The sequence below is a fragment of the Kitasatospora sp. NPDC058406 genome (assembly GCF_042722765.1).
GTDB lineage: Bacteria > Actinomycetota > Actinomycetes > Streptomycetales > Streptomycetaceae > Kitasatospora.
In genome coordinates this window covers 6172-60883 of sequence record NZ_JBHXKE010000002.1, presented here as the reverse complement: position 1 = coordinate 60883, position 54712 = coordinate 6172, and the positions used below count along the sequence as shown (strand labels likewise).

The 54712-nt window shown below is 73.3% G+C and carries 52 protein-coding genes and 3 riboswitches (1 of these 55 cut by a window edge); of the genes, 31 read left to right on the top strand and 21 right to left on the bottom strand.

The features are described from left to right. Positions 1-458, top strand: partial view of a pyridoxal-dependent decarboxylase gene (locus ACFWOG_RS00800; protein ID WP_329949891.1) — the 3' end only. It extends 925 nt beyond the left edge of the window; the window shows 458 of its 1383 coding nt (coding positions 926-1383); the start codon falls outside the window, past its left edge; it ends in the stop codon at positions 456-458. 49 nt (positions 459-507) lie between these two features. Here the strand turns inward: ACFWOG_RS00800 and ACFWOG_RS00795 are convergent, their stop codons facing one another. Next, positions 508-1377: a GNAT family N-acetyltransferase gene (locus tag ACFWOG_RS00795; protein ID WP_380353434.1), complete on the bottom strand. Its 870-nt coding sequence runs from the start codon at positions 1375-1377 to the stop codon at positions 508-510. Between the two features lie 246 nt (positions 1378-1623). Between ACFWOG_RS00795 and ACFWOG_RS00790 the strand changes: the two genes are divergently transcribed. Continuing rightward, positions 1624-1977 (top strand): iron-sulfur cluster assembly accessory protein, encoded by a 354-nt coding sequence (locus ACFWOG_RS00790; protein ID WP_329881682.1) that lies wholly within the window; start codon positions 1624-1626, stop codon positions 1975-1977. 112 nt (positions 1978-2089) lie between these two features. On the opposite strand, the gene ACFWOG_RS00785 is transcribed toward ACFWOG_RS00790, so the two are convergent. Next, positions 2090-2821, bottom strand: coding sequence for a hypothetical protein (locus ACFWOG_RS00785; RefSeq protein WP_329949890.1), 732 nt, complete (start codon positions 2819-2821; stop codon positions 2090-2092). A 115-nt stretch (positions 2822-2936) separates the two neighbouring features. Further along, on the bottom strand, positions 2937-3155 hold the full coding sequence (locus ACFWOG_RS00780) for a hypothetical protein (protein WP_327676422.1): 219 nt from the start codon (positions 3153-3155) through the stop codon (positions 2937-2939). 251 nt (positions 3156-3406) lie between these two features. On the opposite strand from ACFWOG_RS00780, the gene ACFWOG_RS00775 reads away from it, so the two are divergent. Further along, complete coding sequence (locus ACFWOG_RS00775) at positions 3407-4384, top strand: carbohydrate kinase family protein (RefSeq protein WP_329949889.1); 978 nt, start codon at positions 3407-3409, stop codon at positions 4382-4384. Here ACFWOG_RS00775 and ACFWOG_RS00770 read toward each other — a convergent pair. Next, positions 4377-5954, bottom strand: a complete 1578-nt coding sequence (locus ACFWOG_RS00770) for a cysteine desulfurase/sulfurtransferase TusA family protein (protein WP_380353429.1) — start codon at positions 5952-5954, stop codon at positions 4377-4379. The genes ACFWOG_RS00775 and ACFWOG_RS00770 overlap by 8 nt on opposite strands. A 236-nt stretch (positions 5955-6190) precedes the next feature. On the opposite strand from ACFWOG_RS00770, the gene coxB reads away from it, so the two are divergent. The 4 genes from coxB to ACFWOG_RS00750 all read left to right on the top strand — a co-directional run bounded on the left by coxB (position 6191) and on the right by ACFWOG_RS00750 (position 10664). Then, a complete protein-coding gene (gene coxB / locus ACFWOG_RS00765; protein WP_329949887.1) occupies positions 6191-7045 on the top strand; it encodes a cytochrome c oxidase subunit II in 855 nt (284 codons plus the stop codon). Then, positions 7042-8817 carry a cytochrome c oxidase subunit I gene (gene ctaD / locus ACFWOG_RS00760; protein WP_329881677.1) on the top strand — a complete coding sequence of 592 codons (1776 nt, stop codon included), beginning with the start codon at positions 7042-7044 and terminating at the stop codon, positions 8815-8817. The genes coxB and ctaD overlap by 4 nt, the downstream gene beginning before the upstream one ends. Then, positions 8817-9233 carry a cytochrome c oxidase subunit 4 gene (locus ACFWOG_RS00755; protein WP_329949886.1) on the top strand — a complete coding sequence of 139 codons (417 nt, stop codon included), beginning with the start codon at positions 8817-8819 and terminating at the stop codon, positions 9231-9233. Before ctaD ends, ACFWOG_RS00755 begins: the two co-directional genes overlap by 1 nt. A gap of 168 nt (positions 9234-9401) precedes the next feature. Beyond that, complete coding sequence (locus ACFWOG_RS00750) at positions 9402-10664, top strand: Ig-like domain-containing protein (protein ID WP_329949885.1); 1263 nt, start codon at positions 9402-9404, stop codon at positions 10662-10664. A 20-nt stretch (positions 10665-10684) separates the two neighbouring features. Here the strand turns inward: ACFWOG_RS00750 and ACFWOG_RS00745 are convergent, their stop codons facing one another. The 5 genes from ACFWOG_RS00745 to ACFWOG_RS00725 form a co-directional block, all read right to left on the bottom strand. Further along, positions 10685-11068, bottom strand: a complete 384-nt coding sequence (locus tag ACFWOG_RS00745) for a GntR family transcriptional regulator (protein ID WP_329881674.1) — start codon at positions 11066-11068, stop codon at positions 10685-10687. Positions 11069-11191: 123 nt separating this feature from the next. Continuing rightward, positions 11192-12850 carry a cytochrome bc complex cytochrome b subunit gene (locus ACFWOG_RS00740; protein WP_380353422.1) on the bottom strand — a complete coding sequence of 553 codons (1659 nt, stop codon included), beginning with the start codon at positions 12848-12850 and terminating at the stop codon, positions 11192-11194. Beyond that, complete coding sequence (locus tag ACFWOG_RS00735) at positions 12847-13905, bottom strand: Rieske 2Fe-2S domain-containing protein (protein WP_329951441.1); 1059 nt, start codon at positions 13903-13905, stop codon at positions 12847-12849. Before ACFWOG_RS00735 ends, ACFWOG_RS00740 begins: the two co-directional genes overlap by 4 nt. 8 nt (positions 13906-13913) lie before the next feature. Then, entirely contained in the window at positions 13914-14723 is an 810-nt protein-coding gene (locus tag ACFWOG_RS00730; RefSeq protein ID WP_329882198.1) for a c-type cytochrome, read from the bottom strand. A gap of 188 nt (positions 14724-14911) precedes the next feature. Next, a complete protein-coding gene (locus ACFWOG_RS00725) occupies positions 14912-15532 on the bottom strand; it encodes a heme-copper oxidase subunit III (RefSeq protein ID WP_329882197.1) in 621 nt (206 codons plus the stop codon). Positions 15533-15926: 394 nt separating this feature from the next. Between ACFWOG_RS00725 and ACFWOG_RS00720 the strand changes: the two genes are divergently transcribed. The 3 genes from ACFWOG_RS00720 (at position 15927) to ACFWOG_RS00710 (ending at position 19375) form a co-directional block, all read left to right on the top strand. Beyond that, positions 15927-16352, top strand: a complete 426-nt coding sequence (locus ACFWOG_RS00720; protein ID WP_329882196.1) for a hypothetical protein — start codon at positions 15927-15929, stop codon at positions 16350-16352. Between the two features lie 212 nt (positions 16353-16564). After that, on the top strand, positions 16565-17641 hold the full coding sequence (trpD, locus tag ACFWOG_RS00715; protein ID WP_329952004.1) for an anthranilate phosphoribosyltransferase: 1077 nt from the start codon (positions 16565-16567) through the stop codon (positions 17639-17641). 167 nt (positions 17642-17808) lie between these two features. Further along, positions 17809-17926: riboswitch (SAM riboswitch) on the top strand. Positions 17927-17977: 51 nt separating this feature from the next. Further along, positions 17978-19375, top strand: a complete 1398-nt coding sequence (locus ACFWOG_RS00710) for an aminotransferase class V-fold PLP-dependent enzyme (protein WP_329882194.1) — start codon at positions 17978-17980, stop codon at positions 19373-19375. 28 nt (positions 19376-19403) lie between these two features. On the opposite strand, the gene ACFWOG_RS00705 is transcribed toward ACFWOG_RS00710, so the two are convergent. Next, positions 19404-19685, bottom strand: coding sequence for an Lrp/AsnC ligand binding domain-containing protein (locus tag ACFWOG_RS00705; protein WP_327676407.1), 282 nt, complete (start codon positions 19683-19685; stop codon positions 19404-19406). A gap of 41 nt (positions 19686-19726) precedes the next feature. Further along, the gene (locus tag ACFWOG_RS00700; RefSeq protein WP_380353418.1) at positions 19727-20527 is read right to left on the bottom strand and encodes a rhomboid family intramembrane serine protease; all 801 of its coding nucleotides are present in this window, start codon (positions 20525-20527) and stop codon (positions 19727-19729) included. 202 nt (positions 20528-20729) lie between these two features. Here ACFWOG_RS00700 and ACFWOG_RS00695 point away from each other — a divergent pair, with 202 nt between their 5' ends. The 6 genes from ACFWOG_RS00695 to ACFWOG_RS00670 all read left to right on the top strand — a co-directional run bounded on the left by ACFWOG_RS00695 (position 20730) and on the right by ACFWOG_RS00670 (position 28225). Next, positions 20730-20999, top strand: coding sequence for a hypothetical protein (locus ACFWOG_RS00695; protein WP_329952005.1), 270 nt, complete (start codon positions 20730-20732; stop codon positions 20997-20999). Between the two features lie 368 nt (positions 21000-21367). After that, positions 21368-22768 carry an NYN domain-containing protein gene (locus ACFWOG_RS00690; RefSeq protein WP_380353495.1) on the top strand — a complete coding sequence of 467 codons (1401 nt, stop codon included), beginning with the start codon at positions 21368-21370 and terminating at the stop codon, positions 22766-22768. A gap of 212 nt (positions 22769-22980) precedes the next feature. After that, the gene (locus ACFWOG_RS00685) at positions 22981-24024 is read left to right on the top strand and encodes an NlpC/P60 family protein (protein WP_329882191.1); all 1044 of its coding nucleotides are present in this window, start codon (positions 22981-22983) and stop codon (positions 24022-24024) included. A 364-nt stretch (positions 24025-24388) separates the two neighbouring features. Then, positions 24389-24541: riboswitch (cyclic di-AMP (ydaO/yuaA leader) on the top strand. Positions 24542-24551: 10 nt separating this feature from the next. Further along, positions 24552-25745, top strand: a complete 1194-nt coding sequence (locus tag ACFWOG_RS00680) for an NlpC/P60 family protein (RefSeq protein WP_380353415.1) — start codon at positions 24552-24554, stop codon at positions 25743-25745. A gap of 228 nt (positions 25746-25973) precedes the next feature. Further along, the gene (locus ACFWOG_RS00675; protein WP_329882190.1) at positions 25974-27038 is read left to right on the top strand and encodes an NlpC/P60 family protein; all 1065 of its coding nucleotides are present in this window, start codon (positions 25974-25976) and stop codon (positions 27036-27038) included. Positions 27039-27106: 68 nt separating this feature from the next. Continuing rightward, complete coding sequence (locus ACFWOG_RS00670) at positions 27107-28225, top strand: hypothetical protein (RefSeq protein WP_380353412.1); 1119 nt, start codon at positions 27107-27109, stop codon at positions 28223-28225. Between the two features lie 51 nt (positions 28226-28276). Here ACFWOG_RS00670 and ACFWOG_RS00665 read toward each other — a convergent pair whose 3' ends face one another. Then, on the bottom strand, positions 28277-29701 hold the full coding sequence (locus ACFWOG_RS00665) for a glycosyltransferase family 87 protein (RefSeq protein WP_329952008.1): 1425 nt from the start codon (positions 29699-29701) through the stop codon (positions 28277-28279). Between the two features lie 244 nt (positions 29702-29945). Between ACFWOG_RS00665 and ACFWOG_RS00660 the strand changes: the two genes are divergently transcribed. Further along, positions 29946-31082, top strand: a complete 1137-nt coding sequence (locus tag ACFWOG_RS00660) for a glycosyltransferase family 4 protein (RefSeq protein ID WP_380353409.1) — start codon at positions 29946-29948, stop codon at positions 31080-31082. 78 nt (positions 31083-31160) lie between these two features. Here ACFWOG_RS00660 and ACFWOG_RS00655 read toward each other — a convergent pair whose 3' ends face one another. Next, positions 31161-32954 (bottom strand): AMP-dependent synthetase/ligase, encoded by a 1794-nt coding sequence (locus tag ACFWOG_RS00655; protein WP_329952010.1) that lies wholly within the window; start codon positions 32952-32954, stop codon positions 31161-31163. 342 nt (positions 32955-33296) lie between these two features. Between ACFWOG_RS00655 and ACFWOG_RS00650 the strand changes: the two genes are divergently transcribed. From ACFWOG_RS00650 to ACFWOG_RS00630, 5 genes are all read left to right on the top strand, one after another. After that, on the top strand, positions 33297-33767 hold the full coding sequence (locus tag ACFWOG_RS00650) for an SRPBCC family protein (protein WP_329952011.1): 471 nt from the start codon (positions 33297-33299) through the stop codon (positions 33765-33767). Between the two features lie 26 nt (positions 33768-33793). Beyond that, positions 33794-34969 (top strand): ArsA-related P-loop ATPase, encoded by a 1176-nt coding sequence (locus ACFWOG_RS00645; protein WP_329952012.1) that lies wholly within the window; start codon positions 33794-33796, stop codon positions 34967-34969. A gap of 85 nt (positions 34970-35054) precedes the next feature. Next, the gene (locus tag ACFWOG_RS00640) at positions 35055-35525 is read left to right on the top strand and encodes a DUF5304 family protein (protein ID WP_380353405.1); all 471 of its coding nucleotides are present in this window, start codon (positions 35055-35057) and stop codon (positions 35523-35525) included. Between the two features lie 304 nt (positions 35526-35829). Next, the gene (locus ACFWOG_RS00635; protein WP_329952014.1) at positions 35830-36774 is read left to right on the top strand and encodes an ROK family glucokinase; all 945 of its coding nucleotides are present in this window, start codon (positions 35830-35832) and stop codon (positions 36772-36774) included. Between the two features lie 119 nt (positions 36775-36893). Further along, complete coding sequence (locus tag ACFWOG_RS00630) at positions 36894-37637, top strand: endonuclease/exonuclease/phosphatase family protein (protein WP_355406927.1); 744 nt, start codon at positions 36894-36896, stop codon at positions 37635-37637. 83 nt (positions 37638-37720) lie between these two features. On the opposite strand, the gene ACFWOG_RS00625 is transcribed toward ACFWOG_RS00630, so the two are convergent. After that, positions 37721-38488 (bottom strand): hypothetical protein, encoded by a 768-nt coding sequence (locus tag ACFWOG_RS00625; RefSeq protein WP_380353401.1) that lies wholly within the window; start codon positions 38486-38488, stop codon positions 37721-37723. Between the two features lie 10 nt (positions 38489-38498). After that, positions 38499-39293: an alpha/beta fold hydrolase gene (locus ACFWOG_RS00620; RefSeq protein WP_329952017.1), complete on the bottom strand. Its 795-nt coding sequence runs from the start codon at positions 39291-39293 to the stop codon at positions 38499-38501. A gap of 247 nt (positions 39294-39540) precedes the next feature. Here ACFWOG_RS00620 and ACFWOG_RS00615 point away from each other — a divergent pair, with 247 nt between their 5' ends. The 3 genes from ACFWOG_RS00615 to ACFWOG_RS00605 all read left to right on the top strand — a co-directional run bounded on the left by ACFWOG_RS00615 (position 39541) and on the right by ACFWOG_RS00605 (position 42414). Beyond that, a complete protein-coding gene (locus ACFWOG_RS00615) occupies positions 39541-40386 on the top strand; it encodes a lysophospholipid acyltransferase family protein (RefSeq protein ID WP_380353492.1) in 846 nt (281 codons plus the stop codon). A 38-nt stretch (positions 40387-40424) separates the two neighbouring features. Beyond that, on the top strand, positions 40425-41630 hold the full coding sequence (gene macS / locus ACFWOG_RS00610) for a MacS family sensor histidine kinase (protein ID WP_380353398.1): 1206 nt from the start codon (positions 40425-40427) through the stop codon (positions 41628-41630). Positions 41631-41721: 91 nt separating this feature from the next. Further along, positions 41722-42414 (top strand): response regulator transcription factor, encoded by a 693-nt coding sequence (locus tag ACFWOG_RS00605; protein ID WP_329882176.1) that lies wholly within the window; start codon positions 41722-41724, stop codon positions 42412-42414. Between the two features lie 128 nt (positions 42415-42542). Here ACFWOG_RS00605 and ACFWOG_RS00600 read toward each other — a convergent pair whose 3' ends face one another. Next, positions 42543-44477 (bottom strand): anthranilate synthase family protein, encoded by a 1935-nt coding sequence (locus tag ACFWOG_RS00600; RefSeq protein WP_380353394.1) that lies wholly within the window; start codon positions 44475-44477, stop codon positions 42543-42545. Between the two features lie 243 nt (positions 44478-44720). Between ACFWOG_RS00600 and ACFWOG_RS00595 the strand changes: the two genes are divergently transcribed. Together ACFWOG_RS00595 and ACFWOG_RS00590 are read left to right on the top strand one after the other, a co-directional pair. Next, a complete protein-coding gene (locus ACFWOG_RS00595; RefSeq protein WP_380353392.1) occupies positions 44721-46133 on the top strand; it encodes a class II 3-deoxy-7-phosphoheptulonate synthase in 1413 nt (470 codons plus the stop codon). Between the two features lie 196 nt (positions 46134-46329). Then, the gene (locus ACFWOG_RS00590; protein WP_380353390.1) at positions 46330-46605 is read left to right on the top strand and encodes a bacterioferritin-associated ferredoxin; all 276 of its coding nucleotides are present in this window, start codon (positions 46330-46332) and stop codon (positions 46603-46605) included. 8 nt (positions 46606-46613) lie between these two features. Here ACFWOG_RS00590 and bfr read toward each other — a convergent pair whose 3' ends face one another. After that, positions 46614-47093 carry a bacterioferritin gene (gene bfr / locus ACFWOG_RS00585; RefSeq protein ID WP_329882172.1) on the bottom strand — a complete coding sequence of 160 codons (480 nt, stop codon included), beginning with the start codon at positions 47091-47093 and terminating at the stop codon, positions 46614-46616. 210 nt (positions 47094-47303) lie between these two features. Here bfr and ACFWOG_RS00580 point away from each other — a divergent pair, with 210 nt between their 5' ends. After that, complete coding sequence (locus ACFWOG_RS00580) at positions 47304-47942, top strand: molybdopterin-dependent oxidoreductase (RefSeq protein ID WP_380353387.1); 639 nt, start codon at positions 47304-47306, stop codon at positions 47940-47942. 31 nt (positions 47943-47973) lie between these two features. On the opposite strand, the gene pknB is transcribed toward ACFWOG_RS00580, so the two are convergent. The 4 genes from pknB to thiO all read right to left on the bottom strand — a co-directional run bounded on the left by pknB (position 47974) and on the right by thiO (position 52016). Continuing rightward, a complete protein-coding gene (gene pknB / locus ACFWOG_RS00575) occupies positions 47974-49728 on the bottom strand; it encodes a Stk1 family PASTA domain-containing Ser/Thr kinase (RefSeq protein ID WP_355406943.1) in 1755 nt (584 codons plus the stop codon). A gap of 128 nt (positions 49729-49856) precedes the next feature. Then, a complete protein-coding gene (locus tag ACFWOG_RS00570) occupies positions 49857-50654 on the bottom strand; it encodes a thiazole synthase (RefSeq protein WP_329882170.1) in 798 nt (265 codons plus the stop codon). A 1-nt stretch (position 50655) separates the two neighbouring features. Continuing rightward, on the bottom strand, positions 50656-50865 hold the full coding sequence (gene thiS, locus ACFWOG_RS00565; protein WP_329882169.1) for a sulfur carrier protein ThiS: 210 nt from the start codon (positions 50863-50865) through the stop codon (positions 50656-50658). Beyond that, positions 50862-52016: a glycine oxidase ThiO gene (thiO, locus tag ACFWOG_RS00560; RefSeq protein WP_329952022.1), complete on the bottom strand. Its 1155-nt coding sequence runs from the start codon at positions 52014-52016 to the stop codon at positions 50862-50864. The genes thiS and thiO overlap by 4 nt, the downstream gene beginning before the upstream one ends. Before the next feature lie 3 nt (positions 52017-52019). Beyond that, positions 52020-52132: riboswitch (TPP riboswitch) on the bottom strand. A gap of 119 nt (positions 52133-52251) precedes the next feature. Here thiO and ACFWOG_RS00555 point away from each other — a divergent pair. From ACFWOG_RS00555 to thiE, 3 genes are read left to right on the top strand one after another with little or no spacing between them, the layout of a single operon-like run. Further along, positions 52252-53466: an NAD(P)/FAD-dependent oxidoreductase gene (locus tag ACFWOG_RS00555; RefSeq protein WP_380353382.1), complete on the top strand. Its 1215-nt coding sequence runs from the start codon at positions 52252-52254 to the stop codon at positions 53464-53466. A 52-nt stretch (positions 53467-53518) separates the two neighbouring features. Next, a complete protein-coding gene (locus ACFWOG_RS00550; protein ID WP_329882166.1) occupies positions 53519-53884 on the top strand; it encodes an Rv2175c family DNA-binding protein in 366 nt (121 codons plus the stop codon). Next, positions 53884-54534 carry a thiamine phosphate synthase gene (gene thiE, locus ACFWOG_RS00545; protein WP_329882165.1) on the top strand — a complete coding sequence of 217 codons (651 nt, stop codon included), beginning with the start codon at positions 53884-53886 and terminating at the stop codon, positions 54532-54534. Before ACFWOG_RS00550 ends, thiE begins: the two co-directional genes overlap by 1 nt. Positions 54535-54712 lie beyond the last annotated feature (178 nt).

Here is a 54712-nt window from a genome sequence, read left to right as displayed (position 1 = left end):
GCAACCCCCAGCTCGCCCGCGCCGTGCACACCCAGGACGCCTCCTACCTGGACGTGCTGCACACCGAGGGCGACGAGTGGAACCCGACCGACTACGCCTACCACCTGACCCGGCGGGCCCGCGGCCTGCCGCTCTGGTTCTCGCTCGCCGTGCACGGTGTCCAGGCGTACACCGACGCCATCGAGGCCGGCCTCGAACTGGCCCGGGACACCGCGCAGCTGATCCGCGACACCGAGCACCTGGAGCTGCTGTTCGACCCGCAGCTCTCCGCCGTCTGCTTCAAGCGGACCGGCTGGACCAACGCCGACTACTACCGCTGGTCGCAGCAACTGCTCGCGGACCAGATCGGTTTCGTCACCCCCACCGGCTGGGACGGCGAGACGGTCGCCCGGTTCGCCTTCCTGCACCCCGGGACCACCATGGAGATGGTCCGCGAGATCCTGGACACGATGAGCTGAGGTCACGCTCGCCGAGCCCCCGCCGGGCCTGCCCGGCGGGGGCTCGGCGTCACAGCAGCGCGCCGTTCGGCAGGTACGGCGCCGGCGGGCGCATCCCGCGCAGGCCCAGGTAGCCGCGGGTCTCCAGGGTCAGGCCCAGTTCCAGCCCGACGTCCAGCGCCCACTCCTGCTCGGCGGTCAGGTGGTCCACCCGGGCCTCCGTGCCGTCCGGCACCCGGGCGAGTGCCTCGCGCAGCAACCGGACGGCGATCCGCTTCGAGGACGCCGCCAGCAGCCTGATCTCGCCGCCGTCCCGGTAGCAGTAGCCGCTGCCCGCCAGCGCGTCCGCGACCAGCAGCTCCTCGCAGTGCGCCAGCATCAGCTCGTGGTCCGGGCCGTGCGCGGCGCCGCGCAGCCGCCGGTCCACCGAATCCAGCAGGTGCCGGTGCGAGGCGTTGCCCGGGTGCACCGGGATGTCCCCGGGATCGAGCAGCCCGGCCCGGTCCACCTTGCCGGTCAGCCGCATCGCCGGGTGCAGGGTGAACCCCGCCAGCCGGTAGCGGCGGGCGGCCGCCGGGGACGGCGGGGCGCAGAGCATCCCGCGCAGGCAGCCCCGCCCGTACGCGGCGGCCCGCTCCAGCAGCAGCCGGCCCACCCCCCGGCCCTGTGCCCCCGGCACCACCGCGAAGAGGGCCAGCACCCACACCCCCTCGCGGCGCAGCGACAGCACCGTGCCGATCGGCTCGCCGCCGATCTCTGCCAGCCAGCAGCCCTGCGGGTCGGTGCGGACGAGATGTCTGGTCCGGGCCAGCGGCAGGACCGGGGAGCGGGTCCGGTCACCGGCCCCGGGGGAGTCGGGCAGCGAGGCGGCGGCGGCGCGGGCGATGTGCTGGACGACCTCCGCGTCGGCGGCGGTGTCCTGGACCAGGCGCAGGATCATGGCGTCCATCCTGGCGGCCCGGGTGTCGCCGCGGGGCCGGTTCGCCGGGATCGGACCGTTCGGGCGGTGACCGTTCGCCCCGCCGGTGTGCGAGCATGGGGAGCGTAGGGGAGCGGCTGGCACACCCGGCCCACGGAAACCCCGCCGCCACGAACCAGTCGAAGACGTTCGCCGTCCGGGAAATGAATCCGGGCGGTTGTCGGTTGGTACTGGCGGCAGACCGTCGTCAAGACCGGGAGAAAGCAGATGACCGTCCAGGACGAGACCACCGTAGAGAGTGGCATCCTCCTCACCGACGCCGCCGCGGGCAAGGTCAAGGCCCTGCTGGAGCAGGAAGGCCGCGAGGACCTCGCACTTCGGGTCGCCGTCCAGCCCGGTGGCTGCTCCGGCCTGCGTTACCAGCTGTTCTTCGACGAGCGCTCGCTCGACGGCGACGTCCTCAAGGACTTCGACGGTGTCAAGGTCGTCACCGACCGGATGAGCGCCCCGTACCTGGGCGGCGCCACCGTCGACTTCGTCGACACCATCGAGAAGCAGGGCTTCACGATCGACAACCCGAACGCCACGGGCTCCTGCGCCTGCGGCGACTCGTTCAACTAGTCGTCCGAATTCGTTCGGTCGATGATCTGAACGAAGGCGGCCCCGGGACTCCCGGGGCCGCCTTCGTCGTGTCTGCGGGAACGTTTCCGCAGAGGGTGCGCGGGGTCTTCCGCTACGGGGTGCCGGCGATCTCCGGTCCGACCGGCTCCGCCCCGACGTGCGGGTCGGCCTCCAGCGGCACCTCACGGCCGGTCGCCAGGTCCGTCACCGTGCGGCCCTGCAGGGGCTGCTTCAGGTCGGAGACCACCGTCTGCCGCTTGGCCAGATCGGCGCAGGCCTGCCCGGCCGGGACCGGGGCCGCGACGGTCACCCGGATGTCGACCCGGCCCGGGTGCGACTCGTCGGCCTTGAGCGCGTACCGCTGGCAGATCCCGCCGTAGAACCAGACCGTCAGCCTGTTGCCGTCCACCCGGTAGGTGATCGCCGGGTGCACCTGCGAGCCGTTGGGCGGCGGCTCGCCGACCGCGATGCCGTTGCCGCCGGGGGGAGTCTGCGCCGGGGTCGGCGTCAGCGCCGGTGCCGGGGTGGTGGTGGCCGGTGGCGGACTGGCCGGCCGCGGATCGGGGGTGGTCGCCGTGGGATCGGCCGGCGGGGTGGTCACCGGCGCCGGGGCCGACGGGGAAGCCGGGGCCGACCCGGGCGCCGACGGGGTCTCGGCGGTGCCCGCCGCGGGAGGGGCGGGCGCGCTCGCCGAGGGCGCCGCGGTACCGGAGGCCGCCGCGTCCGAACCCGACTTCGCTCCGTCGCCGCACCCGGCCAGCACCGTCGCCGCCGCCAGTACCAGACCCGCCAGTGTCACCGCGCGTGCCCGGCCGGAACGCCGGGGCATCGTCTCCAGATCCATCTGTACTTCCTCCCGAGGGCTCAGCGGCGCGCCTCCGGGGCCGCACCGCGCCGATGTGACGTGCGCCGGACGAATCCGGTTCCCGTCCGAGCCCGGCGGGTGCTCCGGCAGGGGCCTACAGCCCGTACTCGGGCATCCCCGCGACCAGCCGCTGGGTCCGCGAGGGGACCCTGAGCGCCGCCCGGGCGGGTGCGGCGTCCTGCGGACCGGTCGCCAGCAGCGGCCAGAACCGCCTCAGTCGCCGCGAGGAGTCCACCAGCGCGTCCAGCGAGTCGCCGTCCGCGTCGCCGAGCAGGGCGGGCGGGACCCGCAGCGGGTGGTGACTGGGCATCATCGGCCATCACTTCCGATCCACCGGTGCCGTGACGGGGGTGCCACGGGCCTGGGCGGGGCCGGGAACGGCCCCCTGTCTGCGACCCTAGGCCGGTCGTCCGGCCCCCACCAGAGCTACCGGTTGGTAGTACACCGTAGGGGGCGGAGGGTGCCGCCGAAGGCGTTCTTGCTGGCTCCCGCCCCCTGCCGGGTACCGTGAGTGGGTTCACCCACCGCCCTTCCACGGCCCTGCCGCCCTTCTGAGGAGACCCCGTGCGTATCGCCGTCGCCGGCTCGATCGCGACCGACCACCTGATGACCTTCCCGGGCCGGTTCGCCGACCAGCTCGTCGCCGAGCAGCTGCACACCGTGTCGCTGTCCTTCCTGGTCGACACCCTGGACATCCGCCGCGGCGGTGTCGCGCCCAACATCGCGTTCGGGATGGGCGTCCTGGGCCTGCGCCCGGTCCTGGTCGGCGCGGCCGGCGCGGACTTCGCGGAGTACCGCAGCTGGCTGGAGCGCAACAACGTGGACTGCCGGTCCGTCCACATCTCCGAGACCCGGCACACCGCGCGCTTCATGTGCACCACGGACGAGGACCACAACCAGATCGCGTCGTTCTACACCGGCGCCATGGCGGAGGCCCGCAACATCGAGCTCAAGCCGATCGCCGACCGGGTCGGCGGCCTGGACCTGGTCCTGATCGGCGCGGACGACCCGCAGGCGATGGTCCGCCACACCCAGGAGTGCCGCACCCGCGGCTACGCCTTCGCGGCCGACCCCTCCCAGCAGCTGGCCCGCCTCGACGGCCACGACATCCGCCAGATCGTCGACGGCGCCGCGTACCTCTTCACCAACGAGTACGAGGCCGCGCTGATCGAGACCAAGACCGGCTGGGACGCCGACGAGATCCTCGGCCGGGTCGGCACCCGGATCACCACCCTCGGCAGCAAGGGCGTCCGGATCGACCGCAAGGGCGAGACCCCGATCGTGGTCGGCTGCGCGCCCGAGAACAGCAAGACCGACCCGACCGGCGTCGGCGACGCCTTCCGGGCCGGTTTCCTGGCCGGCCTCTCCTGGGGGCTGGAGCTGGAGCGCGCCGCCCAGCTCGGCTGCATGCTCGCCACCCTGGTCATCGAGACCGTCGGCACCCAGGAGTACGAGCTGCGCCCGACCGCGTTCCTGGAGCGCTTCGAGGGCGCCTACGGCGCCGAGGCGGCCGCCGACGTCCGGGCGCACCTGGTCAAGTAGTCCGCCGCACCAGGTAGGCCACGCCCCGGTCGCCGCCGTACTCGGCGGCCGGGGCCTCGCCCAGGTACTCCTGCCCGCGCATCCCGCACCAGGCGGGTACGTCCAGCCGGGCCGCCTCGTCGTCCGCCAGCACCGCGACCGTCCCGCCCAGGGGGACTCCGCCGATCCGCCTGGCCAGCTCGATGACGGGCAGCGGGCAGCGCTTGCCGAGGGCGTCGAGGACGGTCGTCCCCCCGGCCGCGTGCGGATCCCCGCCCGCGTCCGGCTCCCCGGCCGGACCCGAGGGCCCGGACTCCGGCGCGCGCTCCGGGGGCAGCGTCAGGTCCAGCCCCAGCGGGGCGCGGACACCGGCCACCAGCCCGGGCAGCACGGTCAGGAAGCGCTCGACGTCCGCCTCCGCCGCGCCGAACGGCAGCGAGACCCGGACGTTCCCCTCGGTGAGGACGCCCATGGCGGCCAGGACGTGGCTGGGGGTCAGCGTGGACGAACTGCAGGAGGAGCCGGAGGAGACCGCGAACCCGGCCCGGTCCAGCTCGGTCAGCAGCACCTCGCCGTCCACGTACAGACAGGAGAAGGTGACGACGTGCGGCAGCCGCCGCACCGGGTCGCCCACCACCTCCACCTCGGGCACCAGCTGCGGCACCCGGGTCCGGATCCGTTCGACCAGCGCGTGCAGGCGGGCGTTCTCCCGGTCCGCCTCGGCCCGTACCGCGCGCAGGGAGGCCGCCGCGGCCACGATCGCCGGCACGTTGACGTACCCCGGGACCCTGCCGCCCTCGCGCTCGTCGGCGGGCAGCGGCGAGGAGTACCGGACGCCCTTGCGCACCGCGAGCACCCCGACCCCGGCAGGTCCGCCCCACTTGTGCGCGGAGGCGGCCAGCAGCGACCAGCCGCCCGGCACGTCCACCCGCCCGGCGCTCTGCGCGGCGTCCACCAGCAGCGGCACGTCCCCGCACACCTCGGCCACCTCGGCGACCGGCTGGACGGTGCCGACCTCGTGGTTGGCGGACTGCAGCACGGCGAGCGCGGTGTCCGGCCGCAGCGCCGCCGCGAACCCCCCGGGGGCGGCCCGGCCGTACCGGTCCACCGGGACGACCGAGACCTCGCCACCGGCGGCCTCGTGCCGTTCCGCGGCGTGCAGCACGCCGGAGTGCTCGACGGCCGAGTGCACCAGGTGTCCGCCGCGGCGCCGGTTCCCGGCCAGGGCGCCCAGCACACCGAGGTGCACCGCCTGGGTCCCGCTCGCGGTGAAGGCGATCTCGTCGGCCCGGCAGCCGAGGACCCCGGCCACCGTCTCGCGGGCGGCGTCCAGGAGCATCCGGGCCTGCCGCCCGGACCGGTAGAGCCGGGCGGGGTCGGCCCACCCCTCGTCCAGGGCGGCGGTCAGCGCCTGCCGCGCGACGGGGTGGAGCGGTGCGGTGGAGGCCACGTCGAAGTACACGGTCACATTTAACGACACTCCCGGGTGTATTCCGGCGTGCCCCGGGTGCTTACCGACCGTCAGTCGATCACCCCGAATGTCCGAATAGTCCACGTCCGACGGACTGTCACGTACGTCGTCCGAGGTCATCCCCCGATCGGGCGTACGGACCCCTAATGCCTAGGATGACCTGCGGCGCAGCCCCTGCCGGGCCTGATCGGGTGTCCGGGCGGCGCGTTACCGGGACCTGCCCGTCAGCAGCGCATAAGGCTGGAGTAGGGTTTGGCCCGCATAAGCATTCAAACCGTGCCCGTGGTCGGGTCGCCGGGAGGCAGCAACCTCTCCGGGGCGACGCGAAGGCGGGCGAGACTTCGGGAAGGCGCTACGTGAGTCCCAACGGCTCCGACCGCTCGCCGCGGCGCACGATGCGGCGGAAGCTGCCTCAGGCGCTGGCACTGGGCCTCGTCATCGCGACCGCCACCGGCTGCTCGGCCAACGACCTCCCCAGGCTTGGCCTCCCGAGTCCCGTCACCGAGGAAGGGCCCCTGGTCCTCCACATGTGGCAGGGCTCCTGGATCGCGGCGCTGGTGGTCGGCGTACTGATGTGGGGTCTGATCATCTGGAGCGTGATCTTCCACCGGCGCAGCCGCACCGGCGTGCAGGTCCCTCCGCAGACCCGGTACAACGTGCCCATCGAGGCGCTCTACACCGCGGTCCCCATCATCATCGTGTCGGTCCTCTTCTACTTCGTCGCCCGCGACGAGTCGAAGCTGATCGCCGTCTCCGAGAAGCCGCAGCACACCGTCAACGTGGTGGGCTTCCAGTGGAGCTGGGCGTTCAACTACGAGAACACCGAGAACCCCGACCCGGCCAACCAGGACGCGGCGTACGACGTGGGCACCCCGCAGGCGGCGCCGACCCTGTACCTGCCGGTCAACGAGACGGTGCAGTTCCGCCTCACCTCTCGTGACGTCATCCACGACTTCTGGCCCATCAACTTCCTGATGAAGATGGACGTCGTGCCGGGCGTGGTGAACAAGTTCGAGGTCACCCCGACCGTCAAGGGTGAATACATGGGCAAGTGCGCCGAGCTCTGCGGCGTCGACCACTCGCGCATGCTGTTCAACGTGAAGGTCGTCGACCGTGCCGAGTACGACCTTCACCTGAAGGAGCTCCGGGCCAAGGGGCAGACCGGCGCGGTGCCCTCCGGCATCACGACCATGGGAAGTGAAGAGAAGTGACCATCCTCAACGAGCCCGCCGCGGCCGGCGGGGGCGCCGGGGCCGTCACGGTCGGGGCGCAGCGGACCCGGAAGCCGGGTTCCACCATCATCAAGTGGCTGACCACCACTGACCACAAGACGATCGGCACCCTCTACCTGGGCACGTCGTTCGCCTTCTTCCTGATCGGTGGCGTCCTCGCCCTGGTCATGCGCGCCGAGCTCGCTCGTCCCGGGACCCAGATCCTGTCGAACGAGCAGTTCAACCAGGCGTTCACCATGCACGGCACGGTCATGCTGCTGATGTTCGCGACGCCGCTCTTCGCCGGCTTCGCGAACTGGATCATGCCGCTCCAGATCGGTGCCCCGGACGTCGCGTTCCCGCGTCTGAACATGTTCGCCTACTGGCTGTACCTGTTCGGCTCGCTGATCGCCGTCGCCGGCTTCATCACCCCGCAGGGCGCCGCCGACTTCGGCTGGTTCGCCTACGCGCCGCTGTCGGACGCGGTCCGCTCGCCGGGCATCGGCGCCGACATGTGGATCATGGGTCTGGCCTTCTCCGGCTTCGGCACGATCCTCGGTGCGGTCAACTTCATCACCACGATCATCTGCATGCGCGCGCCCGGCATGACGATGTTCCGGATGTCGATCTTCGTCTGGAACGTCCTGCTGACCGCCGTGCTGGTCCTGCTGGCCTTCCCGGTGCTGGCCGCCGCGCTGTTCGCCCTGGAGGCGGACCGCAAGTTCGGGGCCCACGTCTTCGACCCGGCGAACGGCGGGGCGCTGCTCTGGCAGCACCTGTTCTGGTTCTTCGGTCACCCCGAGGTGTACATCATCGCGCTGCCGTTCTTCGGCATCGTGTCCGAGGTCATCCCGGTCTTCAGCCGCAAGCCGATGTTCGGCTACTCCGGCCTGATCGCGGCCACCATCGCGATCGCCGGTCTGTCCGTGACGGTGTGGGCCCACCACATGTACGTCACCGGCCAAGTGCTTCTGCCGTTCTTCTCGTTCATGACCTTCCTGATCGCGGTCCCGACCGGTGTGAAGTTCTTCAACTGGGTCGGCACCATGTGGAAGGGCTCGCTGAGCTTCGAGACCCCGATGCTCTGGACGGTCGGCTTCCTGGTGACCTTCCTCTTCGGTGGTCTGACCGGTGTCCTGCTGGCCTCCCCGCCGATCGACTTCCACGTCTCGGACTCGTACTTCGTCGTCGCCCACTTCCACTACGTGGTCTTCGGCACCGTCGTCTTCGCGATGTTCGCCGGCTTCCACTTCTGGTGGCCGAAGATGACCGGCAAGATGCTGGACGAGCGCCTCGGCAAGATCACCTTCTGGACGCTGTTCATCGGCTTCCACACCACCTTCCTGGTGCAGCACTGGCTCGGCGCGGAGGGCATGCCCCGCCGCTACGCCGACTACCTGGCGGCCGACGGGTTCACCACCCTGAACACCGTGTCGACCATCGGCTCCTTCCTGCTCGGCCTGTCGATCCTGCCGTTCCTCTACAACGTCTGGAAGACCGCCAAGTACGGGGAGAAGATCGAGGTCGACGACCCGTGGGGCTACGGCCGTTCGCTGGAGTGGGCGACCTCCTGCCCGCCGCCGCGGCACAACTTCCTCACGCTGCCCCGGATCCGCTCGGAATCCCCGGCCTTCGACCTCCACCACCCGGAGATCGCGGCGCTGGACTACCTCGAGAACCACGGTGAGCCGGCCAAGCACCTCGCCGGTGTGACCCCGGCGAAGTACGACGCCCCGCAGCTGGGCAAGGGCAAGAAGGGTGGGGACGCCTGATGAAGGAACAGGGCAAGATCTTCCTGGGCCTGGCGGTCTTCGTGCTGGCCATGGCCATCACCTACGGGCTGTGGACCAACAGCTCGGACACCGGCATCGAGGCGGCGGGCACCACCGCGCTGTTCCTCGCCTTCGCCCTCTGCGCCTTCATCGGGTACTACCTCGCCTTCACCGCCCGCCGGGTGGACAGCGGCGCGGGTGACAACCCCGAGGCCGAGGTCGCGGACGACTCCGGCGAGCTGGGCTTCTTCGCCCCGCACAGCTGGCAGCCGCTCTCGCTGGCGATCGGTGGCGCACTGGCCTTCCTCGGTGTGATCTTCGGCTGGTGGCTGCTGTACTGGTCGATCCCGGTGATCCTGATCGGCCTCTTCGGCTGGGTCTTCGAGTTCTACCGCGGCGAGAACCAGAACCAGTAGGTCCCCGCCACTCGCACAGGGCCGGGCATCCCGCACGGGATGCCCGGCCCCGTTGCGTCCCCGGAGTGACGGGCTCACCCTCCCGGCGCAACGGCGCGCCGCCCGGATGTCGCTCGGCCGGACCGGTTCCTACGATCTGATCAATCGTGCGAACCCCCGGAGGCGGTCATGGCCGACAGGCGCGGAATCGCGGGTATCGGCGGCATCTCGCTGGCCCTGGCAGTGCTGGCCCCGCTGGCCGGCTGCACGTCCGGAAGCGGCGACGACCTCGCCGGGACCGTCCGTACGGTCGACGCCGCGCGGCTGGTCCATCTCTCGGCGACCGAGCAGGTGGACCCGTCCCAGCCGGTCACCGTCACCGCCGAGCAGGGCAGCCGGCTCACCGACGTCACGGTGGTCGGCCCGGACGGCCGGGTGGTCGCCGGGCGGCTCTCCGAGGACCAGCGCAGCTGGCAGACCACCGGGCGGCTCAAGGCCGCCACCACGTACACCGTCCGGATCGCCGCCGACGACGGCAAGGGCGGCCGCGGTGAGACCACCGCGGGGTTCGCCACCGTCGCCGCCCAGCGGCTGCTGGCCGCCAAGCTCGGTCCGGACTCCTCCGGCAGCGGCGTCTACGGGGTGGGCCAGCCGCTCACCGTCCAGCTCTCCGAGGCGGTGAAGGACCCGCAGGCCCGCCAGGAGGTGGAGCGGGCCCTCACCGTCACCTCGCAGCCGGCCGTCACCGGCGGCTGGTACTGGGTGGACGACAGGAACCTGCACTTCCGCCCGGAGCAGTACTGGCCGACCGGCACCACCGTCAGCCTCGCCTTCGAGGGCACCGGCAGCCGGATCGCGGACGGCCTGTACGGCGGCGACCGGGCCGCCCTGGCGCTGCGGATCGGCGAACGGGTCGAGACCGTGGTGGACGCGGCGGCCCACGAACTCACCCTGAAGCGTGACGGCCAGGTGGTCCGGACGATCCCGGTCACCACCGGTAAGCCGGGGTTCGACACCCGCAACGGCGTCAAGGTGGTGCTCGGCCAGGAGCGCAAGGTCCGGATGAGCGGCGAGACGATCGGGATAGCGGCCGGCAGCGAGGAGTCGTACGACCTCGACGTCGAGTGGGCGACCCGGGTCACCTGGAGCGGCGAGTACGTGCACGCGGCGCCCTGGTCGGTGGGCGCTCAGGGGGTCGAGAACGTCAGCCACGGCTGCACCGGCATGAGCACCGAGAACGCCCGCTGGTTCTACCAGAACACCAGGGTGGGGGACCTGGTGACGGTGGTGAACAGCCGCGGCAAGGGCATGGAGTCGTTCGGCAACGGCTTCGGGGACTGGAACATCGCCTGGACGGACTGGGTCGGGCACAGCGCCCTCGGGCAGCCCGTCAGCACCACCGCGCCGGTCACCCGGGCCCCCGCCACCGGGATGATCGCCCCGCAGCTCTGAGGGGCCCGCCGGGGCCCTCCTCAGCCCTCGCCCGCCCCGTCGCGGTAGGCCAGCCGGAGCGCGGTGTCCACGGCCCCCAGGGCGTCCGGCAGTGGCAGCCCGAGCCGCCTGACCCGCTCGGCGTACTCGGCGGCCGCCGCGGCGGCCAGCCGGTGCGAGGCGTCGCCGACCGCGGCGATCAGGGTGCCGCGCCGGCCGTGGGTCTCCACCACGCCGTCCGCCTCCAGCTCCCGGTAGGCGCGGGCGACCGTCCCGGCGGCCAGCCCCAGCTCCTCGGCCAGCGCCCGGACGGTGGGCAGCCGCAGCCCGGTCGCCAGCTCGCCGCTGCGGGCCTGCCCGGAGATCTGGGCGCGGATCTGCTCGTACGGGGGAGTGGTGGAGGCCGGGTCGACGGACAGCTGCACGGAAGGGCTCCTGAGGTTCGGGCGGGTCGGGATCGGTCGGGTCGGGGCGGAACAGCCCGAGGGCCGCCGACCAGATGAACTCTGGTCAGCGGCCCTCGGGGGTGACGCGGGGTGCGTACGGGATCAGTGGTGGCCGTGGCCGCTGGTGATCTCGTGGTGCTCCTCGGCGGTGGGCTTGGAGATCTGGCTGCCCTCGCCGTAGAAGCCGCGGGAGAGCTTCGCCCGGGTCCGGGTGATGACGTTGGCCTTGCGGGCCACGCCGTTCTCGTCCGTCGCGGCCGGCAGCTCGAACGGCTGCTGCTGCTCGTGCGCGGTGAGCGTGTGCAGCTCCTTCTGCGGCAGCTGGGCGTGCACCTCGATGAACTCGCCGTGCGGCAGGCGCTTGATGACGCCGGTCTCGCGGCCGTGCAGCACCTTCTCCTTGTCACGGCGCTGGAGGCCGAGGCACCAGCGCTTGGTGATGATGAAGACGAGCACCGGGATCACGAACATGCCCACGCGGACGAAGTACGTGACCGAGTTGATCGACAGGTGCAGGTGGGTGGCGAACAGGTCGTTGCCACCGGCCATCAGCAGGATCAGGTAGAGGCTGATCCAGGCGGCGCCCAGACCGGTGCGGACCGGTGCGTTGCGCGGGCGGTCCAGGATGTGGTGCTCGCGCTTGTCGCCGGTGATCCAGCCCTCGATGAAGGGGTAGACCGCGATCGCGGCCAGCACCATCGGGAAGATCGCCAGCGGCACCATGACACCCAGGTTCAGGGTGTGGCCCCAGAGGCTGATCTCCCAGCCCGGCATGATGCGGATCAGGCCCTCGGAGAAGCCCATGTACCAGTCGGGCTGGGCGTCGGTCGACACCTGGTCCGGCCGGTACGGGCCGTACGCCCAGATCGGGTTGATCGTGGCGATCGCCGAGATGACGGAGATGAGACCGAACACCAGGAAGAAGAAGCCGCCGGCCTTGGCCATGTAGACCGGCATCAGCGGCATGCCGACGACGTTCTTCTCGGTCTTGCCGGGGCCCGCCCACTGGGTGTGCTTGTGGTAGAAGACCAGGATCAGGTGGGCGACGAGCAGGCCCAGCATGATGCCCGGGATCAGCAGCACGTGGATGGTGAAGAAGCGCGGCACGATGTCGTGGCCGGGGAACTCGCCCCCGAACAGGAACATCTGGATGTAGGTGCCGACCAGCGGGACGGCGAGGATCGCGCCTTCCATGAAGCGGATGCCGGTGCCCGAGAGCAGGTCGTCCGGCAGCGAGTAGCCGAAGAAGCCGTCGAACATGCCCAGGACGAGCAGCAGGAAGCCGAAGACCCAGTTGATCTCGCGGGGCTTGCGGAACGCGCCGGTGAAGAAGACGCGCATCATGTGCACGAGCATCGCCGCGACGAAGACCAGGGCGGCCCAGTGGTGGATCTGGCGGACCAGCAGACCGCCGCGCACCTCGAAGCTGATGTCGACCGTCGACGCGTACGCCTCGGACATCGGGATGCCCTTGAGCGGGACGTACACGCCGTCGTAGATCACCTCGCCCATGGAGGGCTTGAAGAACAGCGTCAGGTAGACGCCGGTCAGGATGATGATCACGAAGGTGTAGAGGCAGATCTCACCGAGCATGAAGGACCAGTGGTCCGGGAAGATCTTGCGCAGGTTGGCCCGGGCGAGGGAGTAGATCCCCAGCCGGCCGTCCGTCCAGTCCGCCGCCTGCTCCCACTTGTTGGCGGGCTTGGCGCGCGTGCTGGCGGGCTTGGTGGCACCGGAAGTGGTGCGGCTCGCGCTACTCATCGAGCACGCTCCCAGTAGCTCGGGCCGACGGGCTCGTCGAAGTCGCCGGTGGCGACCAGGAAGCCCTTCTCGTCAGTGGTGATCTTCAGCTGCGGCAGCGGGTGGCCGGCCGGGCCGAAGATGACGCGCGCGCCGTCCGCCAGGTCGAAGGTCGACTGGTGGCAGGGGCAGAGCGCGTGGTGGGTCTGCTGCTCGTAGAGGCTGATCGGGCAGCCGACGTGGGTGCAGATCTTGGAGTAGGCGAGGATGCCCTCGAAACCCAGCTCCTTCGACTGCTCGTCCTTGATGTCCGCCGGCGCGATGCGCACCAGCATCAGGGCGTCCTTGGCGATGCGCTGCTGGAAGTCCTCGTCGTGGGTGTGCAGACCCTCGGGCATCGCGAAGGTCAGCGACCCGACCACGATGTCCTCCGCCGTCATCGGCAGGTTGGTGTTCATGTTGATGAGCGCCAGGGGCTTGGCCGGGGTGGCCTCCAGCCAGCCGGTGTGCTCCAGCTTGTCCTCGGGCAGCGGGCCCAGGTCGCGCAGCAGCACCACACCGGAGAGCGGCACCAGGGCCATCGAACCGATGAGGGTGTTGCGGATCATCTTGCGGCGGCCGAAGCCGGACTCCGCGGCGCCCGTCCGGAACTGCTCGATGACGTCGTTGCGGACCTCGTCGTCGGCCTCGATCGGGTGACGCTCGGCCGGCAGCTCGACGTCCGACATCAGGGTGCGGGCCCAGTGGACCGCGCCCGCGCCGATCAGGAACAGAGCCACGCCCAGGGTCATGCCCAGGGCGAAGTTCAGCGCGCTGACGTGTCCGAGCGGCCAGACGTAGACGATCTTGTCCTTGTCGATGGCCACGTAGGAGGCGATGAAGGCGACGGTGGCGATCATCGAGACCACGAACATCAGCGACACCTGGCGCTCGGCCCGCTTGGCGGCCCGCTCGTCGATGTCGGTGCGGCGCGGTTGGTGCTCCGGCAGACCCGGGTCGGCGAACGGATCGCCGTGGGTGGCCACCTCGTGGTGCCCGGCGGAGCCGTGGGACTCCGGGAGCTTCTCTTCTGACATGTCGTGGCTCATGACTTCTTGGCCTTGGTGGTGTGGGCGGCGACCCAGATCGCGACCGCGATGAGCGCTCCGAGCCCGAAGATCCAGCCGAACAGGCCCTCGGTCACCGGACCGAGGCTGCCGAGCGTGAGACCGCCGGGGTTGGGCTCATCGTTGGTGGTGTGGCGGACGAAGGCCACGATCTGCTTCTTCTGCTCCTCGGGCATGGTGCCGTCCGGGAACGACGGCATGTTCTGCGGGCCGGTCTGCATGGCCTCGTAGATGTGCTTCGCGTCCACGCCCTCCAGCGACGGGGCGTACTTGCCCTGGGTCAGGGCACCGCCCTGACCGGCGAAGTTGTGGCACTGGGCGCAGTTGGTGCGGAACAGCTCGCCGCCCTTGGAGAGGTCCTCGGGGTTGGTCGAGGTGTACTGCTCCTCGGTCGGCGTCACCGGGCCGGGGCCGAGCGAGGCCACGAAGGCGGCCATCTGGTCGATCTCGGCCTGCGAGTAGATGTTCTTCTTGGCCGGCACCTGGGCGCCGGGCTGCTGGGCCGGCATGCGGCCGGTACCGACCTGGAAGTCGACCGCGGCGGAGCCGACGCCGACCAGGCTGGGACCGTCGCTCGAACCCTGGCCGTTCAGGCCGTGGCAGGAGGAGCAGCCCACGGCGAAGAGCTTCTTGCCCTCATCGATCGCGAGCGACTGCGCGGCGACGTCGGCCTGCGCCTTGTCGGCGGGCGCGAACGCGGCGTACAGCCCCCCGGTTGCCGCCAGGGCGAGAAGTAGGACGACCAGCGCCGCCAGTGGGTGGCGCCGTCGTGCGGAGAGCTTTTTCACGGAATAACCCCGGTGTCAGGATCTGGTCGACTGGTGGGTGCACCCGGCGGCCGGTCTGGCCGGCACGAGGCTGCCTGTCTAGGGCTGCGCGCGCGGTCGGTCGGTGGGAGCGTCGCCCACCGGCGAAATCGGGCCGTCACCCAGAAGGGCGGGACCCGGAGCCGGTGGCCAGCGACCTGATCAGCTGGTTACTTGATCAGGTAGATGGTCGCGAACAGGGCGATCCACACGACATCGACGAAGTGCCAGTAGTACGACACCACGATCGCGGCGGTGGCCTGCTCGTGCGTGAAGCGCTTGGCTGCGTACGTCCGTCCCAGGACCAGCAGGAAGGCGATCAGACCACCCGTCACATGCAGACCGTGGAAGCCGGTGGTCAGGTAGAACACCGTGCCGTACGGGTCGGAGGACAGCGAGAGACCGTCCTTCTTGACCAGCTCGGTGTACTCGAAGATCTGGCCGCCGATGAAGATCGCGCCCATCACGAAGGTGATGATGAACCACGAGCGGAGCTTCTTCACGTCCCCGCGCTCGGCGGCGAAGACGCCGAGCTGGCAGGTGAGCGAGGAGAGCACCAGGATCGTGGTGTTGACCGAGGAGAAAGGCACGTTGAGGGCGTGCGCCTTCTCGGTCCAGTACTCGGCTCCCTTCACGGAGCGGAGCGTGAAGTACATCGCGAAGAGGGCCGCGAAGAACATCAACTCGGAACTGAGCCAGACGATCGTTCCGACGCTGACCATGTTCGGCCGGTTGACCGATCCGTGCGCGTGCCCGGTTTCTACTGCTGTTGCTGTCGCCACGACGGACATTATGTCGGTCCCTTATTCCGTCTTCACGTCGGGGGGTGTCCCTCGGAGTGTCCGGTGCGTGCGGTATGCCCCCCTGGTGGCCGACGGGCCGTCCGGACCGCCGCTGAGCAGCGGCGTGTCCCTTTTCTGACGGTTCTTCGAAGGCCCCTTCGACCCTGTTGCCCGCGTGTCGCACCACCCTTTCGGGGCCCTCCGGTAGTAAGGGGAGAAGCTCCCCGTCCGCCGTACGGGTGGACTGAGGGGGTGAGGGTGACGCGCTGTCCTCCGGCCGGACCAGTCGTGGGCGCGGCGGCTTGAGAAGGATCGCGCGGGAGTGGCTCGGCGGCCGGTGATCGGGAGTAGCATCCGGGGAGAGGCGAACGTGGTCCGGATCACACGTGAGGGAGCAGGGCCCATGGCGTACACGACAGACGAGACGCTGACCGTTCTCGTCTACAGCCACGACCGCACCACCCGCGAGCAGGTGCGCACGGCACTCGGCAGCCGGGTGGCCGAGGATCTGCCGGAGCTGTCCTACCTGGAGTGCGCGACCACCCCCGCGGTGCTCAAGGCGCTGGAGAAGGGCGGCGTGGACCTCTGTGTGCTGGACGGGGAGGCGGTTCCGGCCGGCGGGCTCGGACTCGCCCGGCAGCTGAAGGACGAGATCTACGGGTGCCCGCCGCTGCTGGTGCTGATCGGCCGGCCGCAGGACTCCTGGCTCGCCGCCTGGAGCCGGGCCGACGCGGCGATCTCCCAGCCGGTGGACCCGGTGGCGCTGGCCGGGGCCGCGGGCACGCTGCTCCGGGCGCGGCTGGCCAAGCGGACGCCGGCCGCCCGCTAGCGGGCGCGCGGAGGTCGCAGGCCCCCCGGGACCGGGGGCGGCCGGGCCGTGCCTCCCGGGAGGGGCGTTCCGGACGGGGAGTCCGGGGCCTCGCGTCTCACTACGGGAGAAGAAGGGTGAACGGCGGAGCCCCGGTGCCCCGCCGCTCGATAGGCTGACTCCGTCCCTACGGTCCATCCCCGTACACCGGGGAGCGAGAGCTGGAGTCAGCCATGGTGAACGCGCACCCTGCGAACGGCGGTAGCGACCCCGCGCAGGTGGTCCGCACCTGGCCGGACATCCTGACGGTGCTGCTGCGCGGGGAGGACCTCGACCGCTCGGCCACCGCCTGGGCGATGGACCGGATCATGAGCGGCGAGGCGTCCCCGGTCCAGGTCGCCGGGTTCATGGTGGCGCTGCGGGCCAAGGGCGAGACGGTCGACGAGATCTCCGGACTGGTCGACTCGATGTACGCGCACGCCGAGCCGCTGTCCGTCCCCGGCCCGGCGGTGGACATCGTCGGTACCGGCGGCGACCGGGCGAAGACCGTCAACATCTCCACCATGTCGGCGATCGTCGCGGCGGCGGCGGGCGCCAAGGTGGTCAAGCACGGCAACCGGGCCGCCTCCTCGTCGAGCGGGTCCTCGGACGTGCTGGAGAAGCTCGGGATCCGGCTGGACCTGGCGCCGAGCCGGGTCGCCGAGGTGGCCGAGGAGGTCGGGCTGACGTTCTGCTTCGCGGCCACCTTCCACCCGTCGATGCGGCACGCCGCCCCGGCCCGCCGCGACCTCGGGGTGCCCACCGCGTTCAACATCCTCGGGCCGCTCACCAACCCGGCGCGGGTGACCGCGCACGCGATCGGCTGCTTCGACACCCGGCTCGCTGAGCTGATCGCCGGCGTGCTGGCGCGGCGCGGCTCCACCGCACTGGTCTTCCGCGGCGACGACGGCCTCGACGAGCTGACCATCACCACCACCTCGCGGGTCTGGATCGTCCGCGACGGCGCCGTGACCGAGACCGTCCTCGACCCGCGCGACGTCGGGATCGAGCCGGTCGGCATCGAGGCGCTGCGCGGGGCGGACCCGGCGTACAACGCGGACGTCGCGCGCCGGCTCCTGGCCGGGGAGCACGGGCCGGTCCGGGACGCCGTCGTGCTGAACTCGGCGGCGGCACTGGTGGCACTCGACCTGACCGACGCGCCGCTGTCGGAGCAGCTGGCGGCCGGTATGGAGCGGACCGCGGCGGCGATCGACTCGGGCGCCGCCCGGGACCTGCTGAAGCACTGGTCGGAGGCCACCGCGCGGGTCTGATGCGGCGACAGGGGCCGGCGGGGCGTCTCCCGCCGGCCTTTCGCGTTCCCGGCCGCGACCCGGGCCGGCCGGGCCGCAGCCCGGTCCGCCGACCGCTGCCCGGACGGCCGTCCGGGATGTGGACCCGTGTTTGACCACGGGACGGACGCGACCTAGAGTCTTCGCCAGGTCATGAGTGACAGCATCAAGCCCCAGCTGGCTGTCCGGCAACCCTCCGTCCGTGGCGGGGTGCCCTGGGTGAGGACCGGGTCATGCGGCAATCCGTCCGCGTGACAAGCGCGGACGCCGGACGAGGTGTACTCCCGGGGTCCAGGCCCGTAGAAGGAGTGCATCCCCATGTCCCTTTCCTCCCAGTTCCCGGCCGCCGTCCTCGACCAGACCGACGCCGCGCAGCCGCTCCTCGCCGTCCTCGGCCACGACGTCCAGGTCCCGCTCGCCACCGGTGAGAAGGTCGGCTACGCGGCGCTCGACTACGCCGCCAGCTCCCCGGCGCTCCAGCGGGTCTGGGACGACGTCGCCGCCTACGCCCCGTACTACGGCAGCGTGCACCGCGGCGCCGGGTACCTCTCGCAGCTCTCCACCGACCTGTTCGAGCAGAGCCGCCGCACCGTCACCGAGTTCCTGGACCTGCGCGAGGGCGACCAGGTGGTCTTCACCCGCGCCACCACCGACTCGCTGAACCTGCTGGCCGCCGCCGTCCCGGCCGGCACCCGGGTGTTCGCGTTCGAGACCGAGCACCACGCCTCGCTGCTGCCCTGGGCGCACGCCGGCCTGGCCGTCACCTACCTGCGCGCCCCGCGCTCGCACGCCGAGGCGGTCGCCGCCTTCGACGCCGCGCTGGCCGAGTCGCCCGAGGGCCCCAAGCTGCTCTGTGTCACCGGCGCCTCGAACGTCACCGGCGAGCTGTGGCCGGTCGCCGAGCTGACCCGGACCGCCCACCGCCACGGCGCCCGGGTGGTGCTGGACGCCGCACAGCTGGCCCCGCACCACCGCGTCTCGGTGCGCGAGCTGGACGTGGACTGGATCGCCTTCTCCGGGCACAAGCTGTACGCGCCGTTCGGTGCCGGTGTGCTGGCCGGCCGCTCCGACTGGCTGGACGCGGCCGAGCCGTACCTGGCCGGCGGCGGCGCCACCCGGACGGTGGCCCGCGAGGAGGACGGCTCGGTCGCCGTGCAGTGGCACACCGGCCCGGCCCGGCACGAGGCCGGCTCCCCGAACGTGATCGGCGCGTACGCGATCGCCTCCGCCTGCCGGGCCCTCACCGAGGCCGGCTTCGACGCGCTGGAGGCCCGCGAGCGCGTGCTGGTCGAGCGGCTGAAGGCCGGACTGGCGGAGATCCCGCAGGTCAAGGTGCTCAACCTGTTCGGCCCGGAGTCGGCCCGGGTGGGCGTGCTCTCCTTCGTCGTCCAGGACTGGAACAGCTCGCACTTCTCGGCCGCGCTCTCCGCCGAGTACGGCATCGGCGTGCGCGACGGCCTGTTCTGTGCGCACCCGCTGCTCCGCACCCTGCTCGGCGACGAGGACGTCGCGCCGTCCGAGTGCGGTGCGCCCGAGCCCTCGCTGCCGGGCGAGCGCAGCCTGAACGCGATCCGCGTGAGCTTCGGCGCGGGCACCCCGGACGAGCACATCGACCGGTTCCTGACCGCCGTCCGCGACCTGGTCACGGACGGGGCGGCCTGGAACTACCGCAACGAGGGCGGCCGTTGCGTCGCGGACACCCGTCGGGGAGCCTGACGGAGCGCCGGCCGGGCGCCCGACGGGGTCAGGCGTCGAGGCCGATCGCGAAGGCGGCCTCCAGGTCGTGCTGGGAGTAGGTGCGGAAGGCGATCTGGGTCTCGGTGTGGGCCACGCCCGGGACCTTGTTGAGCCGGCCGGGGATCACCTCGGCGAGGTCGTCGTGCCGCCGCACCCGCACCATCGCGACCAGGTCGTACCCGCCGGTCACCGAGTAGACCTCGCTGACGCCCTCGATGGCGGCGATCGCCTCGGCGATCTCCGGGATGCGGTCGACGCTGGTCTTGATCAGGACGATGGCGGTGATCACGGTGCGAGCTCCTTTGTGAGGTGCCGCCAGCGTATCGGGCGTCAGCCGGACGGTCGCGGGCGGCGGGCGGCCCGGGGGCGGCGCTCGGCCAGGGTGCAGGCGTAGAGGAAGCCGGCCGCGAAGCCGATCACGTGCACCAGGTAGGCGACCCCCGGCCCCGCCGAATGGACCGACCACCACTGCAGGGCGAACCAGAGCCCGAGCACCAGCCAGGCCGGGAACCGCAGCGGGAGGAAGAGCAGTAGCGGGACGAGCGTGGTGACCCGGGCCCGCGGGTGCAGGCGGAGGTAGGCGCCGAGAACGGCCGAGATCGCCCCGGAGGCGCCGATCAGCACCCGGGTCGAGTCCGCCGTGTGCGCCTCGGCGAGCGCGAAGCCGTAGGTGGCCACCGCCCCGGCCGCCAGGTAGAAGAGGACGAACCGGGGGCGGCCGAGCCGCCGTTCGACGGTCGGGCCGAAGACGTGGAGGAAGAGCAGGTTGCCCAGCAGGTGCAGCCAGCCGCCGTGCAGGAAGAGCGCGCTGAGCACCGAGAGCGCCGGGTGCTTCCCCGGGGTCGGCGCGGCCGGGCAGCCGGGCACCGGGTCGGGGGCCTCGGCCAGCTGTTCGGCGGTGAGCGGATGCCCGGCCAGCAGTTCGGCCGGCACGGCCCCCCAGCGCTGTTCGTAGCGCTGCTCGGCACAGACCCGGGCCTGGTCGCGCCCGTACAGCGGATTGAGTCCGGCGGCCGGCCCGAACAGGAAGACCACGGTGTTGAGCGCGATCAGCGCGTAGCAGACGGCCGGAGCGGCGGCGGCCGGTCGGCCGTCGCGCGCACCGGCGTGGTCGAGGACCGGGATCGCCATGCCGCCAAGCATCCCTCCGGCGGACCGGGCGGGACCGCGTCGTTACGGCAGGTGGCCCAAGGCGGTGATCGCCGTGACCGGTGGTCACGAAGGTTGCCCCAGGCAATAGGCTTGGGGCGGGCCTTCCCGCCTCCCGCCGCCGACGCCGGGGCTCCGGGGGGAGCGCCTGAGCCCGTCCAGGGACCACCCGAGAGGACCCCCGATGACTGTCCCCGCTCTGACCGCCGAGACGCGCTGGCGCTGCACGCTCTGCGGAAACCTGACCCGTTTCGACGTCACCCGCACCGCCCGGGTGACCGAGTTCCTCCACTTCGACCTGGCCGGCGATTCCAAGGTCGAGGAGACCCAGGTCCTCAGCGAGACCGTCGAGTCGGTGCGATGCCGCTGGTGCAACGCGGTGGACCAGGTCGAGCTGGTCGCCCGCCCGGGTGCGGCGGACGCCGGGCCCGAGGTCGTCGGCGAGCAGGGCTGATGCCCCGCCCGTGCGGTGGACGGCACACGGCGTGGCGGTCCACCGCACGGGACAATACAGAGAGAACGCACGGGGTGTGACGCGGGTGGCGGCCGCCGGCCGTCGCCCGCTGGACCAGGATCGGAGCCGAGGACGTGGTGGACGCAGCGAAGGAGCCCGCCGGGCCGCAGGGGCAGCAGCCCGCTGTGGACGCGCAGGCGCCGGACGCGGCCGTGGCCGCTCCCTTCGGTTCCGGCGCCGCGGCCGAGGTGGCCGGCGGTGAGGAGCCCGGTGGCGGTGACGAACCGGCGGCAGCCGTCGACGGGCCGGGCGAGCAGGGTGGGCACGACGGGCCCTCCGGTGTCGGTGGGGCGGGCGACCGTGACGGGCTGACGCCGTCGACGGCGGAGGAGCCGTCCGGCGAACGGCCCACCGAGACGCCTGCCGATGCGCCTGCCGATGCGCCCGCTGAGACGCCTGCCGAGAAGCTGGACCGGCCGCTGCCCGAGGGGGTGCGCCGACGGGTGGTCGGCCTGGCCGCCGACGCGCTCGGCGGGCTGCCGCTCGGCGAGCTGCCCCAGTCGCTGCGCCAGTACGCCAAGTTCACCCCGGCCCGTCGGGCCAAGTACGCGGCCACCGCGCTGGCCGCCGCGCTGGAGTCCGAGCCGGCCTTCCGCGTGCGGATAGCGGAGCGGCTGCGGCTGGGCCAGCCCGATCTGGTCCGGGCGCTGGAGTCGGGCACCGTTCCGGGTGCCGCCGATCCGATGGACGTGGCCGCGGCCGCGTACCTGGTCCGGTCGGCGGGCTGGAGCCGCCTGGTCGCGGAGGCGGGCGAGGAGGCCGAGCGGGCCGGCGCCGAAGGTGCGGCGGCCGAGGCGGCCCGGCTGGTGGAGAAGCTGCAGGCCGAGCTGGCCGAGGTGCGGGCCGCCGCCCGTGCCGACCTCGACCGGCAGCGGAGCGAGTCGGAGGACGTCCGCAAGGAGGCCGAGTCGCTGCGCCGGAAGGTCCGTTCGCTGGAGAGCGACACCCGCCGGGCGCAGGCCGAGACCCGCAAGCTGGCCGTCGAGTTCGAGGCGGTCAAGGCGCAGGCGGCGGCCGAGCGGAGTGCCGGCGAGAGCGAGACGCGGCGGCTGCGGCACCGGGTGTCGGAGCTGGAGACCGCCGTCGAGCAGGGCCGCCGGTCGGCCCGCGAGGGGCGCAGCGTCGAGGACATGCGGCTGCGGCTGCTGCTGGACGCCGTCCTCCAGTCGGCCCAGGGGCTGCAGCGGGAGCTGGCGCTCCCGGTGTCCCAGATCCGTCCGGCGGACCTGGTGGAGGCGGTGGTGCCGGGTTCGGCCTCGCCGCACGACGTGGCGCGGCGCGGTCTGGCGGAGGACGACCCGGCGCTGCTGGACCAGCTGCTGGCGATCCCGCAGGTCCATCTGGTGGTGGACGGCTACAACGTGACCAAGACGGGCTACCCGACGCTGCCGTTGGAGCAGCAGCGGATCCGGCTGCTGGGCGGGCTGGCGATGCTGGCGCAGCGCACCCAGGCGGAGGTCACCTGCGTGTTCGACGGGCAGGACCTGGACGTGCCGGTGATCATGGCGCCGCCGCGCGGCGTGCGGGTGCGGTTCAGCCGAACGGGGGAGACGGCGGACGAGCTGATCCGCCGGTTGGTGCGGGCCGAGCCGCAGGGGCGCCCGGTGGTGGTGGTCTCCACCGACCGGGAGGTCGCGGAGGGCGTACGGAAGGCGGGCGCGCGCCCTGTAGCCTCCGTTCTGCTGCTCAATCGGCTGGCCCGGCCGTAGCCGTGCGCCGGTTCCGAGCGGGCGGGAATGACGCCTGGTCAGCGCCGGGATTGCGGCGATGTGAGGGTCTCGTGAAGTCAGGGAGTGGGGGACGGGTTCACGCCAACGGGGGAGTGGCGCAAAGCATGGATCTTCACTAGTGTCTGGCGTCAAACCTATTTTCCGGATTCTCACCCGTTCAGGTGAGTCCATTGGAAGAAGGAGCCGGTCTTTTGGCCTCCCACCGCCGTCCCAAGCAGCCGAGCCGCGCGCGAGTCACCGTGCTCACCGCGGCCGCTGCGACCGCGGTCGCTCTCTCCGCCCAGGTCGCCGCTCACGCCGCGCCGAGCCCGTCGCCCAAGAAGGACGACGTCAAGGCGCAGATCGACCAGCTGCAGGAGGAGGCCGAACAGGCCACCGAGCGATTCAACGGCGCCAAGGAGCGGGCCGACCAGCTGCGCAAGCAGGCTGACCAGCTCCAGGACCAGGTGGCCCGCGGTCAGGAGCAGATGACCCAGCTTCAGGCCGGGCTGGCCGAGGTCGCGGGTGCGCAGTACCGCACCGGCGGCATCGACCCGTCGGTCCAGCTGATGCTCTCCTCCGACCCGTCCGGCTACCTGGACAAGGCCAGCAGCGTGCAGCAGGCCAGCTCCAGCCAGGCCGAGGCGCTCAAGGGGCTCCAGGACCAGCAGCGCCGGCTGGACCAGCAGAAGGTCGAGGCGGCCGCCGTCCTGGCCTCGCTGGACACCACCACCAAGGACCTGAACCAGTCCAAGGCGGAGGTGAACAAGAAGCTCAAGGAGGCCCAGGACCTGCTGAACTCGCTCAGCGCCGCCGACCGTGCGGCCCTGAAGGCGGCCCAGCAGCAGGCCGACCGCGCCTCGCGCGGGACCGAGCGCCCGGACCTGGGTGAGCTCCCGAAGGCCTCCGGCATGGCCGGCTCCGCGGTGGCCCTCGCGATGGCCCAGCAGGGCAAGCCGTACGGCTGGGGTTCCACCGGCCCGAACAGCTTCGACTGCTCGGGGCTCATGGTCTGGGCGTACGGCAAGGCCGGGGTCTCGCTGCCGCGTACCTCGCAGGCCCAGGGCAACTACGGCACCCGGGTGCCGTCGCTCGCCGAGGCGCAGCCCGGTGACCTGATCATCTACCGCGACGACCGCAGCCACGTCGCGATGTACATCGGCAACGGCATGGTGGTGCACGCACCCCGCACCGGTGACGTGATCAAGGTGATGAAGGCCGACGGGATGAAGATCAACACGATCCGCCGCGTCTGACGCGCCGGGGTGTCCGGCCGTTTGACGGTCCGCCACGACACGCCCGCGGGCCCGCCGAAGGTCCTGTGATCCGCGCCACCTCCGAACGGGGGTGGCGCGGGTGTTTCGGCCGCCGGTTCGACCGAGAGGTGAGGAACGATCAGCTCCGTGTACGGCGCTGGTCACACCCGGTCATATTCACAAATGAACTTCGGTATTCTTCTAGCTTTTTTCCGACAAGGATTTGAACGGATCACGGATCTGTTACTAGGGTCGTACCTCGAACCACCGCACAGTCGATCACCCAGTCCGGGTGGCGGCGGTGGTTCCCGCCGAGTTCGTGAAACAGCGGGACGGGCAGTCGCCCGTCCGAGTGAGAGCCCAGCAGTCGGGGGCGCTGTGGAGTGGAGCCGGGGAACCACGTTCCTCCGGGGTGAATCGGCGCCAGGTCGGTCGCGTGAGCGGCCGGTGAGGCGTCGTAGGGCACGCTTCCGCCCGAACCCGTCAGCTCACCCGGTAGGCGGATGAGGAAGAAGGAGTCCGCCTTCGTGGCGTCCCATCGTCGTCCCAAGCCCGCCGGCCGCACCCGGGTCTCGATCATGACCGGCCTCGCCGCCGCGGCCGTCGCCCTTTCCGCGCAGTCCGGCGCCCACGCCGACCCGACGCCGACCAAGGACCAGGTCAAGGAGCAGGTCGACCAGCTCAACGAGCAGGCCGAGATCGCCACCGAGAAGCTCAACGGCGCCCAGGCCAAGCAGCAGGAGCTGCAGAAGCAGGTCGGCGACCTCCAGGACAAGGTGGCCCGTCAGCAGGCTGTGGTGACCGAGGCGCAGGGCGGCCTCGCCGAGATCGCCGGCGAGCAGTACCGCACCGGCGGCATATCGCAGACCGTCCAGCTGGTGCTCTCCTCCAGCCCGGACAACTTCCTCAACCAGGCCGACGCCCTGAACCAGGCCGGTTCGACCCAGTCCGGCGCGCTGAAGGAGCTCCAGGAGCAGCAGCGCAGGCTCGACCAGGACCGCACCGAGACCCAGAACAAGCTCGGCGAGCTGGAGGCCACCACCCAGCAGCTGAAGACCTCCAAGGAGGAGGTCCAGGCCAAGCTGACGAAGGCCCAGGACCTGTTCAACACCCTCAGCGAGCAGGAGCGCCTGGCGATCCGCGCGGCCGAGGAGAAGGCCGCCGCCGAGGCCAAGGCGAAGGCGGACGCCGCCAAGGCCGAGGCCGCCAAGGTCGCCAAGGCGAAGGCCGACGCCGAGCGCGCCTCCCGCGAGAACGACCGCACCAACCTCAGCGCGCCGTCCGCCCAGGCTCCGTCCACCCAGGCGCCCGCCGCGCCGGCCTCCTCCGCTCCGGCGGCGCCGAAGCCGGCCGCGCCCGCCGCCAACAGCTCGCGCGCCGCCGCCGCGATCGCCGCGGCCGAGAGCAAGCTCGGTGCCCCGTACGTCTACGGCGCCACCGGCCCGAGCAGCTTCGACTGCTCCGGCCTCACCGGCTGGGCCTACGCCCAGGCGGGCGTGTCGCTCCCGCGCACCTCGCAGGCGCAGGCCGGCGCCGGTACCCGGATCGGCTCGGACATCTCCCAGGCCCAGCCCGGCGACCTGGTCATCTTCTACGGCGACCGGCACCACGTCGGCATCTACGTGGGCGGCGGTCAGGTCATCCACGCCCCCAAGCCGGGTGCGTCGGTGCGTTACGAGGCGGCCTCCAACATGCCGGTCAACTCCATCGTGCGCCTCTGATCCCCGATCACGCGGTCCGTACGGGCCCGGTCTCCCCGCGAGGGGAGGCCGGGCCTGCGGCTTTTCCCCCGCTCGGGCTGATGTCCGATTGAGGGTCAAATATTCGGGTTGGGAGGGGTTTGGACTCGGTTGCCCGGACTCGCTAACGTCTGCCACCGGACTCCCGCTTCCAGCCGTCCTCCCCGGGGCGGCGGCGGGCCGTTGCCGCAGGATCGGAGCCGACGCCGCATGCCCGTGCACCGCCGTTCCCCGCTGTCAGGTGCGCACGCCCTCGCCCGGGCGCTGGTGCTCACCGCGGCGGCCACCACCGCGCTGGGTGTGGCGACCGGAGGCACCGCCCAGGCGGCGCCCGGCTCCCCGGACGGGCCCGCCAACCGCAAGGACGTCAAGGCCCAGGTGGAGCAGCTGTACGAGGAGGCCGAGCAGGCCTCCGAGCGGCACAACGCCGCCCAGGAGGCCCAGCAGAAGCTCCAGCACGAGACCGGCACGCTCCAGCAGCAGACCGCCGTCGCCCAGGACGAGCTCAACCAGCTCCGCGGCGACCTCGCGGCGGTGGCCGGCGCCGAGTACCGGGGCGGCGGCATGGCGCAGACCGTGCAGCTGATGCTCTCCGCCGACCCGGCGGGCTACCTCTCCCGGGCCCGCAGCCTCGACCAGGCCGCCGAGCGGCAGAACGAGACGCTCCGCGAGGTGGTCGCCCGGCAGCGCGGACTCGACCAGCGCCGCGCCGAGACGTCCGCCAAGCTCGCCGAGCTGGACCAGACCCGCAAGGCGCTCGCCGAGAGCAAGCAGCAGATCCAGCAGCGGCTGGCCAAGGCGCAGCGGCTCCTCAACAGCCTCGGCGTCGTCGAGCGGGCCCGGCTGGCGGCGCAGGACGCCCGGGAGGCGGAGCAGCGGGCCACGCGCGGCACCGACCGGCTGGACCTCGGGACCGCCCCGCCCGCCTCCGAGCGGGGCGCCGCCGCGCTGGCCGCCGCCGTCAAGATGATCGGCTCGCCCTACGTGTACGGATCCACCGGGCCCAAGGCGTTCGACTGTTCCGGTCTGATGTACTGGAGTTGGCGGCAGGCCGGAGTGACCCTGCCGCGCACCTCGCAGGCCCAGGCGTACGCCGGCCGGCGGGTGGGACTCTCCGAAGCGCGGCCGGGAGACCTGGTGATCTTCTACCGGGACATGCACCACGTCGGGATGTACGCCGGCGGCGGCGTGATCGTGCACGCCCCGTACCCGGGGGCCAAGGTCCGCTACGAGAGCGTCGGCGCGATGCCGGTCGCGGGGGTGATCCGGCTCTGAGCCGCCCCGGCCCCTCCCCGGCCGGCGCCACGGGCGGCGGCCGGACGCTGTCCCGGCGCGGCGCCCTGTTGCTCGCGGCCGCCGGTCTGGCCCAGCTCTCGATGCCAGGGGCCGGCCGGGCCGCTCCGGCGTCGGCCGCGGCCGACGAGCACGCCGAGGTCCTCGCGGCGCTGGACGAGCGGGCCCGGGCACTGACCGCGGGGCCGCCCGCCCTGCCGGTCCGGGCGGTCTACCGCAACCTGCTGCTCGGTCCGGTGGACCCGGCCGGTCGGTGCTCCGCCACCGCCGAGCTGGCGGTCACGGTGACCGGGTACGACGAGCAGCCGGTGGTGTACCCGCGCCGGCTGACGCTGGCCGGGAGTGCCGGGGACCGGCGGGTGGAGCGGGAGGAGGGACTCGACGGCCCGCCCCCGCTCTGGGACCTCGGTGCCGTCCGCGCCGCCGCCGGTGAGCGCTGCCTGGTGCTCGGCCCGGCGGATCCGCCCGCGCTGGCCGGGCTGGCCGCCGCCGGCGACCGCGCCGTCCCGGCGGTCGAGGCGCTCTGGGGCAGCGACTGGGCGGGCCGGCTGCTGTTCCACCTGCCGGCCACCGAGGAGCAGTTCGCCCGGCTGGTGGCGGGCGGCTCGCCCGGCTGGTCCGGGATGGCGGCGGTCACCGTCGCGGCCCCCGGGGCGCCGCGGCACGCCCCGGCCGACCGGATCGTGGTCAACCCCGGGGCGTACGGGCGGCTGAGCGACTTCGGCCGGCAGGTGGTGACGACGCACGAGGCGGTACACGTGGCCACCCGCGCCGACACCCGGGCCTGGACGCCGCTCTGGCTCTCCGAGGGGGTCGCCGACTGGACCGGGTACCGCGACTCGGGCCGCCCGGCCCGGCGGATAGCCCCCGAGCTGGCCCGGGACGTCGCCGCCGGGAGGGTGCCCGTCGCGCTGCCCGGGGACGGGGACTTCACGGCCGGCGCCGGCGGCATCGCCCAGGCCTACGAGCAGGCCTGGCTGGCCTGTGACCTGATCGCGCGCCGGTACGGGCCGCAGCGGCTGGTGGCGCTCTACCGGGCGGTCGGCGAGGCCGGCCCGGGGGCCGACCGGGAGGCGTGGCTGGACGGGCTCCTCCGCGACGGGCTGGGCCTCGGGCTGGCCGAGTTCACCCGGCTCTGGCTCACCGAGGTACGGGGCCTGGCGGGGTAGTCGCGGGCCGCCCGGTGACAGCTGGCCGGAGCCGCCGACCGTCCGCCCCGGTCAGCGTTCGCTGCGGGCGGTGGGCCGGTCGATGCCGTCCAGCAGGTCCTGCTCGTACGCGATGCCCGGGCGGACCGAGTAGGCGGAGGCGGCGGCCGGGACCTGCTCCGGGCGGGGCAGCACCACGGTGGCCGGGAGCCGCTCGGCGCGCCGGGTGGAGCGCCAGAGCCGGACGCAGGAGACCCAGGTGGCGGCCAGCAGCAGCAGGTTGCGCAGGGTCAGCACGGCGATCGCGGTCGGCTTGCTGTCCACCACGTCACCGAAGATCAGCGGGAACTCCACCAGGGTCAGCGGCGTCGCGGCCAGGACGAGCAGGGCGACCGGCCGCTGGCTGGTGCCGCGCACCGTCAGGCAGACCGCGGCCGCGCCGACCAGCCAGACCAGGTACTGCGGGCTGATCACCCGGCTGGTGACGGTGAAGATCAGCAGGGCGGCCAGCGCCGCGTCGTACATGGTGGCCGCGTTCCGCCGGCGGGCGGTGAACCGCCACAGCAGCAGCCAGCCGAAGCCCAGGACCGAGCCGGCCAGCATGACCTTGGAGACCACCGGCACCCACGGTCCGAGCATCTCGACGGAGCCGTAGTTCATCAGCACCTTGCCGTCCCAGGCACCGGCGATCCGGGCGAAGTGGATCGGCAGCGCGCCGACCGACTCCACCTCGATGCCGCGGTCCTTCTGGAACGTCAGGAACCTGAACGCGCCGTTCATCCCGGCGGCCAGCAGGAAGCCGATCGCCGCGGTCGTGGCGGCGGCGGCCGTCCAGGAACGGCGGGTCCGCCGGCCGGACGGGGTGCCGATCAGGCCGAACAGCGGCCAGATCTTGATGATCCCGCCGAGGCCCAGCAGCAGCCCGCCGACGGCCGGACGGCGGATCAGCGCGAGCAGGCCGGCCACCGCGATCGCGGTGACGATCACGTCGTAGCGGTTGTAGATCATCGGGCCGAGCAGCGGTACGCCCGCCACCCAGACCCAGGCGCCGGTCAGCGCCCGGCCCCTGCGCAGGCCGGTGCGGACCAGCAGGGCCATCGCGGCCGCGTCGGCGATCCCGCAGATCACCCAGAACGACACCAGGTACGACCAGGGCAGCAGCCCCGGCAGCATGATCACCAGGGCGGCGCCGGGCGGGTACTGCCAGGTGACGTCGTCGAGCGGGAAGGTGCCGGTCTGCAGGACGCCGTACCAGGCGTGGTAGATGATCCAGACGTCGGCGGTGATGTCCCCGCCGGGCATCCGCAGCACGCCGGTCACCAGGAGCAGCAGCAGCGCCCGGGAGGCCACCCAGCTCCCGCCGAGCGCGAGCAGCGCCCCGGCCCGCCCGGAGGGGCGCGCAGGGCCCTGGACGGGCCCCTGCCGGACCGCCAGCGCCGTGCCGGAGCCGGCGACGCCGATGGGTGAACCGGACTCGGTGGCCGGGGCCAACTCCACTGCGCTCCCTCGTTCGTCTCGGACGTCCCACCGGAGGCGCCGTGCGACGGACGCCCGGGCCGCCGGTGCCGGGCCGGCGCCGTCCGCCGGCCCGGCCGCACCGGCCGCCTAGGTTCTAGGACAGACCCGGGGATGGAACGGTTGCCGTGCGCGGTTCCGTTCCCGGCGGGTCATGGTGTTGACCTATCGTACGGATCACCCAGCGGTACACCGAGCACCCCCCGACCGAGCGAGCCGTCGCCTGATGCACAAGACCTTGATCGTCACCAACGACTTCCCGCCCAGGCCCGGCGGCATCCAGGCCTTCGTCCACAACATGGCCGTCCGTCAGCCCGCAGGGAGCGTCGTCGTGTACGCCTCCAGCTGGCGCGACGGCGGCGAGGTGGCGCGGTTCGACGCCGAGCAGCCGTTCCCGGTGATCCGGGACCGGACGAAGGTGATGGTTCCCACACCCCGGGTCACCCGGCGGGCCGCCGAGATCCTCCGGGCCGAGCGGTGCGACTCGGTCTGGTTCGGCGCCGCCGCCCCGCTCGGCCTGATGGCCCCCGCGCTGCGCCGGGCCGGGGCCGGCCGGCTGCTCGGGATGACCCACGGCCACGAGGCCGCCTGGGCCCAACTGCCGGTCGCCCGGCAGCTGCTGCGCCGGATCGGCGAAGGCACCGACACCCTCACCTACCTCGGCGAGTACACCCGCTCCCGGATCGCCGACGCGGTCGGGCCGACGGCCGCCGCGCGGATGGTGCAGCTGCCGCCCGGCGTGGACGAGCGGACCTTCCACCCGGACTCCGGCGGCGCCGCGGTCCGTGAGCGGCTCGGCCTGGCGGGCCGTCCGGTGGTGGTCTGCGTCTCCCGGCTGGTGCCGCGCAAGGGCCAGGACACCCTGATCGAGGCGATGCCGCAGATCCTCGCCGACGTGCCGGACGCCGTCCTGCTGATCGTCGGCGGGGGCCCGTACCGGGCGGAGCTGGAGAAGCTGGTGGACGCCCGGGGCGTGCGCCCCTCGGTGTGGTTCACCGGCTCGGTGCCCTGGGAGGAGCTGCCCGCCCACTACGGCGCCGGGGACGTCTTCGCCATGCCCTGCCGCACCCGCCGCGGCGGGCTGGACGTCGAGGGCCTCGGCATCGTCTACCTGGAGGCCTCGGCGACCGGGCTGCCGGTGGTGGCCGGGGACTCCGGAGGCGCGCCGGACGCGGTGCTGGAGGGCGAGACCGGCTACGTCGTGCCGGGCGGCTCGCCCGCGGCGGCGGCCGAGCGGATCGTCCGGCTGCTGAAGGACGAGGAACTGCGCCGGAGGATGGGCGAGGCCGGGCGGCGCTGGGTCGACCGCTCCTGGCGCTGGGACCTCCTGGCCGGGCGGCTGACCTCGCTGCTGGCCGGCTGACGCCGCCGGACGGCCCGCCCCGTCGTTCCGAGGGGACGGGCCGTACCGGTGACCGGGCCGGACGGGGGCGGGCGAGTCCTAGCGCTGGTAGATCGACTCGACGTCGGCCGCGAAGTCCTTCAGCACGACGTTCCGCTTGAGCTTGAGCGAGGGCGTCAGGTGGCCGCTCTCCTCGGAGAGGACGGTGTCCAGCAGGCGGAACTTCTTGACGGCCTCGGCGTGCGAGACGGCCGCGTTGCCGTCGTCCACCGCGGACTGCAGGGCGGCCAGCAGGTCCGCGTCCTCGCGCAGCTCGGCCACGGTGGCGGTGGCCGGCTTGCCGTTCAGCTCCTTCCACTTCGGGAAGAAGTCCTCGTCCACGGTGAGCAGGCAGGCGACGAACGGCTTGCGGTCGCCGACCACCATGACCTCGCCGACCAGTGCGTGCGCCCGGATGCGGTCCTCGATCACCGCCGGGGCGACGTTCTTGCCGCCCGCGGTGACGATGATCTCCTTCTTGCGGCCGGTGATGGTGAGGTAGCCCTCGTCGTCCAGCGAACCGAGGTCGCCGGTCGAGATCCAGCCGTCCTTCAGGGTGTCGGCGGTCGCCTGCGGGTTGTTCCAGTAGCCGGTGAACACCTGCGGACCCTTGAACAGCACCTCGCCGTCCTCGGCGATCCGTACGGCGGAGCCGGGCAGCGGCTGGCCGACCGTGCCGATCTTCGGCTTGTCCCACGGGTTGAAGGCGGTGGCCGCGCAGGTCTCGGTCAGGCCGTAGCCCTCCAGCACGGTGAAGCCGATGCCCCGGTAGAAGTGGCCGAGCCGCTCGCCGAGCGGGGCGCCGCCGGAGATCGCGTGGGTCGCACGGCCGCCGAGCGCGGCCCGCAGCTTGCTGTAGACCAGCTTGTCGAAGACCGCGTGCTTCAGCTTGAGCAGCAGCCCGGCGCCGCCGGCGTCCAGCGCCCGGCTGTACGCGATCGCGGTGTCGGCGGCCTTGTCGAAGATCTTGCCCTTGCCGTCGGCCTGGGCCTTGGCGCGCGCCGTGTTGTACACCTTCTCGAAGACCCGCGGCACACCCAGGATCAGGGTCGGGCGGAAGGACGCCAGCTCCGCCGTGACGTCCTTGATGTCGGAGACGTGCCCGAGCTTGATCGGGGCCATCGCCGGGGCGATCTCGGCGATCCGGGCGAGCACGTGCGCGAGCGGCAGGAAGAGCAGGACGGAACTCTCGCCGGTACGGAACAGCGGGGCGAGGCGCTCCACCACGTTGCCGCACTCGGCCAGGAAGTTCGCGTGGGTCAGCTGACAGCCCTTCGGGCGGCCGGTGGTGCCCGAGGTGTAGACGATGGTGGCGACCGAGTCGGCGGTGGCCACCGAGCGGCGCTCGGTGACGGTCGCGTCGGCGACCCTGCGGCCGGCCTCGGCCAGCGCGGCCAGCGCGCCGTCCTCGATCTGCCAGGTGTGCGCCAGCTCCGGCAGCCGCTCGCGGACCGTCTCGACCACCGCGGCGTGCGCGGCGGTCTCGGTCAGGACGGCGACCGCCCCGGAGTCGCCGAGGATCCACTCGACCTGCTCGGCGGAGGAGGTCTCGTACACCGGCACGGTGATCGCGCCGGCCGTCCAGATCGCGAAGTCCAGCAGGGTCCACTCGTACCGGGTGCGGGACATGATGCCCACCCGGTCGCCCGGCCGGATGCCGGTGGCGATCAGGCCCTTCGCGGCGGCGTGCACCTCGACGAGGAACTGGGCGGCGGTCAACTCCTGCCACCGGCCGTCCACCTTGCGGCTGAGCACCACGACCTCGGGGTGCCGCTCGGCGTTCTGGTGCACGAGGTCGGAGAGGTTACCGCCGCTCGGTACCTGGTAGAGGGCCGGAAGGCTGAAGTCGAGCAAGACTGCTCCTCGTTCGCGACGCTGCGGGACGGCAGGACGTTACTGCCCGGTAGGCGGCTTCGACCAGGGGGGTCGGCCCCGGTGTTCGAAGTGTCACACCTTGACCCGTCCGACCAGGTCGGGACCCGGTCGTTCGAATGGCACCCTACGACAGCCCCGGGGTGACCGGCCGGTAGCCACCGGCCCGGCCCAGGAGGGCGACCCCGCCCGCCCTCCGCGGGGCGGGCCGGGCGGCGGACCGCGGGCGGCGGAGATCGCCGGTCGCGATAGCCTGCTCCGGGCGCACCCGACCGAGCAGGCTCGGCCGGGACGGCAGCAAGGGACGACGCGGAGGGCCATTCCATGGCGGAGCACACCAGGTCGAGCATCACCATCGACGCGACCCCGGCGGCGGTCATGGCCGTGATCGCCGACTTCGCCGCCTACCCGGCCTGGACCGGTGAGGTCAAGGAGATCGAGGTGCTGGAGACCGCCGAGAACGGCCGTGCCGCACAGGTCAGGCTGCTGCTCGACGCCGGCGCGATCCGTGACGAGCACGTCCTCGCCTACAACTGGGACGGCGACCGCGAGGTCGGCTGGACGCTGGTCCGCAGCCAGATGCTCCGCTCGCTGGACGGCTCCTACACCCTGGCCCCGCTCGGTACCGACCGCACCGAGGTCACCTACCAGCTCGCCGTGGACGTCAAGATCCCGATGCTCGGCATGATCAAGCGCAAGGCCGAGAAGGTCATCATCGACCGTGCCCTGGCCGGCCTGAAGAAGCGGGTCGAGGACACCGGCACCACCGGCACCACCAGCACCGTCGAGGGCTGACGGCGGGCGAACGGGGGCAGTACGGCATGACGGCGACACGCACCATCCTGGTCAGCGGCGACACGGCGGCACCGACGGTGGCCGCCGCCACCGCCCTGCACGCCGCCCGGCAGGGCCGGCGCACCCTGCTGCTGGCCGCCGACGACCCGCACCGGACCCTGGACGCCGTCCTCGGTACCCGGCTGGAGTCCGCGCCCGAGCCCTACGCGCCCGGCCTCACCGTCGCCCGGATCGACGAGCAGGCCGCCTTCCGGCGCGCCCTCGACGTGGTCGGCGGCCGGCTCAAGCCCGCGCTCGACCTGCTCGGCGCCGATCCGCTCGACCCGGAGGAGCTCACCGCCCTCCCCGGCACCGCACGGCTCGCGCTGCTGCGCGCCCTGCCGGCCGCCGACGCGGACGTGCTGGTCGTGCTCGCCCCGCCGCCCGCCGACCTGATCGCCACCCTGGCCCTGCCCGAGCAGCTGGAGCGCTACCTGGCCCGGCTCGCGCCCGAGCAGCGGCAGGCCGCCCGGGCCCTGCGCCCGCTGCTGGCCGGCCTCGCCGGCGTGCCGATGCCCGCCGACTGGCTGTACGAGGCCCGCGGCAAGGCGGCCGGCGCGCTCGCCGAGGCGCGCGCCGCGATCTCCGCGCCCGGCACCACCGTCCGGCTGGTCACCGCCGCCGACGCCCACCCCTTCGCCGGGCTGCGCCGGATCCGGGCCGGGCTGGCCCTGCACGGCCACCGGCCGGACGCCGTGGTGGTGCACGGTGCGCTGCCGGACGGCGCCGTCGACTCGCCCGACCCGTGGCTGGCCGCGCTGGCCGGCCGCCGCCGGGAGGAGCTGGCCGAACTGGCCGCCGCCTCGGACGGCGTTCCGGTGCTGACCACGGGGTTCGCCGAGGCCACCCTGGAGGCCGTCGCCGACCGCCTCTACGGGGCCGGCCCCGGTCCGGAGCCGCGTCCGGCCGAGCCCTGGACCGTCGAGGACCGGCTGGCCGCCGAGGGGCTGCTGGTCTGGCACCTCGCCCTGCCCGGCTCCGAACGTGCGGACCTCGACCTGGTCCGGCGCGGCGACGAACTGGTGGTCGGACTCGGCGCCCACCGACGGGTGCTCACCCTGCCGTCGGCGCTGCGCCGTTGCACCGTCGCCGGCGCGGGTCTGCACGACGGGGCGCTCACCGTCCGCTTCGCGCCGGATCCGGCGCTCTGGCCCCGGAGCTGAGGCCGGTCGGGGCGTTCCCGGTGGTCCGGTAGCGTCGGGACCGGTGGCCGTGGACGCGGCCACCACAGCTGAGGAGGCGCCCGCGATGACCACCACCGACCGGACCGAGCCCACCAACGAGCAGGACGGCCCAGGCGGGGACGGCCCGCAGGCGCACCCGTTCGGGCCGGAGCTGGGCCCGCTGGTGGACGAGGTCCGCCGGTTCGCCGCCGCCGTCGGGGGGAAGGCGCAGGAGGCGAGCGCCGAGACCCTGATCTCGCTCGCCGGGATGGCCGACCGCCTGCGCGAGAAGCAGCCCGAGGTGTACGGCCACCTCGCCGCCGCGGGCACCGGACTGGCCGCAGCCGGGACCGAGCTGCTCGCCGCCTACCGGGCCGCGGTGGCCGGCCACGAGCACCGCTGGACCGCGGGGGAGCCGGCCCGCAGCGAGCGGGTCGACCTCGACGCTCCCGGCTCGGCCGACGCTCCCGGTACCTCCGACACTCCCGGCACCTCCGACGCTCCCGGCGCGCCCGGGCAGCCGGACGTGCCCGGACGGCCCGGCGCGCCCGAGTAGCCCGGCGCGCCCGACGGTCCGCCGCCTCCCGCCCACCCTCCGCCGCCTCGCGGGCGCTCCGGCCGCCCCGGTCGGGCCCGCCACGCCTGAGGGGCCGTCCGACAAGCAGTGAACCCCTGGTCCCGCCCTGGTCATCCGTCGGCTTCGGCCTGTGACGCCACCGGAGAAAATGTACGACTTTTGAAGGGGATCGGGCGCGTCCTGGTCGGATTGTCTTCGGTTAATGTATGCGACGGTGTGTACGGGGGCAGGGTTGGGCGGTAGCGTTCCGTCCAGCGGGATCGAGTGAATAGCTGAGGGACACATGGCTCTGACCATCGGCGTCGACGTCGGCGGGACCAAGATCGCGGCAGGCGTGGTCGACGAGGCCGGCGAGATCCTGGCCCGGACCAGGGTGCCGACCCCGGCCGACCCGCAGTGGGCGGTCGACGCCATCGCGCAGGCCGTGCGCGAGCTCAAGGAGCAGTACCCCGACGTGGCCGCGGCCGGCATCGGCGCCCCCGGCTTCGTGGACCGCGACCGCTCCACGGTGATCTTCGCCCCCAACATCGACTGGGAGGACGAACCGCTGCGCGGCCGGATCGAGGAGCTCACCGGCCTGCCCGCGGTCGTCGAGAACGACGCGAACTGCGCCGCCTGGGCCGAGTACCGCTACGGCGCGGCCGCCGGGCACTCCGACATGGTGCTGATCACCGTCGGCACCGGCATCGGCGGCGGCCTCGTCCTGGACGGCCGGCTGCACCGCGGCCGGTTCGGCGTGGCCGGCGAGATCGGCCACCTCAACATGGTCCCGGACGGCCTGCCCTGCGGCTGCGGCGGCAAGGGCTGCTGGGAGCAGTACGGATCGGGCCGGGCGCTGCGCCGGTACGGCCGGGAGAAGTCGGCCGCCGACCCGCTCCGCGGCAAGCGGATGCTGGAGCTCAACGACGGCGTCGCCGAGACCATCCGCGGCATCCACATCACCCAGGCCGCCGAGGAGGGCGACCCGCTCGCCCTGGAGTGCTACGCCGAGCTGGCCGACTGGCTGGGCCGGGGGATGGCCGACCTCGCCGCGCTCTTCGACCCGGGCGTCTTCGTGCTCGGCGGCGGCGTCTCCGACTCCGGCCGGCTGCTGCTCGACCCGGTCGCCAAGGCCTTCGAGCAGTACCTGACCGGTGGCGTGCACCGCCCCCGCGCCGAGGTGGTGCTCTCGTCGACGGGCTCGGCGGCCGGGATCGCCGGCGCGGCCGACCTGGCCCGCACGATCTGACCCCTCGCTCCTCCGTGCACGGCGGCGGCCCGCCCGGGCCGCCGCCGTCGTGTTTCCGGCCCCCGGGGCCGCGTCCTGCCGTACGGTCGTCCCCGAGGACGCCCCAGGGGAGGACCGCCATGACCACCGGACCGGCCGAACTGCCGCCGCCCGGGCCGCGCCGGCTGCGGCTGCTCAGCTACAACGTCCGCTCGCTGCGGGACGACCGGAACGCCCTGGTCCGGGTGATCCGGGCCTGCGCGCCGGACGTCGTCTGCGTCCAGGAGTCGCCCCGCTACTGGCGGCCCGAGGGGCAGGCCGCGTGGCTGGCCCGGCGGACCGGGACGGTGATCCTCTCCGGCGGCGGCCGGATCGCCGCCGGCCCGCTACTGCTCGGCCGGCCCGGCGTCGAGGTGCTGGCCGTGCACGACCGGCTGCTGCCGAAGACCCGCGGGCTGCACGCGCGCGGCTTCGCCACCGCGCTGCTCCGTACCCCCGGTGCGGCGCCGTTCACCGTCACCACCTGCCACCTGAGCCTGGACGCGGACGAGCGGTTCCGGCAGTTCGGGCTGCTGCCCGAACAGCTGCGGTACGCCGGATCCGGCGTCGTGGCGGGCGACTTCAACGAGCACCCGGACGGGCCGGGCTGGCGGATGCTGGCCGGGCGGCTGCAGGACGGGTACGCGGTCGCGCCGTGGGGCGGCGAGATGACGTCCGTCCCCGACAACCCCTACCAGCGGCTCGACGCCGTGTTCGCCACCCCGGGCGTGCGGGTGCTCGCCTGCGGGGTCCCGCACGGGCTGCCCGGCGTCACCGGGGCCGACCTGCGGGCCGCGACCGACCACCTGCCGGTACTCGCCGTCCTGGAGCTGCCGGCGGGCTGACGCGCGGCGGCACCCGCCCGCGCCGGCCCGCACCGGTCGGCGCCCGCCGGGGCCGGCCCGCGTCGGGCCGGTACCCGGCCGGATCAGACGACGGCGCCGCCGTGCGGGTCCTCGGGCTCGTCCTCGTCGTGCTCCTTCATCCGGACCACCAGCGTCGCGAAGCCGCCCAGGAAGGCGGCCACCCCGAGCCAGGCCGGCCAGCCGGAGACCTCGCGCCAGACCACCGCGTCGAAGAGCAGCAGGGCCGGGCCGCCGAGTACGGCGAGCCAGGCGAACTTGGCGGTGGTGTCGGCGGTCGGCAGCGGCGGGGGCTCCGGCGGGACGAAGTGGTCCTCCTCGGTCCCCTCGGTCAGCTCGAAGTCGCGCGGGCCGGACCCGGCGGCCGGCATCACCGGCCGGTTGGAGCGGGGACGCGGCTGGGGCGCCAGGTCGGCGAGGTCGCCCGGCTCGGCGGGGCCGCCGCCGTCCTTGAAGCCGCCCTTGAGCTCGCCCCGCGCCCGGAGGTTCTCGATCTCCGGCCAGTTCGGGTTGTTGAGGTCGACCGGGTCGTCGAACTGGGCGACCAGCGCGGCGAAGATCTCGTCCTGCTCGGCCTGGCTGCGTTCGGGCGCGCGCCGCACCCGGGGCGGCTCGGCGGCCCCGGCGTCCTGCGCGTCCGCGGTGCCCCCCTGCGTACGGGTACCGGCCTCGTCGCCGCCCGCCTGCCCGCCGTCCGGCTGCTCGCCGCCGGCCTTCCCGCTGCCGGTCTTCCCTCCGCCGGCCGGCTCGCCGCCCGGCCGCGCGCCGTCGGTGGCCGCGCCGTCCTCGCGGGGTGACTCGTCCCCGCCGCCCGCCGTGCTGCTCTCGTGCACTTCCGGCCCTTCAGCCTTGGTGATCGTCGGATTCCACCCGGGTGACGCCCGCCGCTTGCGCGGGAGCCAGCCGTCGGATGAAGTCCAGGCTGGCCGCGAATATTTCCGCCGCGTCGTGGTCCAGCGTCGCGACGTGGTAGCTGCGCTGGCACAGCCGCTCCGTCACGTCGGTCGAGGATATCCGGGCCAGCACCAGTTCGGAGTTGGCCGCCGAGACCACGTGGTCCTGCGGGCTGTGGAAGAGCAGCACCGGCTGGGTCACCTGTGGCAGCCGGTGCTGGACGTCCTTCCAGAGCAGGCTCAGCGACCAGGCGGCGTGCAGCGGCGTCCGGTCGTAGGCCAGCTCGGCCGCCCCGGCGCGGGCGATGTCGTCGGCCACCCCGGGCAGGCTCGGGAGCAGGTGCCGCAGCACCGGCAGAAGCACACTCGCGGGGTTGTCCGACCGCACCGACGGGTTGACCAGGACCAGGCCGGAGATCACCGACCCGTGCACCGCGGCCAGCCGCAGCGCCAGCCCGCCGCCCATCGAGAGCCCGCACACGAAGACCTGCTCGCACTCCGCGGCGAGTGTCAGCAGCTCGCGCTCGACCTCGGCGTACCAGTCCTCCCACCGCGTCTGCTGCATGTCCTCCCAGCGGGTGCCGTGCCCCGGCAGCAGCGGCAGCGCGACGGTGTGCCCGGCCGCGGCCAGCTCCTCCGCCCAGGGGCGGAGCGACTGGGGCGTGCCGGTGAACCCGTGACAGAGCAGGACGCCCACCGGTCCGCCCGGGTGGCGGTACGGTTCGGCGCCGGGCAGCAGCGGCATGGCGGGCTCCTTCGCGGGCGGGGACGCTGGAGAGGTGACGCCGGCCCGCGCCGGTGCGCGCTGGTCGGTGCACCGGTACGGGAGGCTGCGGAAACCGCATCGTCCCACGGGCCCGCCCGCGCCGTACACCCCCGCCTGACACCCCGCCGGACACCCCGGCGGGGCGGGGCGGGGCACGGGCGGGCACCGAAGGGCATTAGGATCGACCGGTCCGCAATACAGGAGGCCCGGGTTGTTCTACCGACTGATGAAGATGATCGTCGCGCCACTGCTACGGATCTTCTTCCGGCCGTGGATCGAGGGTGAGGAGAACATCCCCACCGAGGGTGCCGCGATCATCGCGAGCAACCACCTCTCCTTCTCGGACTCCTTCTTCTTCCCCGCGCTGATCAAGCGTCGGGTGACCTTCATCGCGAAGGCCGAGTACTTCACCACCCCAGGCCTCAAGGGCCGGCTGACCGCGGCGTTCTTCAAGGGCGTCGGCCAGCTCCCGGTGGACCGCTCGGGCGTGCGCGGCGCCGGCGAGGCGGCGATCCGCTCCGCGATCGCGGTGCTGGACCGCGGCGAGCTGTTCGGCGTCTACCCGGAGGGCACCCGCTCGCCCGACGGCAAGCTGTACCGCGGCAAGGTCGGCGGTCTGGCCCGCGTCGCGCTGGCCACCGGTGCGCCGGTCATCCCGGTCGCGATGATCGACACCGAGAAGGTGCAGCCGCCCGGCCAGGTGGTCCCGAACTTCGGTATCCGCCCGGGCATCAGGATCGGCCGCCCGCTGGACTTCTCCCGCTACCACGGCATGGAGAACGACCGGTTCATCCTCCGTTCGGTGACGGACGAGGTGATGTACGAGATCATGCGACTCTCCGGCCAGGAGTACGTGGACGTCTACGCGACCGCCGCCAAGCGGCAGATCGCCGACGACAAGAAGCGTGCGGACGCCGAGCGCAAGGCGGTCCAGAAGGCCGAACAGGCCGCCGCCAAGGCCGAGAAGGCCGAGACGGAGAAGGCCGAGACGGAGAAGAGCGAGCAGGCGGAGGCCGACAAGGCCGCCGGACAGGCGCAGGACCAGCAGCAGAAGGAGACCGGGCCGGCCTGAGCAGGGCACCGGCCGGGCGTCGGGGGAGGACAGCGGGGATGACGGACGACGGCAGAACCGGGGCGGTCGGCGGGGCCGTGGCGGCCGGCGGCATGTCCGTCGAGCACCCGCTCTGGCGGGCGATCTCCTTCTTCCGGGTGCTGGCGCTCGCCTACGCCCTGATCCGGTACTTCAACTCCTACCTGGAGTTCCTGCACCCCGTCGCCGGCTGGATCTACCTCGGGGCGCTGACCCTCTGGACGCTGGCCTCCACCCGCGCCTTCTCCGGCCCGCTGCGCTGCACCTGGTACGTGCTCGGCACCGACCTGACGCTCGCCGTCACCGGCATCGTGATGAGCGGGCTGACCGACGCGCCGTCCCGGATCAGCCACGGTGCGCCCACCCTGCCGACCATCTGGGCCGCCGGTACGGTGCTCGGCTTCGCCGGCCGCGGCGGCTGGCGCTGGGCGGCGGCGGCCGGTTCGGTGATCGGGGTGGCCAACATCCTCGGCCACGGGGGCCCGACCGGCGACAACATCCACAACATCGTGCTGCTCATGGTGGCCGGCTGCGCGATCGGCTACGTCATCGAACTGGCCCGGGCCAGCGAGGCGACCCTCACCCGGGCGCTCCAGGTCGAGGCGGCCACCCGGGAGCGCGAGCGGCTCTCCCGGGACATCCACGACGGGGTGCTCCAGGTGCTCGCCCTCGTCCAGCGCCGGGGTGCCGAACAGTCCGGCGGGGGCCCCGACTTCACCGAGCTCGGCCGGCTGGCGGGGGAGCAGGAACGCGCCCTGCGCACGCTGATGAGCGGCGGTCCGCTGCCCGCCCAGCGCGAGCCGGCGCAGCCGCAGGACCTGCGCGACCTGCTCACCCCCTACGCGGGCGAGCGGGTGACCCTCTCGGCGCCCGGCACACCGGTGCTGCTGCCCGCCGCCGCCGCCGGCGAGCTGGCCGCCGCCGTCGGGGCCGCGGTGGACAACGTCCGCCGGCACGCGGGGCCCGGGGCCGGCGCCTGGATCCTGGTCGAGGACGAGCCGGAGGCCGTCACGGTGTCGATCCGCGACGACGGCCCGGGCTTCGCACCCGGTCGGCTCGGTGAGGCGGAGCGGGCCGGGCGGCTCGGCGTCTCCCAGTCGATCCGCGGCCGGCTGCTGGACCTCGGCGGCACGGCCGAGCTGTACTCGTCGCCGGGGGAGGGCGTCGAGGTCGAGCTCCGTGTCCCGCGCAGCGGTGTGCGGGACGTTCCGCACGGCGTCCGGTGAGAGCGCCGCGCGCCCGGTCCCGGGGTGGCTCCCGCGGCTTCCGGAAGACCTTCCGCCCGTCCGTGCAACCTGCCCTGAGAGGGTGCCGACCATGAACGACCGACCGACCGACCCGCAGCCGGCCGACCGGCCGGTGCGGGTCATGGTGGTGGACGACCACCCGATGTGGCGCGACGCCGTCTCCCGCGATCTCGCCGAGTCCGGCTTCGACGTGGTGGCCACCGCCGGTGACGGGGAGGAGGCCGTCCGCCGGGCCCGTGCCTGCTCCCCGCAGGTGGTGGTGCTCGACCTCAACCTGCCCGGACTGTCCGGCGCCGAGGCCTGCCGTCAGGTGGTCGCCCAGGATCCGACGGTGCGGGTCCTGGTGCTCTCCGCGAGCGGCGAGCACGCGGACGTGCTGGAGGCGGTGAAGTCCGGCGCGACCGGCTACCTCGTCAAGTCGGCCGGGCGGGAGGAGCTGCTGGACGCGGTGCGCCGCACCGCCGTCGGCGACGCGGTCTTCACCCCGGGCCTGGCCGGGCTGGTGCTGGGGGAGTTCCGCCGGCTGGCCGCCGAGCCGGCCGCCCCGACGGCTCCCGCCGTCCCGCAGCTCACCGCCCGGGAGACCGAGGTGCTGCGACTGGTCGCCAAGGGCCTGTCCTACCGGCAGATCGCCGACCGGCTGGTGCTCTCCCACCGCACGGTGCAGAACCACGTCCAGAACACCCTGGGCAAGCTCCAGTTGCACAACCGGGTCGAGCTGGTCCGGTACGCGATCGAGCAGGGGCTGGACGACGAGATCTGACCCGGCGCCCGGAACCTGACGGGACCGGACGGGACCGGACGGGAACTTACGGGACCTGACGGGGCGTGCGGCGGCCGCGTGCGGACCGGGCGGGGGCGCGCTGCGGCGGGCCCCCGCCCGGGGCGGGGTCAGCGGGTGACGGCCGACGCGTCGCGCAGCAGCCCGGCGACGATCCCCACGCCCTCCCGGGTGAGCACCGACTCCGGGTGGAACTGGAGCCCGGCGAAGCCCGGTCCGCGCAGCGCGTGCACGTCCCCGGTCAGCGGGTCGCGGGAGACCTCCACGCCCTCGGCGGCCAGCCGGGCCGCGTCCTCGGCCGAGCAGCGGGCGGTGAAGGTGTTGTAGAAGCCGACCGTCCGCCTGGTCCCGAAGAGGTCGACGGTCTCCTGGGCCCCCTGGTAGGGCACGTCCTTGCGGGCCAGCGGCAGGCCGAGCGCGGCCGACAGCAGCTGGTGGCTGAGGCAGACGGCGAGCAGCGGCGCGGTCCGCCGGCCGGCCCGGACGGCGGCGAGCGCGTCGGTGACGATCGGGCGCAGCACGGCCATCTTCGGGTCGTCGTCGGCGGCCGGGTCGCCGGGGCCGGGGCCGAGCACCAGCGGGCCGGGGTGGGCGGCGACCCGCGCGCGCAGGCCGGGTTCGTCGTACCGGACCACGGTGACCCGGTGGCCGAGCGAGGTCAGCAGGTGGGCCAGCATGGCGGTGAAGGTGTCCTCGCCGTCGACCACCAGGGTCTCCAGCTCCTCGGTGACCTGCGCGGGCTGCTGCATCCGCAGCCAGAACGGGGCCAGCCCGGCGCGCCGGGCGTCCAGCGCGGCCTGGACGCGGTGGTCGTCGCCGAGCCGCGGGCCCGTCGGGCCCGGGCGCCGGGAGGGGGTGGGGCGGGCGCCGATCGCGGTGAGCACCCCGGCCGCCTTGGCGTGGGTCTCGGCGACCTCGGAGTCGGGGTCGGAGTGCCGGACGAGGGTCGCGCCGACCCGGACGGCGAGGCGGCCGGTGGCCGGGTCGATGTCGGCGGCGCGGATGCAGATCGGTGAGTCGAGCAGCTGGCCGCCGCTGGCGGAGCGGCCGATCAGGGCGAGCGCGCCGGAGTAGTAGCCGCGCCCGCCGCGCTCGTACCGGCGGATCACCCGGGTCGCGTTCTGCACCGGGCTGCCGGTGACGGTGGCGGCGAACATGGTCTCCTTGAGCACCTCGCGGACGTCCAGCGAGGTGCGGCCGCGCAGCTCGTACTCGGTGTGCGCGAGGTGGGACATCTCCTTGAGCCGGGGGCCGAGGACCTGACCGCCGAGGTCGCCGACGGTGCACATCATCTTGAGCTCCTCGTCGACCACCATGGTCAGCTCCTCCAGCTCCTTGGCGTCGTGGAGGAAGGTGAGCAGCGAGTCGAGGTCGGCGCCGGCGGCCGGGTAGCGGTAGGTGCCGGAGATGGGGTTCATCACGACCGTCCCGCCGCTCTGCCGGACGTGCACCTCGGGCGAGGCGCCGACCAGGACGCGTTCGCCGGTGTGGACCAGGAAGGTCCAGTAGGCGCCGCGCTCCTGCTCCAGCAGACGGCCGAAGAGGGTGAGCGCCAGAGCGGGGGAGAAGTCCTCCAGCGTGGCGGTGAAGTCGCGCCTGATGACGAAGTTGGCGCCCTCGCCGCGTCCGATCTCGTCCTCGATCACCCGGCGGACGATCGTGGCGTACTCGTCGTCGGCGATGTCGAAGGCGCCGCCGGTGAGGGTGACGGGGGACCGGGGGAGGGCGTCGGCCAGGTCGGCCAGCGGCACGGCGTACTGCTCGGTGACCGAGAGCGCCTGGAGCGGGGCGTCGTCGTCGTGCGCCTCGAAGCCGCGTTCGCGGATCTGCCGGTAGGGGACCAGCGCGAGCAGGTCGTGGACGGGGCCGTCGGCGGGGACGCCGTGGCGGACCGGCAGGTCGGCCAGCCGGTCGTACCGGCCGACGGTGCCGAGCAGGACCTCGACGGTGTCCGGGGCGGTGCGGGGGGTGCGGCGGTGCAGCAGGGCGAAGGCCGGTGCGTCGGGGCCGGTGAGACGGGCGAGGAGATCGGCGGCGCTGGTCACGGTGCGGCGTTCCTTCCGGGTCGGTTGCGGTGCTGGAATCCGCTCCCGGGAGGGTCGTCCGCTGAAACGCCGACGGCCGCCCCGAGGGGCGGCCGTCGTGTTCGTCTAGGAACGCGCGATACGTGGGCCACCCAGGGGGTCGGCCCACCACCAGGAGGAGGTGCGCGGTGCGTTCACGGGATCGAGCCTAGCGGATGGCACGGGTGGCCGGGTGAGGAGGATCACCGGAAATTTGTCCGGCGGATGTCTCACCCCTCGGGCAGTGGTCACAAAACGGTCGGCGCACCCCGTAGCCTTGCCCGTGTGACCGTGACGACTGAGACATCCCGGATTGGCCACTCCTGGCAGTCCCTGCCCGCGGCGCAGCAGCCTGAATGGCCGGACCAAGAGGCTCTGCGCAAGACCCTTGCCGAGCTCGCCTCGTATCCGCCGCTCGTCTTCGCCGGTGAGTGCGACCAGCTGCGCGCCCGGCTCGGTGCCGTGGCCCGAGGCGAGGCGTTCCTCCTTCAGGGCGGCGACTGTGCCGAGGCCTTCGACGGCGTCTCGGCCGAACACATCCGCAACAAGCTGAAGACGCTGCTCCAGATGGCGGCCGTGCTGACGTACGCGGCCTCCGTCCCGGTGGTGAAGGTCGGCCGCATCGCCGGCCAGTACTCCAAGCCGCGCTCCAAGTCGACCGAGACCCGCGACGGCGTGACCCTGCCGGTCTACCGCGGTGACTCGGTGAACGGCTTCGACTTCACCCCGGAGTCCCGGATCCCGGACCCGGAGCGCCTGAAGCGGATGTACAACGCCTCCGCGGCGACGCTCAACCTGGTGCGCGCCTTCACCACCGGCGGCTACGCGGACCTGCGCCAGGTGCACGCCTGGAACCAGGACTTCGTGCGCAACTCGCCGGCCGGCCAGCGTTACGAGCAGCTCGCCCGCGAGATCGACAACGCGCTGGCCTTCATGAACGCCTGCGGCGTGGCGCCGGAGGAGTTCAAGACCGTCGAGTTCTTCTCCTCGCACGAGGCGCTGATCCTCGACTACGAGACCGCGATGACCCGGGTGGACTCCCGGACCGGCGATCTGTACGACGTCTCCGGCCACATGGTCTGGATCGGCGAGCGCACCCGCCAGCTGGACCACGCGCACATCGAGTTCGCCTCGAAGGTGCGCAACCCGATCGGCGTGAAGCTCGGTCCGACCACCTCGGTCGACGAGGCGCTCACCCTGATCGAGCGGCTCGACCCGGAGCGTGAGCCCGGCCGGCTCACCTTCATCACCCGGATGGGCGCGGGCAAGGTCCGCGACCACCTGCCCACCCTGGTGGAGAAGGTCACCGCCTCCGGCGCCCAGCCGGTCTGGATCTGCGACCCGATGCACGGCAACACCTTCGAGGCGTCCAGCGGCCACAAGACCCGCAGCTTCGACGACGTGCTCGACGAGGTCAAGGGCTTCTTCGAGGTGCACCGCGCGCTCGGCACCCACCCGGGCGGCATCCACGTGGAGCTGACCGGCGACGACGTCACCGAGTGCGTCGGTGGCGGCGACGAGGTGCTGGTCGACGACCTGCACCAGCGCTACGAGACGGCCTGCGACCCGCGGCTCAACCGCAGCCAGTCGCTGGACCTGGCGTTCCTGGTGGCCGAGATGTACCGCGGCGGGAACTGAGCGTCCGCCCCGGGCCGCCCGGGCCGCCGCCGAGCGGCGCACCGCGCGGACGATGTGACGAAAGCCCCTCCGGATTCGGGACTCCCGAGTCCGGAGGGGCTTTTTCGCACCCGGATCGCCGGGTAAGGTGAGGCTTAGTGAGCTAAGGCAATCCTTAGTCAAGATCCATTCCGCTTCACCCCCGGGAGAGACCGCGATGTACGTGTGCATGTGCCATGCGGTCACCGAGGCCCAGGTGAAGAAGGAGATCGACGCGGGCGCCAACACGCCGCGCCAGATCGCCAAGGGCTGCAAGGCGGGCACCGACTGCGGCTCCTGCGTCCGCCGGATCCAGGCCCTGCTCGGCGAGCACGGTGCACGGCCCTGCCCCACCGCCCGGCTCGCCGTCAGGCTGGGGCTCGCCGACCCGGAGGCGCCCGACGAGCCGGCGGTCGCTCCGATGGGCCCGATGGCTCCGCTGCGCGTGGCCTGAGCCGGGACTCAGGACTCCGGCTGCTCGATCAGCTGGGCGAGGTACAGCGCCTCCCCGAGCCTCTCCAGCAGTTCGAGCTGGGTGTCGAGGTAGTCGATGTGGTGCTCCTCGTCCGCCAGGATGGACTCGAAGATGTTGGCCGAGGTGACGTCGTTCTTGGCCCGCATCACCACGATCCCGCGCTTCAGCCGGTCGATCGCCTCGACTTCGACCTGGCGGTCGGCCTCGAACATCTCCTTGACCGTCTGACCGATCCGGACGTGGAAGAGCCGCTGGTAGTTGGGCAGGCCGTCCAGGAAGAGGATCCGGTCGGTGAGCACCTCGGCGTGCTTCATCTCGTCGAACGACTCGTGCCGGGTGTACTTCGCGAGCTTCGTCCAGCCGAAGTTCTCCTGCATCTTGGCGTGCAGAAAGTACTGGTTGATTGCGGTCAGCTCGGCGGTGAGCTGCTCGTTCAGGAACTCGATGACTTCTGCGTCGCCCTTCATGGCGCTGCCTTCCTCTGTGCGTCCGGGAAACCTCGGCCGTACCCTCCGGCTGCACGCATCCTGGCACCGCGGCGGGAGGAAATTCCAGTAAGTTCACACTCACTAGGACATGTGTCGGAATATCCGATTTGCTTGTCCGTTGGCCCGTACGGGCGGGGCGTGCGGGCCTGGAAAGGGGCGCGCGCCGGGCGCCGTCCGCCGTCTGTCACCATGGGATCCATGGGTCAGTCCGAACAAGAACCGCCGCCGCCGTCTGACCCGAGGCTCCCCCCGGGCCAGCGCGCCCGACGCGGCTGGCCTGCGCTGCACTACGGTCCGGTGCCCCGCTTCAAGCCACTGACGTGGGACCTCCAGGTGTTCGGTGCGACCGCCTCGGCGGAGAAGCACAGCTGGGACTTCGACGGGTTCACCGCACTGCCCCGCACCACCGTCCGTGCGGACCTCCACTGCGTCACCAAATTCTCCGTGCTCGACAGCGAGTGGACGGGCGTGTCGGCCTCCGTCCTGCTGGAGCTGGCACCGCCGGCCGAGGACGTCAGCCACGTCATGGTCTGGGCCGAGTACGGCTACAGCGCCAACCTGCGGCTCGCCGACTTCGCCGACCCGGCGACGATCCTCGCGACCCACCGCAACGGCGAGGCCCTCACTGCCGAGCACGGCTTCCCGGTCCGGCTGGTCGTCCCCGGCCGGTACGCCTGGAAGGGGCCCAAATGGGTCCGCGCGGTCGAGTACATGCGGGCCGACCGGCGGGGCTTCTGGGAGGAACGCGGCTACCACAACCTGGCCGACCCCTGGCAGGAGCAGCGCTACTCCCACCAGGAGGAGCCGGGCGACGGGCCACTGCGCTGACCGCGCGGGCGGCCCGGCCGGCCGCGGCCGGCTAGAGGAACGGGAACGTGACCGTGACCACGGTGCGCTGAGGACGGCGCTCCCCGGCGGCCGGCGACTGGCCGGAGACCTTGCCGGTGCCGAACAGGTTCACCCCGCTGCTCTGCATGGCGAACCCGGCGGCCTGGAGCGCCTTCTCGGCCGCCTCCTTCGACATCCCGGCCACGTCCGGGACGGCCACCATGCCCTTGCTGACCACCAGCGAGACCGGCGTGTTCTCCGCGACCTGCTGCCCGGCCGCCGGTGAACTGCTGATCACCGATCCCTCCGGGACGGTGTCGCTGTGCGTCTCGGTCACCGTCCCGGCGGCCAGCTGCGCACCGGCCAGCGCCGAGGACGCCTGCGCGGACGGCTTGCCCGCCAGCTCGGGCACCGCGATCCGCTTCGGCCCCCGGGACACCGTGACCGTCACGGTGTCGCTCTTCCGGGCCCGCGCGCCGACGCCCGGGTCGGTGGAGATCACCAGCCCCGACGGCACGGTCTCGCTGTACACCTCGGTGAACCGGCCGTGCATGTCGGCGCCGTCCAGGATCCGCTGGGCCTCGGCCCGGTCCTTGCCGAGCACCCCCGGCACGGTGCCGTACAGCGCGCCGGAGAGCGCGTACGTGGTGCCGCCGACCAGCAGCACCAGGGCGGTCAGCACGGCCGTCCAGATCAGCGGCCGGCGGGGGAGGCGGCGCAGCCGGCCGGGGGCCCGGCGGGAACGGACCGGCGGCGGCTCGTCGTACGGGCGCGGCTCGGCGAGCAGCTGCTCCATCACGTCCGGCGGCACGTCCAGCACGCTGGTCCGCTCGACCGGGCGGCCGGCGGCGATCACCGAGGTGGGCTCGGCGGTCGGGTACTGCGGGCTGGGCCGGGTGGAGGCGGGCGGTTCGGCGTCCAGCTGGTCCGGGGTGAGCGTGCGGCGCACCCGCTGGAGGGCGGCGAGCAGCTCGACCGCGTCGTGGGGGCGGGCCGCGCGGTCGCGGGCGCAGGCGCCGGCCACTATCGCGTCCAGCCCGGGGCCGACGCCGGGCACGTCGGCGGAGGGGGCCGGAACGTCCTCGTGCAGGTGGCGGTACATCACCTGGACGGGGTTCTCGCCGGTGTGCGGGCGGTGTCCGGTGAGCATCTCGTAGAGCAGGATGCCGGCCGCGTAGACGTCCACCCGCTGGTCGGTCTCGTCGCCCGGTCGGATCTGTTCGGGCGCCAGGTAGGAGACGGTGCCGAGCACGGTGCCGGCGGTCGCGGCGGTGGAGGCGCCGTCGGCGGTGTTCAGCACCCGGACCAGTCCGAAGTCGGCGACCTTGACCAGGCCGTCGTCGGTGATCAGCACGTTCTCGGGCTTGACGTCGCGGTGGACCAGGCCGGCCCGGTGGGCGGCGCCGAGCGCGGCGAGCACCGGCTCCAGGATGTCCAGCGCGGCCCTGATGGAGAGCGCGCCGCGGTCGCGCAGCAGGTCGCGGAGGGTGCCGCCGGGGACGTACTCCATGGCGAGGAAAACGTTTCCGCCGTCCGCGCCCTGGTCGAAGACGTTGACCACGTTCGGGTGGGCGAGCCGGGCGACGGCCTTGGCCTCGCGGATGAACCGGGTCGTGAAGGCGGTGTCGCCGGCGAGCGTGGGGTGCATCACCTTGAGCGCCACGACCCGGTCGAGCCGGCTGTCGGTGCCCTGGTAGACGGTGGACATGCCGCCGGCCGCGATGCGCCGCTCGACCAGGTACCGGCCGTCGAGCAGGGTACCGATCAGGGGGTCGCGCAGTGCCATGTCCACCCGGCGAGTCTAGGGCTTGGGCCCCGGCCGGCCCCGGGAGGCACCGCTCCCGGGGCCGGTCTGTGCCCGGTTCGTGACACCGTGCGGCGGCGCCGGTGCCGGGGCCGCGTCGGAACGCCGGGTCAGAACGCCGGGTGCTCGCGGGTGTCCAGCTCGGCCCGGCCGGCCATCGCCGAGGAGGCCTCGGCGTGGAAGCGGCGCGGGATCCGGCCGGCCCGGTAGGCCAGCCGGCCGGCCTCGGCGGCGTGCCGCATCGCGTCGGCCATCAGCACCGGGTCCTGGGCGCGGGTGACGGCGGAGGCGAGCATCACGGCCGCGCAGCCCAGCTCCATCGCGAGGGCCACGTCGGAGGCGGTGCCGGCGCCGGCGTCCAGGATCACCGGGACGCCCGCGCTCTCCACGATCAGCTGGAAGTTGTGCGGGTTGCGGATCCCCAGGCCGGAGCCGATCGGGGAGCCGAGCGGCATGATCGCCGCGCAGCCGACGTCCTCCAGCTTCCGGGCCAGCACCGGGTCGTCGTTGGTGTACGGCAGGACGGTGAAGCCGTCGTCGACCAGGATCTCGGCGGCGTCCAGCAGTTCGATCGGGTCCGGCAGGAGGGTCCGCTCGTCGGCGATCACCTCCAGCTTCACCCAGTCGGTGCCGAGCGCCTCGCGGGCCAGCCGGGCCGTCAGCACGGCCTCGCCGGCGGTGAAGCAGCCCGCGGTGTTGGGCAGCACGCGGATGCCGTTGCGGGTCAGCACGTCGAGGACCGAGCCCTGGGTGGCGGCGTTGACCCGGCGCATCGCCACCGTGGTCAGCTCGGTGCCCGAGACCCGCAGCGCCTGCTCCAGGACCTCCAGGCTGGGGGCGCCGCCGGTGCCCATGATCAGGCGCGAGCCGAAGGCGGTACCGGCGATGGTGAAGGCGTCGTCGGCCATGTCAGCCTCCCTGGACGGCGGTGAGGATCTCGATCCGGTCGCCGGCGGAGAGCTCCGTGCGCGGCCAGTCGGTGCGTGGCACCACGGTCTCGTTCAGCGCGGCGGCGACCCCGGAGTGGGCCCGGCTGAGCGTGGCCACCACCTCGGCGAGGGTGGTCGGGGCGGCGACCGTCCGGGGCTCGCCGTTGACGTGCAGGGTGATGTCGCTCATGCGGGGACCTTCGTGAAGCGGGCGGGGGAGAACGGCTCGGCGAGGTCCGGCGTCACGCCGGTGGCCAGGTACTCGGCGAGCAGGTCGCCGGTGACCGGGGTGAGCAGCACCCCGTTGCGGTAGTGACCGGTGGCCGCGACCAGGCCGGGCAGCGCGGTCGGGCCGAGCAGCGGCGCGTTGTCGGGCGAGCCCGGGCGCAGACCGGCGGCGGTCTCGGTCAGCGGCAGCTCGGTGATGCCGGGGACCAGCTCGTGGGCGTCGCGGAGCAGCTCGTACACGCCGCCGGCGGTGACCGTGGTGTCGTACCCCTGCTCCTCGCTGGTGGCGCCGATCACCAGCTCGCCGTTCTCCCGCGGCACCAGGTAGAGGTGCTGCCCGCGGACCACCGCGCGGACGTTGCGGGAGAGGAACGGCCGGTACGCCTCGGGGACCAGCAGCCGAAGGATCTGGCCCTTGACCGGGCGGATCGCCGGCAGCACTCCCTCCGGCAGCCCCGGCAGCAGGTGGCTGCGGGAGCCGGCGGCGAGGACGACCTGGTCGGCGGTGACGCTCTCGCCGGTGGACAGCCGGGCGCCGACGGCGCGGTCGTGCTCGACCAGCAGTCCGACGGCCTCGGCGCGGTGCAGGAGCACGCCTGCGCGCTCGCAGGCGCGCACCAGGGCCCCGGCGAGCCGGCGGCCGTCGACCTGGTGGTCGTCGGTGACGTGCAGGCCGCCGCGGACGCCCGGGGCGAGCATCGGCTCCAGCCGGCGGGCCTCGCGGCCGGTGAGCCACTGCGAGTCCAGGCCGAGCCTGCGGTGGAAGTCGTGCAGTTCGCGCAGTTCCGCGCGGTCGTCGGAGTCCAGGGCGACCGCGATCGTGCCGCACTGCCGGTAGCCGGTGTCCTGGCCGCCGCTCGCCTCGGTGAGCTCGGCGGCGAAGGCCGCGTAGCGCTCGTTGGACGCCATGCCGAGGCGCAGCAGCGGCTCCTCGCCGTACTGGAGCTCGGTGACCGGGGCGAGCATCCCGGCCGCGACCTGGGCGGCGCCGCCGCCGTGCGCCGGGTCGGCCACGACCACGCGGAGCCCGCGCTGGGCCGCCCGCCAGGCGACCACGAGTCCGATGACGCCGCCGCCTATCACCAGCACGTCGGCCTGGGCGCCTTTCGCCAAGCGTGTCAAAGTCGCTGCTCTCCCTTCGCCGGTATGACCCGGATCAGGTTCGGACGGTCGCAGGCCGTTCCAGCCCGCCTCTCAGCCCGGTACGCCGGGCTCCCGTGATGGTGCCCCCACCATAACTCCGGGGGGTGCGGCCGTTGAAGGCGCGTACGAGGGGCGGAACGGGCCCCGGGCGGGCCGCCCGGACCGGACCGGAGGGCCCGGGGCCGGGCTGGGTACAGTGACGGGCGTGGCGGACAAGAGCGGGGCGGACCGGACGGATCAGGTGGTCGTGGTCGGCGCGGGGCTGGCGGGGGCCCAGTGCGCCCTCGTGCTGCGGCGCGACGGCTGGCAGGGGCGGATCGTGCTGGTCGGCGCGGAACCGCACGCGCCGTACGACCGGCCGCCGCTCTCCAAGGACGTGCTGCTCGGCAAGGCCGACACCACCGCCCTCGACCTCGACCTCGACTTCGGGCAGCTGGACGTCGAGCTCCTCACCGGCCGCCGGGCCACCGGCCTCACCCCCGGCGTGCTGCACACCGACGCCGGCGACCTGCCCTACGGCTCGCTGGTGATCGCCACCGGCGCCGAACCGCGCGCCCTGCCCGGCGCCGAGCGGGCCCACCTGCTGCACACCGTGGACGACGCGCTCGCCCTGCGCGCCCTGCTCCGCCCGGGCCTGCGCCTGGCGCTGGTCGGCGCGGGCTGGATCGGCGCCGAGGTGGCCACCGCCGCCCGGGCCGCCGGCTGCGAGGTGACCGTCGTCGAGGCGGGCCCGGCCCCCGTCCCCGGCGCCCTGCCCACCGAGATCGGCCGGGTGATGGCCGGCTGGTACGCCGAGGCGGGGGTCGAGCTGCGCTGCGGCGTGGGGGTCGCCGCCGTCGAACCGGGCGCGGTGCTGCTCGCCGACGGCTCGCACCTGCCGGCCGACGAGGTGGTGGTCGGCGTCGGGGCCCGCCCGGCGACCGGCTGGCTGGCCGGCTCCGGCGTGGAGCTGGACGCGGCCGGCGCCGTCCTGGTGGACGAGCGGCTGCGCACCGGCCTGCCCCGCGTCTTCGCGGCCGGCGACTGCGTCAGCTACCCCTCGGCGCGCTCCGGCGTCCGCCTGGCCGTCCAGCACTGGGACCACGCGCTGCAGTCCGCCACGGCGGCGGCGGCCTCGGTGCTCGGCACGGACGCGCCGCCGTACGACCCGGTGCAGTACTTCTGGTCCGAGCAGTTCGGCCGCAGGGCGCAGTACGCCGGGCGGCACGCCGAGGGCGACGAACTGCTCTGGCGCGGTTCGCCGGACGGGCCGGACTGGTCGGTGCTCTGGCTGCGCGACGGCGCCCTGCGCGCGCTGCTCGCCGTCGACCGCCCGCGCGATCTGACCCAGGGCCGACGGCTGGTCGAACGCGGTGCGGTGCTGGACAGGGCCCGTGCGGCGGACCCCGCGGTACCGCTGAAGTCGGCCGTCGCCGGGTAGTCCGCGGGGCCGATTGGTGCGCGGCGGGCCGCGGAGGTGGCAGTCTGGTGACGTGAGTGAGATCGAAAGCAAGATTGAAGCCCTGGTCACCGACTGGATGTACCTGCCCGACATCTCGGAGCAGTGGGGGGTCCGGGTCACCGAGGTGCGTGACATGGTCAAGCACGGCGGACTGATCGCCGTGCGCCGCGGCCCGAACAGGTCGCTGCAGGTCCCGGCCGCGTTCATCGACGGCACCGGGCTGGTCAAGCACCTGTCCGGAACGCTGACCGTGCTGCGCGACTGCGGCTACAACGACGTGGAGATCCTGGAGTGGCTCTTCACCGAGGACCCGTCGCTCCCCGGCAGCCCGATCCAGGCGCTGCAGGAGAACCGCGGCACCGAGGTCAAGCGCCGCGCCCAGGCGATGCTGATCTGATGGCGGCCGACACCCGGCGTCGGAGTCTCGCCGACGCCCGGCTCTACCTGTGCACCGACGCCCGCCGTGAGCAGGGCGACCTCGCCCAGTTCCTCGACGCGGCGCTGGCCGGCGGGGTGGACATCGTCCAGCTGCGGGACAAGGGCCTGGAGGCCAGGCAGGAACTCGCGGCGCTGGAGGTCTTCGCCGACGCCTGCCGGCGGCACGGCGCGCTGCTCGCCGTCAACGACCGCGCCGACGTCGCCCATGCGGCCGGACCGGACGTGCTGCACCTCGGGCAGGACGACCTGCCGGTGCCGGCCGCCCGCGCGATCCTCGGCGACGACGTACTGATCGGGCGGTCCTGCCACGCCGAGTCCGAGGTGGACGCGGCGATCGCGGAGCCCGGCGTGGACTACTTCTGCACCGGGCCGGTCTGGCCGACCCCCACCAAGCCGGGCCGCCACGCGCCGGGCCTCGGCCTGGTCTCGTACGCGGCCGGGCGGCCCACCGACCGGCCGTGGTTCGCCATCGGCGGCATCGACCTGGGCAACCTGGACGAGGTGCTGGCCGCGGGCGCCCGCCGGGTCGTGGTGGTCCGGGCGATCACCGGCGCGGACGACCCGGGGGCCGCGGCCGCCGAGCTCGCCCGCCGGCTGCGCGCCGTCTAGCCGAAGCCGGGCGGCCGTCCGGGGCCCACGCCCGGGACCGCCGTCCGGGGTACGGCCGTGGGGGGGGGGGGGGGGCGCCCCCCCCCCCCCCCGCCCCCCCCCCCCCCCCCCCCCCCCCCCGCCCGCGGGGGGGGGGGGGGGGCGGGCGGGGGGCCCCCCCCCCCCCCGGCGCGGAAGA

What these genes read in the sequence shown, in the direction of transcription:
- trpD (WP_329952004.1), top strand. Translation starts at nt 16,565, where the DNA reads ATGGTGAACGCGCACCCTGCGAACGGCGGTAGCGACCCCGCGCAGGTG.
- bfr (WP_329882172.1), bottom strand. Translation starts at nt 47,093, where the DNA reads ATGAAGGGCGACGCAGAAGTCATCGAGTTCCTGAACGAGCAGCTCACC.
- ACFWOG_RS00770 (WP_380353429.1), bottom strand. Translation starts at nt 5,954, where the DNA reads ATGACCTCGGACGACGTACGTGACAGTCCGTCGGACGTGGACTATTCG.
- ACFWOG_RS00615 (WP_380353492.1), top strand. Translation starts at nt 39,541, where the DNA reads ATGAAGATGATCGTCGCGCCACTGCTACGGATCTTCTTCCGGCCGTGG.
- ACFWOG_RS00675 (WP_329882190.1), top strand. Translation starts at nt 25,974, where the DNA reads ATGCCCGTGCACCGCCGTTCCCCGCTGTCAGGTGCGCACGCCCTCGCC.
- ACFWOG_RS00700 (WP_380353418.1), bottom strand. Translation starts at nt 20,527, where the DNA reads ATGGCGATCCCGGTCCTCGACCACGCCGGTGCGCGCGACGGCCGACCG.
- ACFWOG_RS00755 (WP_329949886.1), top strand. Translation starts at nt 8,817, where the DNA reads ATGAAGGAACAGGGCAAGATCTTCCTGGGCCTGGCGGTCTTCGTGCTG.
- ACFWOG_RS00750 (WP_329949885.1), top strand. Translation starts at nt 9,402, where the DNA reads ATGGCCGACAGGCGCGGAATCGCGGGTATCGGCGGCATCTCGCTGGCC.
- ACFWOG_RS00650 (WP_329952011.1), top strand. Translation starts at nt 33,297, where the DNA reads ATGGCGGAGCACACCAGGTCGAGCATCACCATCGACGCGACCCCGGCG.
- ACFWOG_RS00645 (WP_329952012.1), top strand. Translation starts at nt 33,794, where the DNA reads ATGACGGCGACACGCACCATCCTGGTCAGCGGCGACACGGCGGCACCG.
- ACFWOG_RS00795 (WP_380353434.1), bottom strand. Translation starts at nt 1,377, where the DNA reads ATGATCCTGCGCCTGGTCCAGGACACCGCCGCCGACGCGGAGGTCGTC.
- ACFWOG_RS00620 (WP_329952017.1), bottom strand. Translation starts at nt 39,293, where the DNA reads ATGCCGCTGCTGCCCGGCGCCGAACCGTACCGCCACCCGGGCGGACCG.
- pknB (WP_355406943.1), bottom strand. Translation starts at nt 49,728, where the DNA reads ATGGCACTGCGCGACCCCCTGATCGGTACCCTGCTCGACGGCCGGTAC.
- ACFWOG_RS00785 (WP_329949890.1), bottom strand. Translation starts at nt 2,821, where the DNA reads ATGGATCTGGAGACGATGCCCCGGCGTTCCGGCCGGGCACGCGCGGTG.
- macS (WP_380353398.1), top strand. Translation starts at nt 40,425, where the DNA reads ATGACGGACGACGGCAGAACCGGGGCGGTCGGCGGGGCCGTGGCGGCC.
- thiS (WP_329882169.1), bottom strand. Translation starts at nt 50,865, where the DNA reads ATGAGCGACATCACCCTGCACGTCAACGGCGAGCCCCGGACGGTCGCC.
- ACFWOG_RS00590 (WP_380353390.1), top strand. Translation starts at nt 46,330, where the DNA reads ATGTACGTGTGCATGTGCCATGCGGTCACCGAGGCCCAGGTGAAGAAG.
- ACFWOG_RS00735 (WP_329951441.1), bottom strand. Translation starts at nt 13,905, where the DNA reads ATGTCAGAAGAGAAGCTCCCGGAGTCCCACGGCTCCGCCGGGCACCAC.
- ACFWOG_RS00710 (WP_329882194.1), top strand. Translation starts at nt 17,978, where the DNA reads ATGTCCCTTTCCTCCCAGTTCCCGGCCGCCGTCCTCGACCAGACCGAC.
- ACFWOG_RS00635 (WP_329952014.1), top strand. Translation starts at nt 35,830, where the DNA reads ATGGCTCTGACCATCGGCGTCGACGTCGGCGGGACCAAGATCGCGGCA.
- ACFWOG_RS00630 (WP_355406927.1), top strand. Translation starts at nt 36,894, where the DNA reads ATGACCACCGGACCGGCCGAACTGCCGCCGCCCGGGCCGCGCCGGCTG.
- ACFWOG_RS00605 (WP_329882176.1), top strand. Translation starts at nt 41,722, where the DNA reads ATGAACGACCGACCGACCGACCCGCAGCCGGCCGACCGGCCGGTGCGG.
- ACFWOG_RS00695 (WP_329952005.1), top strand. Translation starts at nt 20,730, where the DNA reads ATGACTGTCCCCGCTCTGACCGCCGAGACGCGCTGGCGCTGCACGCTC.
- ACFWOG_RS00790 (WP_329881682.1), top strand. Translation starts at nt 1,624, where the DNA reads ATGACCGTCCAGGACGAGACCACCGTAGAGAGTGGCATCCTCCTCACC.
- ACFWOG_RS00640 (WP_380353405.1), top strand. Translation starts at nt 35,055, where the DNA reads ATGACCACCACCGACCGGACCGAGCCCACCAACGAGCAGGACGGCCCA.
- ACFWOG_RS00720 (WP_329882196.1), top strand. Translation starts at nt 15,927, where the DNA reads ATGGCGTACACGACAGACGAGACGCTGACCGTTCTCGTCTACAGCCAC.
- thiE (WP_329882165.1), top strand. Translation starts at nt 53,884, where the DNA reads ATGGCGGCCGACACCCGGCGTCGGAGTCTCGCCGACGCCCGGCTCTAC.
- ACFWOG_RS00660 (WP_380353409.1), top strand. Translation starts at nt 29,946, where the DNA reads ATGCACAAGACCTTGATCGTCACCAACGACTTCCCGCCCAGGCCCGGC.
- ACFWOG_RS00740 (WP_380353422.1), bottom strand. Translation starts at nt 12,850, where the DNA reads ATGAGTAGCGCGAGCCGCACCACTTCCGGTGCCACCAAGCCCGCCAGC.
- ACFWOG_RS00580 (WP_380353387.1), top strand. Translation starts at nt 47,304, where the DNA reads ATGGGATCCATGGGTCAGTCCGAACAAGAACCGCCGCCGCCGTCTGAC.
- ACFWOG_RS00725 (WP_329882197.1), bottom strand. Translation starts at nt 15,532, where the DNA reads ATGTCCGTCGTGGCGACAGCAACAGCAGTAGAAACCGGGCACGCGCAC.
- ACFWOG_RS00595 (WP_380353392.1), top strand. Translation starts at nt 44,721, where the DNA reads ATGTCTCACCCCTCGGGCAGTGGTCACAAAACGGTCGGCGCACCCCGT.
- ACFWOG_RS00570 (WP_329882170.1), bottom strand. Translation starts at nt 50,654, where the DNA reads ATGGCCGACGACGCCTTCACCATCGCCGGTACCGCCTTCGGCTCGCGC.
- ACFWOG_RS00780 (WP_327676422.1), bottom strand. Translation starts at nt 3,155, where the DNA reads ATGATGCCCAGTCACCACCCGCTGCGGGTCCCGCCCGCCCTGCTCGGC.